The following is a 57,100-nucleotide window of genomic DNA, read 5'->3' as shown; positions in this document are numbered from 1 at the left end:
ACCTTTATCATGTATTGATTTTGGTGATAATTCATGTTCTTCAACTGAATTTATAAATAAACACGAGTTCAATAAGCAAACAATTATATGGTTGGATTACGTTTCATTCAAAGACTTATATCAACAACTATCAGACATAACTCAATTATTAAAAAACCTATCGCATGGGGATATATTTAAAATTACGCTGAATGCAAACTCTGCGAATCTAGGTTCAATCAACGACATTTCAAATTTAATGGAGTATAGACTTAAGCAATTCAAAAAGCTGATTACTTCTGATTATGAACCACATAATTTAACAGAAGAGTCTATGCATTCCAGAGAGTTCCCTAATGCTTTATTAAAAGTATTAAAACGAGCTATAGCAAAAGGGATGGCATCATCTAATGACCTTGAAGTCATTCCAATAAGTGCTTTTGTTTATGAAGATGGGCAAAAGATGCTAACTATTATGGGAATTGTCATCGAAAGGGCTCAAAAAATAGAATTTATAGAAAAATCTAGAATTGAGTCTTGGGCTTATTACTCGAAGGATTGGAAAGAACCGATTAACATTACCCTTCCTGCATTGTCAGCAAGAGAGCGTTTATTAGTCGAGCAGATGTTACCTGATAGTAATTATGATGATATAAGAAGTGCATTAGGCTTTTATATTGGGTCAGCTGAGCAACCAGCAAAAGAGCAAATGGAAAGTTTCATATCATACTATCGTTCATTTCCTTGGTTTGGGAAGGTAGTCTTGTAATATTGTTGATACATATGATGCCGGGGTTCAATCACCCCGGCATCTATATAAGAATGCAAATTTATTGATTATAGTTCTGGTCGTTCACCACAGCTCCAGCCTCTCAATGAGGCCCTTCAAGAAAACAAACAAAAAAACCATTAAAATCAAACATTTAAATTTAATGCAGGTAACGGTCGCGTAAGCATACAAAGTTTGCGATAATGTGTGGACTGAAGGTTATTGGAAGCACAGCGATGATTAAAAAACCATCTATAGTTGACCTGTTTAGCGGATGTGGAGGCTTCGGCTTAGGAGCTGAACTTGCCGGTTTCAGAACCGTTGCTGCAGTTGACATCGACGCAACCCTTCAATCTTCATATCGGCTCAATTTCCCCCATGCCCGCACCATTACTGGAGATTTATCCAAAATGGATGCCGAGTCTTGGCAAATGATACTTAACGGCCTTGAAGTTGATGGCGTAATTGGTGGTCCACCTTGTCAAGGTTACAGCCGAATGGGCAAATCTGATAAGGATGACCCAAGGCGGTCTCTGTTGGGACATTTTTTTAGAACTGTGAATATCATTCGTCCAAAATTCTTCATCATGGAAAATGTTGAAGGTCTTATGGATGAACGGAATCGTTATGAGTTAGAGAATGCAATACAAGTCCTTGACAAACACTATGTCGTTCTCGAACCAATGATCGTTGATGCGTCTCTATATGGTGTTCCGACAAAACGGAAACGTGTGATTCTAGTTGGTTATGATCCAAAGCATATAACATCTCTAACCGCTGAGGATTTTAAACCAACCGAAGCCCCTACCATCACTGTTCATGACGCAATATCGGATCTGGCAGACCCAATATCACAATCCAAAGACAAGGATGATTTTGGTTGGGGAGGATATGCCAAGAATCATGATCTATCGGCTTATGCTATTCGCATGCGTGAAAAACCTGTTGATGGATTAGGGTGGGCTGAATCACTTCAAAAACAAAACCATGGTCTCATCAGTGGTTTTTTCGATACACAGCATACGATAGCAGTTAGAAAACGTTATTTAGAAACAGAACCTGGAACAGTAGACAGTATCAGCAGGGCTAAAAAATTAGCATGGGACGGTTTATGCCCCACATTGCGAGCAGGCACAGGCTCTGATAAAGGTAGCCACCAAGCCGTGCGCCCCCTCCATCCAGAGCAACCGAGAGTCATTACCGTTAGAGAGGCCGCAAGACTGCAAGGGTTCCCTGATTGGTTCACCTTTCATCCAACCAAATGGCACAGCTTCAGGATGATAGGTAACAGTGTATCGCCATTACTTTCAGAGGCTATTTTAGGTAGAATAAGAAAGAGACTCGAACTGAACAACATAGACTCTTCAAGAAAAGTAATGTAATTAAGCAGCGAGGTTGTATACCACCAATGGAAACCGTGCGTGATGTAACAATAAAGACAGGTATTGAGCCTTCATTTTTAGTCGAAACGCTTACAACAGACATTGAGCTTACTGATGCGTTATTTGACCTGATCGATAACTCTATCGATGCTGCAAGGGATAAAATCCTATCAGAGCATAATGTTAAATTTGATGACTATGGCCTTCCTGCTGATTACTCAAGCTATAAAATAATTTTAAGATTCACTGAAAATAGTATTACAGTTAAGGATAACTGCTCAGGATTTAATGAAAAAACACTAACCGATACGGCCTTTATCACTGGCAAAAGGTCAAATCATCAGTTTGGAATTGGCCATTATGGATTGGGATTAAAGCGAGCACTGCTTAAAGCAGGGGAAAAATTTGGATTGGTCACCGATAACGGTGAATCTAGATATCGTGCTATATTTAGCTCATCTTCTTTTGCTACCAATGGGAAAAATGAAATCCCAGCAAAGCAGCTTCATTCAAAAAATAAATCATATACGTTATTTACCGTTTCAGATTTATTTCAAGATATAAAATATCAAATCAAAGATAATGCCTGGTTTAATTATGCAATTAAAAAAATAGCCGTAAGATATGGTCTCTTTATCCAAAAGGGGCTATCGATAACGGTTACAAGATGTATATCAGGTAGTTGTTCAACAGAAACAATTAAAAGTTCTATCCCAGGCCTAAGGATGACCACCCCGCTCCTTCCTTTTACCGATAGAATTAATGACTTTGATGGGATAAACGTCTATTTTAATGTAGGTGTCCATGAAGGCTATCGTTTTTCTGGGGAAGCAGATCATGATACAAAAAATAATGGCCTCATTAGTGGAACATATGGCTTGTATTTTATAAGTAATGATCGAGTAATTGTAGATGCCAGCATAGACAAAAAATACGGCTTTACAACATCTTGGCATAATGAATATAGTGGTTTCATTTGCTTGGTACGAATGGTTGGCAACAACCCTGGTAAATTACCTTGGAACACAGCCAAGACAGAGCTAAAACTTGGCTCAACAATTTTTTTAGGTATTAAAGACAAAATAGAAGTTTTAGCAAAACAATATCGTTCCAGAGCGAAAGTATTAATTAAAGCATGGAAAGAAATCAAGTTGGACTCATCTATCTCTGAAGAGAATAGAAAAATAACTTTTGCTAAAATGACAGGAATTAGTCTTTCTAATTTTGCCAATATTCCAACATCAGCCGACTTAGATAAACCCGATGTAAATGCCGTATCTATTAATAAACCTCAAGATACCAATGCAGGAAAACCAACAGGGAAAAATAACAGCGAAGCACAAAAAACTGCTTTTGAGGCTAAAGATCTAAAAAAGAGAGCAGAAAATAACAAAGATAAACATTCTCAAAATTGGACTACATTATTGCCGGCTAAATTTCCCATATCAGGGGATGAGCAAATATTAGACAATCTAATTATTGAGTCAATCGACCTAGAAATGAAGGTCGCACCTCACGCCAGTGCTATGCTATATCGCTCTATTATCGAAGCAGCATCCAAACGATTCGTTAAGAAAAGAGGCTTGTTCCAAGAAATTAAAGAGCACTATTATTCCAGAGGTGAAGGTAAGAGGAAAAATCACTCTGATGAATATAAGCAGCAACAGGGCATTGATTTAAGTATGATTGCTGATTGGCTAGTAGTGCAAAATAATATTTTTCCATTAGATGAACGTAAACAATTGAAGTTAGCTGCGAAAAAACTGAAAGAACATATCAGTACATTAAATGGGATTGTTCATGGAGTTCAACTCACCAATGATCCTCAGCTTTCTATTATTAGGAATGATACTATAGCGATCATTCGTTTTCTTGTGACTTAATAAAATACGGACACAATACAAACTTATCTTCTTTATAAAAGATAGTCTGACATCGGAACAATCCCGATATCAGATTATCTTTTATATAAAAAGTATTACTGCTATTCGCGAAAGGGCGTTACCATATCAATATTTCTATTTACCTTCTTCAAATCTCTATATGCCTGAAGGGCTGTTGCAATAAGGCAACCGCGCATGGGATCCCATACTGTAGCCTCCAAGATACTTTTATCTGACTGTTGTGTATGTATCCACTCAATAACACCAAGCGCAGTGGATTGTGTATACGTTCGGCCAGTAGTCATGACAGTTATAACCGCTAATGGAATCTGAGAAATCCACCCATACAAACTCAACGCGCACTCTAAGCTGATATAAGACAGTTCACGAGGACGTAATCTATTGATCAAATGCTCCAAGGGATACATAGGCATTGAACGAGCATCCGGCCAGACATAGAGACCTCCACCAACCTTTAGCAAGTTTCCAGCACGACATTGCCTCACAAGTGAGTTCTTTAGTTGTTGATGAGGCTCTTTTGGAAACATCAATGCTAGTTCATGATGTGCGTAGACCCAACAGTCATGTTGTTGGTCAAAGTGCCTTAACTGAGCGATCAGCTCTGATGATTTCATAGACATATCATAATCAATTTTGATTACTTTATGTATACTTGAGATTCAAGCAGCTCACATCCTCAGCAGATAAAAATGCGTATTCCGGCGAAGTTGAACAGCCATTCCGGCCAACGTGAACACCCAGATCCTTAACGCGCTCACGTCATCCCGTTTCTAACTCGACTGTTCAGATTGGGTCAACTCACTTCTCTTCTTTCTCATCGATTCTCCCTTCAGTGACAGCCGGTGAGCGTTGTGCATCAGCCGGTCCAGGATCGCATCTGCCAGGGTGTTGTCCCCCAAGCTCGCGTACCACTCTTCCGTTGGCAGCTGACTGACCACGACCGTCGAGTATTTCCCATATCGATCATCCATTATCTCCAGCAGGGCGTTGCGCTGCTCGGCATTCACCGCTTCCAGTCCCCAGTCATCGAGGATCAGCAGCTCTATCCTTGCCAGTTGACCCAGCAGTCTGGCGTAACTGCCATCTACCTTGGCCTGGCTCAGTTCAAGCAGCAGACGTGGCAGCCGGTAGTAACGAGTGCTATGCCCTTGCTGGCAGGCTTGGTAGCCCAGCGCACAAGCCAGGTAGGTTTTTCCACAGCCACAGGGACCGGTAATGAGCAGGTTCTGCCCCCGGTGCAGCCATTCTCCTTGGGCCAGGTTTGCTACCTGTGACCGCTCCAGGTTGCGTGCAGACTGGTAGTCCACCTCTTGTACCGTGGCCTGGAGTTTGAGCCGCGCCTGCTTGACCAGCCGAGCTTGTTTACGCTGCTCCCGGCTCAGTTGTTCGTGTTCGACCAGCAGGCTTAGCCGCTCGATGAAGGGTAGCCCTTCGTAGGTACTCGCCTGTTCAAGTTGTTGTTGCACGGCATCCGCCATGCCGGTCAGTTTCAGGTTTCTCAGGCGAGTCAGGGTTTGTTGGGTCATGGGCGTATCCTCTTTAGTGGAAGCTCTGGGGGCCACGGATGTTCTCGTGCTCTTGCGGTAACTCTGGGTAGCTCAGCGGGCTTGCGGGCAGTTGGTCGCGGCCACTGGTCAGCACCGACTTGAGCTGCTTGAGTCGCACCAGTCCTTCCCGGTTGGCCAACTGGCAGCAGGCCTCGACCCGTGATGGCGGATACTCCCGGCTAAGACTCAATAGCCCCAGGCAGAGTCGGTATGCCTGCTCGGCATGGGCTTTCTCTTCCAACCGTTCGCTAACCCAGCACAAGGTGCCCGGTCCGATGTCAGCAGCCCACTGCTTGAGACGGCCTGGCGTCCAGCGTTGCTGCTTGCTGTGACGTTCCGGCATGTGTTCCGGGAGCGTGCTCATCCCCGGGATGGTTTTACGCGGATGGCTCGCGACCAGCTGTTGCTGGTGATAGACCTGAAGCAAAGTGTCGCCAGCATGGAGCTCCAGTTGCTGGCCCACATACTGGTGTGGCACCGAGTAGTGGTGCTGCTCATAGCTGACGTGATAGTCGATGTTGACCTTGACCGTTTTGATGGCGACATAGCGATAGGGATGCACCGGCAGTGGTCCCAGTGCCGGGCGGTCCAACTGCTCAAACGCCTCGCGCCGGTTACCGGGCAGTTGCTTGAACGGGCGCTCGTTGAGTTCGTTCAGCAAGGCCCGGATGCACTGGTTGAGCTCGGCGAGCGAGAAGAAAGTCTGATGGCGCAGGCGGGCCAGGATCCAGCGTTCGACGATCTGCACACCCACTTCAGCCTTGGCTTTGTCCTTGGGCTTGTAAGGGCGCGCTGGCATCACCGCCACCTGATAATGCTCGGCCAACTGCTGGTAGCTGGGGTTGAGCTCGGGATCGTATCGGCAAGCCTTGCTGACACCGCTCTTGAGGTTGTCGGGGATCAGCAGTGCCGGGGTACCGCCGAAAAACTCAAAGGCACGGACATGGCTTTGCAGCCAGTCCGGCAGTGACTGTGACCAGGTGGCCTCGGCAAAGGTGTAGTTGGACGCACCGAGCACGGCGACAAAGACTTGTGCCTGGCGGACCTCACCCGTAGTCGGCGACACGATGGGCACCGTGGGCCCGCAGTAGTCGATAAAGAGCTTTTCCCCCGCCTTATGGAGCTGGCGCATGGAGCGCTTTTGCAACTGACACCAGGACTTGTAACGGTCGCAGAACTGGGAGTAACTGTAACAGCTGTTGGGATAGCGCTGGGTGTACTCCTCCCAGAGCAGTTGCTTGGAGATCCCCTTGCGCTTGAGCTCCTGATGGACAGAGGGCCAATCCGGCACGACATGGCGGGCCGAGATGGTGGTATCGGCCTGCGGATAGAACAGGGCAGCCAGTCGGGCATCATCAAGCTCGGTGGGCAAGGGCCAGGTCAGGCCGAGCGTCTGGGCACTTTTGAGGAGTTTCTGGATGGAGCCAACGCTGACCTTGGTGCAGCAACTTATCTGGCGAACAGAGAGGTCAGCTTCCAGCCGCAGTCGCAGCACTTCACGAATTTTACGCATTGCAATCCTCTTGGCAGACATAGGCTCTTCCCTGGCAAAAGGAAGAGCGTATCAAAGGTTGTTAAATCAATGCGTTAAGGATGATTCCGGTGAATGTGAACAGTGATTCCGGGATGTTGAACACTGTTTCCGGAAAGGAGGTGCAAAGTGTTCAGGTTGAACCGGAATGAGCGTTCACATTGGTCCGGAAATGGTGTTCACGTTGAACCGGAATTGGTGTTCATGATCGGCCGGAATATGCAAAAAACCCTTGAACAAGCTCGAAAATTGCTAGAACAGCACTTAGAAGCTGTTCACAATCTCCTGAGCAACAGAGCCAGAAAGGCCATGAATGGACCCATACAGAACAATCCGCTACCACAATTTTGAACGGCACGGTAGGAACCCTATGAGGGGATGCTTGTGCAGGCATATCGAGACATCAAGCGGGTTGGACGTAACCTTGATCTTGTTACCCCACACCAAGAAGAAAATGGAGTGAGCGATAAAATATGAAGGGTGGCATATGGCGGCTCTTATGGCTGTACTTTTCATCTTAAAAGCGCTGTTCGTAGGATCAACTGAGCTGTTGTTTGACTTACTCGGGTTCCACAACGTGCTCCTCTTCAAAGACCAGTTCTGGTGGAGGGCTGCATCCTGGCCGACAGCTCTCGCGGTTCTGCTGCACTGGACGCGGTCATAATCTTCAAAAACACATGGATAGCATGAAAACTCCATTCACTATTGAAAAACTATCAGCACAAGAGGGAGCTTGGAGAATCGATTGGTTTGGCAATGTGGCCTATCCAGACCTCAACAGGCGGCAATCTCAGCCATCCATTGCAGTTCAGTTGTCTCGGCACCCACGTCCCCACCCCATGAAAGAAACTGACAGGAAAGAGGTATGGTTGCCAATTGGACTTCTGCCATTTTTAAAGGTAGGCGACATCTGGCAACACGGTCAGGCAACCGGTGAAAATACCGCCCCGACAAAAGAAGCGTTTCTTAAGCTGAAAATAAGCACTGAAACAACAAGCTTTTATAAAGCTGGCGGAAAACCAAATTCCGAAAAGTATGGTGCGTTACGCTCATTAATATACTGGCTACCTATTCATTTGCATCCATGGCATAGCGCACATACACATTCGAACTGCATCGTCATCACAGACCGAACTCAACTACAAATCATCATCCCTTGTATGGAGCTCATACGCTTTTACTTCGGATCTTCGAGCTCGCTTTTATCTACCCTTTTCAAACCAATGCTTACCCGAACTGAGTTAGCTAAACAGTACGTAAAACGCTCAGATGAATCTGTGTTTCTCCGTCTTGCTGATGGAATCTCTGGTGCATCCGCCGCAGATATTGCACGAATACTCTACTCCCCTGCGGCGTGGAGTGCGGCTTCTTTGATCGGAAAAAGTGCTCTTTCTTGCTCCAGCCTTGGTCTCCCAATCTACCCAAAATGCCGGTTTCCTTTTGACGGTGAAACAGATCTACACGTTTCTGGACAATGGCTCAGGCATGATGGATCGCAAGTTGGAACATTTATTGTTTATGAGATCATTTCCTGTTCTCATGATTTTCCGTTTAAATCCATCCGATATGTAGCTACTGGGAATAAAGCCAAATTCAAGCTATCAGACTCGGCCTATCGGCCTGATCAACAAAAAAGTGAAAGAAAAACTGATGATGCCATCTTATTAACTGATTCAGATCCAGATGAGAAGAGACAGACTAGGCATGTACAGTTCATCTCAGCTAGTTCCAGATTCCCGGATCTCGAAACTAAAACCATTTTTAGAAACCCAAGTTTTTCGATTCCAAAAGATCAGCCTTACTCCGCTGCACCTTCTGGTGCATTCAGTGTCGGGGCTACAGGTCAAGGTAAGGGCATTACCCCCGTAGAAATCGAAAGTGGAGTACCCTCTCAACACTTTGATGTTCAAGAGTTACCTGAGTTCTTCCAGGCTGGGCTATCAACATTGCATAATGCGCTTTGCTTCACACTCATGACGCCTTACAGCCTAGCTGCATATGCGTTCCCGATCCCTGTCATCCATGACCCACAGATGAATCCCTACGCTACTTGCTTTACTCAAAATGGAAGCGAGAAACCAAGACGTCGCATGATGGGGTGCGTGCAAGTTGAGTACACCGACCGGGTTGAAGGGACTCTCATCATTGAGCCTATCTATGGCGATATACCTGAGATCGTTTCGTTTGAGCTCTCTGAGGAGTTTTTTGATCTGAATTTGGTGAAAAAGCAGCTCCGTATTTATTGGGGTGAACAGACTGAACTTACAACTTGATTGAACACTTGGGGATCCAATAAATCAGTCCTTCATGAAGGAAAGTCAGCCCGTCACCATCGTCTTCAAGTCCCTCTTTCGCAATCTGCTGCCTGATACTGACATTCGACAACCCGTGAAAGTATGCCAGAGCAGTGATAGCCCACATTTTTTGAAATGCTTTATCGGACCTAGACATCTGAACCATTTCTGCAAGCCTCTTTTCCAGCACAGCTTTATCCTGATTTTTATGCTTCTTTTGATGGATCTGCCTCACATCCAGCGCGGCATGCTGCTCCCGGTTCAGGTACGTAATAAAGCCATACACAGCAGCCTTTTGTCCTGGGTATTGGGAGAGATATGCACACAAGTCCTTTTGGTCAGGGATAGATCTCCCCGCTTTGAGACTTTGCCCCAGTAATTTCTTGGCCGGAGTCAACGCTAGCCGCACAGATCTCAGCGATAGTCCCCCTTGCTGATGTTTGGTACGCAGATATTGGTAGTAGCCCACCAACAATCGGTTGGCCAGTGGATCTGAAACACCGAGAAGAAGTCGCTCAATACCCCTTACCTCTGAGTCTTCAAGCCTAGAATTGCCATCCTCACCCCATCCATGGCTATCAATAAGCCAGTGAACAGCTAAGCGATGACGCCTCAGCATGTCAGCACCGAATTGCTTCACCAACTGCTGATAACTTATTGATTCATTTATATAGAGGTGTTCTATGGATTCGAAAAACACCAAATATCGAGCAAGCAACCTCGATGCTCGATGGGCACCACAATGTCCAAGAAGCCAGCGTGAAAAAGCTAGATACAACTCCTGCACTGGAGGATGAAGCACACCCTGATTGAAATGAAGCCGCTGCTCAAAAACCTGCAGCCAGTGGCAATTTTTGCATGTATTCCCCAGCCCTGCTGGCATGGGGGCCCCGCATTTTGAACAGGGTATAGCTCCTAACGCCAAACACCTCGAACATAGCTTTTGTCCATTGGGAGCATCCTGCAATCGCCGAGATCGGCCACAAGCCTGGCAGCAGGCATGGTCAGCTCTAGCGCATCGAGGACAGACGGGCTCATCAAAACCAAGCCGCTGTACCCGAGAAAGGTGGCGCGAAACTGAGCCACACCGGCTACATACCTTCTCTTCAGAAAAGTACCTGGCGCATGCCATGCATACAGGTCCATATTCACTCATTAGCCCGAGTCGATACCCCTCCTTGCCGCAGCGAACACAGGGTTTACGCTTTTCGCAGCTCGAACAGATTGCGTTAGGATGCCTCTCTGGCAACCGAGCCATCTCACCGCATTGAGGACATGGTTTGCGCTTAAATTCACGCGCATAACATGTTCCACAGTAGGACTCTTGCTTGAAGATCCGGTGCGCTCGCTCCATAAGTCGACCGCAGCCGAAACACTCTCGGGTAGAGATATCGTTCATCGCTGCAGGCCATGGCGGCGTAACAATCTGGCCCATTCACGGCGAACAACCTCTTTGGCTTTCGGCCTCCGGATCTGAATGGGATTAGTTCTGATGCGTTGAATACTGTTTGCCGGTAGATCATCGAGCCAATCCATCACAACCTCTGATGGCCAACTAAGTTCATTCATCAACGTATTGCGTGAGATCCCGTATTCCTTGAGTAAATGGAGCAGTAGATCGCGCTCAAGGGATAGCATCTGAGCCACCGCCGCCAGGAGGGGTTTTCTTTGCTCGATCGGTAAAAGCTCTATTGGTAACTGTGTTGGCGGCAACGGAAGTGAGTGCAAATCAATTCCAGTGGCCTGGATAAAATCCCCTAAATGCGAGGGTGCCTTTTGTTCTCTGAATGCCGCGCGTCGGATGAGATTGAGTAAAAGTTTGGCCAATAAAAACCAGTCTAGGGATGATATCTGCCTGTCTCCCCAATCTGCCGCCCCTGTACCAACGACATTGGACGCCAGTTTCTGGAAATCCGTCTGCATCGCCTCAACACGAGCAGAGACCGCCGAGCTGAGGTCATAGCCACAGTGGAAGCAAATCCCTATGTGGGGTGTCTGTGCTGAAACTCGGTGATACTGAACCGGCATATTGCAGGAAGGGCAGCTCTCAATCAGCTCATGATGATGTAGAGGACAGTAGGTATGCCATGCCAAGCGCCATTGCCACCGAAAATAGGGCTCATCCATTCGTAAGCAACTTGGACAATAGGGCACGCCCATCTTGTGCTGACGATTACGACTCCCTATTGCGATCACCCAAGGCAAATTGGAAGGCCTTTTCCCGATTAAAAAGATTTTCCCATCCAGATGATGAAACAGGGTCATGTTATGCAACTCATCAATGCTCAAGCCTGATGAGCCGCACAGGCTCTGTAATCTTGTGTCATCAAGGGTACGATCAATATCGACTGTCCAAGCTCTCCACGTTGGCCACACAGCGGATGTGAGAGACATTGGATCACACCCATGAGCCAAGGATGCTCTGACGAGCCAAGAGGACAACAGCTCATCCTTGAGAGGGGATATCTGTACAGGCCAGATAAGGTTCACCTCATGGTTTCTCTCAGGCCGTTTGTGGGACGAAGCCACATGTGCTGTCCAATCAGGTCACGGCTGACTTGCTCCGAACCATCCTTGATTGCTGCGATGGCACATGTAGAAAGTAATCGCTGCAGATTGCCCAGATTACCTCCTGAGATCGCATGGAGAAGCTGGATGCACTCTGCTGTACGCAATGACGATGGCCGCTTTAGCGGCAAGATACGCTCGAAACTTAGCACCAACTTTGCGAACTCGTTGTCCAGCTTCCAAGCTGGCAGGGTTTTGACATCAAAGCGACTGGCATGTTGGGGATCTGTGTGCAGAACACGAACAGCCTCTGTCGTCCCCACCGCCACAATAGGGATCATGAGTTCATTACATAGCAGTTTAATGGCATTCATGAGCTCCCGCTGTTTGATTGCAGAGCCAGCCAGCAGCGAGTGAAACTCGTCGATAATCAGCATCTTCACCTTACATACCCGGCAGAGGTGAATAACCTGGTAGCGCAGTTTTACTGTTGGATCAGATATTCGATAGGGCGTGAAAAATCGCTCCAGTATCGATACATATAACCCTTTCTCATCAGCCGTTGGCGGTGATTCCGCAAGGATGATGGGCTTGAATCCTTCCGGGTGTTCATCCTCAGTAGCCTTGTAATACTGCTCATGGAAATGACGCACAATTGTAGTCTTGCCGTTGTTGGGTTCACCAACCAGTAGCAAATTCAACATCCTGGGTTTCTTAGGCTGTTCAACGAGCTCATTGAGAGCTGCCAGTATCTGGTTGGCTGCAGTGTAACCAATCCACCTCGGCTGGTTTATGAAGGCCATTCGCTCTTGGTCCGACAGATTCATCACATGTCGGAAGTCGGGATGAAGGTGCGCGAGATCATTCATGCTATATCTCCATCGTCGTAAGGCTCTATCTCGCTGAAATCTAGCGCTGATGGCTCAGGTATCGGAGATATGGGTGTGCCGGGGACCGGCAAGGGGGTTGCAGGACTAATACCTTTCTCATGTTCACGTCTGCGTTGTGACTGTCGACGTGCTTTTTTGGTCGAGCTTTTGGACTCTTCGACGATCTCACGCAGTTGAGTGATGGTATTGAGGATCTGGGGTTCAGTCGGGGACACGTATCCCTGCTCTTTCAATCGCTTCCTAGCCTGCTGATACTCCCACATGCTCATTGATGGTAGTGACTGATCTGCCAACGGGACCTTGAAGTATTGCTCTAGCTCTGGGTCAAAGAACCAGATGTAGGAAATATCTCTTGGGTCCCGACGAAAAATGAACTGTCTTTTTGTCCCGGTCTCCGGATCTGTGGCATTGAGCCAGAAGCGCAACGTGTCTGCAAAGTAGGTGAGCCCCTCAATGGTGACACCGAATACCTGCACGGTTCGTCTGAATGACGGCAGGAAGTCGAGTAGGATCGTCATCCTGTCTGCTGGTCTTGGTGGGTAGCCAATCCCGTCAACTTCACTATTTCCATTGATGCCAATATCCCACTTGGTCAGAGGACTCATGCCAATGCCATTGTGGTAGCGTTGGTGATAAATATTGCAGATAAACGTCACCAGCCACTTCTCGAGCTCGTCCTTGGTCATGACGGCCCGCTTGTCGGAGTCGTAATCCTTACGTTCTCGGATATTCGAAAATGTGGTTCCTGGCAAGTCATGCAGCTCTTTGACCAGAGTGCCGAGGATCCGCTCTATGTGTCCGCCATACCGGGGCTGTTTGACCGGTCTGAAGCTTAGATTGATGCCGTACATCTGACAGGATTTGCTGAAGTTGATAGAGCGAAAGTCAGCGCCATTATCCACATGGATCGTTTTAGGGATGCCCCATACAGGCCAGCTACTTTCCACTCGGTGCAATGTCATCCACTCCTCCTTGGGAAGGATGGAATGGGCAACACACATGGCGACAGACGTTTCGGAAGGCGGATCGAAAGAGAGGTAATACCCGGTCACCATCCGGCTATAGACATCCATTGCCAATGTAATCCACGGGCGGCCGATGGGTTTACGATGGACATCGTCGACCAAGATGATGTCGGCTGGCGTGTGGTCAATCTGGATGACAGAGAGAGGGTAGTCTGCGCCAGGGAAACTACCGGGAGCAGCAGTAAATTTGTTCTTCGCCTTCTCCCTGAAGCCTCGCCTCCTCAGCTGCTCTCGCTCTGATATCTGCTCTACTCTTGCCCTGATAGCCGAAGCCCCAGGAGGTGGAATGTTTTGCTTCTCGCATTGGAGAAAAACTTCATTAACAACCTTTTGAATAGAAGAGCGTTGAACGGTCAAGTAAATGGATTCAATGGTCTCGTTGATGAGCTGTTCTTGCTGTGGGGTCAATCGGGTTCGGCCACCTCGCCAACCACGGCTCATCGGTATGAGAGCCGACAGTGTCTCTACTGCCTGATATCTGGATAGCCAGCGATACAAGGTCGCAGGACTGACACCGACCTCGAGAGCACGGTTATTAACCTCTTCTCGTCCAATACTGGGAGCTTGGTCGAGCAGGGGTTTTATGGCTTCGAATCGTTCATTAGCAGTGCGCCAATCTTTATCCTCGATATCATCGAGGTCAATGCGGGGATCCAGTTTGGCGACCTGCGGATTTGGTGGGGATGAGAGCTCATTAATAGGGAGTAGTTTTTTGCGACCTGTGATTACGTCACTACCAAGCAGACTGTTGAAATCGATTTGCTGCACGATTCGGTATGTCAGCCCTTCATGCTGAACAAACTGGCCAACGTCCAGGGCCAGCCGCTGGCGGACGGGGACGATGCCACCTTGCGTCCTTGTTGGCTTGTTATTATCCATTTTGAAGTGTCCAAAGCACGGTCGCGCCATCAAGCTGCTGTGTGATGTCACAGTCGATTTTACGGGTTGCCAGGAGATACCAAATGGCAACAACCCAGGGGCGTTCATCTCCTGCTATTACCCCACAGTGAGCGAACAGAGCATCACGACTCAACGGCCCTATTTGATACAGGGCATGCAGTAACGTATCTGAGTGTCCTGGTGCTTGAGCAAAACGTTGGTAGCGTTCAAGGAACTTGATGTTTTCAAGCGCACGGTCGCGGATCCGCGACTCGTCATAGATCTTGAATGACCATCCTTGATTGCGTGCAAAACGTCTTGCGGCCTTCCACTTGGATGACCATGCCCGCCAGTTTTCCATCCATAGATCCCGGGGTTTTACTTCCACCAGGACATGTTGCGTGGCTTCACCATTGAGGCGCCGTAAGGACATCAGAAAATCAGGGGTATAGGTGTAGGCCCTACCGTTGTCACCGATGAATGGGATTTCAACGGGCTGAGGAGTGATCGAGACAATATTGGGGAAAAATTCGTGGCGAATGAGGAAGTCGCGCTCCAGCGTGGATTCATACTGGATCGCCTCTTTTCCACGAAACGAATAGCTACCAGAGACACTTCGGCGGGTAGGGCCTATCTTACGAACTTGATGCACCTTAACCTTGTCGCAGCTATTTCCACTCAAAGTAGACCTCGTCTCATCTATTGACAAAAAATCGTCTCATTTATTTGAGTAAAAATAGCCCTAAATCATTGATCTATGGTTTGACCTGTCTCACTAATTTCGAAAAATGACAGGGGTACCCATCCCAGGCCTGGCGAAATTTCCCTCGCCCACAACGGGGTACTGTTTCTGGATGAATTGCCGGAGTTCGAGCGCAAGGTGCTCGACTCCCTGCGCGAGCCGCTGGAAACCGGGCACATTACCATCAGTCGCGCCGCCCGCCAGGTGGATTTTCCCGCCCGCTTCCAGCTGGTGGGTGCCATGAATCCCAGCCCCTGCGGCCATTATGGCGACGGCCAGACCCGCTCCAGCCCGGATCAGATCCTGCGCTATCTGGGCAAGCTCTCCGGCCCCTTTCTCGATCGGTTCGATCTGACGGTAGAGGTCCCGCTCTTGCCCAGGGGGAGCCTGACCGGCAAGGTGGAGCGGGGGGAATCGAGCCAGCAGATACGCGAACGGGTGCTGGGGGCGCGAGAGCGCATGCTGAGTCGCAGCGGAAAACTCAACAACCTGCTGGATAGTCGTGAAATCGAAGATGTTTGCAGATTATCGCCACAGGATGCCGAGTTTCTGGAAGGTGCCATCCAGAAGCTGGGGCTCAGCATCCGGGCCTGGCACCGCATCCTGCGGGTATCGCGCACCATCGCCGATCTGGCGGGGCACGCCACCATCGAGAGAGCGCATCTGATCGAAGCCCTGGGCTATCGTGCCATGGATAGGCTGTTGTCGCGGCTGCGCGGGGGCCAGTGAGCGGGGGAACGGCAGCAGCCACCACCCGACCCGGAAAGGGCGCCACCATGGTCTAGTCGTGGGCCGGCTGATATTATGGCAACAGATCTGACCACTTGGTTGCCATCCACCAATACGAAGACGGATTCCACCATGCCCAACAAGCTGATAGAGCGACTGCGCGGCAGCCTCTCGACCCTGCTCTATTTCATCAACACCCTGTTCTGGTTTGTCCCCGTCCTGCTGCTTGGCCTCATCAAGCTGCTGCTGCCCTTCAAGGGGGCGCGACGTCTCTGCAACACCCTCCTGGACGGCTGCGCCACCCACTGGATAGGTTTTAACAATCTGATCCAGAAAACCATTATCAACACCCCTTTCGATGTGGTCGGAGTGGACAAAGGGCGCCGGAATGAGTGGTATATGGTGATTGCCAACCACCAATCTTGGGTCGACATACTGGTATTGCAGCGGATTTTTAATCAAAAAATCCCCTTCCTGAAGTTTTTCCTCAAGAAAGAACTGATTTGGGTACCTTTTCTCGGTCTGGCCTGGTGGGCGCTGGATTTCCCATTCATGCGGCGTTATTCCCGAAAATTTCTGGAAAAGCAACCGCATCTGAGGGGAAAAGACATAGAAACCACGCGCAAGGCGTGTGCCCGTTTCCGCCATATGCCGGTGAGTGTGATGAACTTCGTGGAAGGGACCCGCTTCACCGTCGGCAAGCACGACAGGCAAGGGGCACCCTATCGTCATCTGCTGCACCCGAGAGCAGGGGGCATCGCCTTCACCCTGGCGGCCATGGGGGATCAACTGCACAAGCTGGTGGATGTGACCATCGCCTATCCCGGCGGCGTCCCCAGCTACTGGGACTTCATGTGCGGTCGGGTCAAGGAGATCAAGGTTCGGGTCCGCTTTCTGCCGATCGAACGCAATCTGGTGGGGGATTACTTCAATGACCCCGAGTTCCAACAAGAGTTTCAACAGTGGTTGAACGGGATCTGGCACGAGAAGGACCAGACCCTGGATAAGCTGCTGGCGGACAAGACGCAGTAAGACACTCATGCCAAACCTGCTCCCGGGCCCCCTGGTGCTGTTCATCAGCGCCGGCCTGACCATACTGTTTACCGCCCTGTGTGCCAGCCTGATCCTGCTGGTTTCTCTGGCCAAACTGCTGCTGCCCGTGCCGGCCTTTGGTCGCGCCTGCAGCCGGCTCAACAATCGCTTCATGGGCCTGTGGCTCGGTTGCAACGCCCTGGTGATCCGCCTCACTACCCGCATCGACTGGCAGATTGAGGACAATACCCGGCTGCGCAAGGATGGCTGGTATCTCATCATCAGCAACCACATGAGCTGGACCGATATCGTGGTGCTCGGCCACCTGTTTCGCAATCGGCTGCCGGTGCCCAAGTTCTTCATGAAGCACGAGCTCATTTACATCCCGCTGCTGGGGCTCGCCTGCTGGGGGCTGGACATGCCATTTATGCGCCGCTATTCGAGAGAGTTTCTGTTAAGAAATCCGCATCTGCGGGGCAAGGATATCGAGACCACCCGCAACGCCTGCGAGAAGTTTCGCCACATACCCACCACCGTCATCAACTTCGTGGAGGGGACCCGCTTCACCGATCAGAAGCGCGAGGCCGCCCGCTCCCGCTATCGCCATCTCATGCCCCCCAAGGCGGCAGGACTCGCCTTCACCCTGGCAGCCATGGGGGATCAGTTCGACAGCCTGATCAACGTCACCATCAGCTACCCGGACAACCCCGACACCCCCTTCAAGGATTTCCTGATGGGGAAGATGAAGCGCATCCGGGTGCGGATCGAGGAGCTGCCGGTGGACGAGCAACTGGTGGGGGACTACTTCAACGACAAGCAGTTCAAACGCGGTTTCCAGGAGTGGCTGAATGCACGCTGGAAGGAAAAAGACGAGGTGCTGGCGCAGTGGCAGGCGGCCGATGCGGCGGCTCAGACCGATCCGCAGGCAGCCAAGGCGAGCGCCGAGGCCAGCTCGGGCAGCTGATCCTCGCTGAACACCGCGATGCCATGGCGGCGCAGCAAAGCCGTGGTCTTGCCCTCTCCCGCCAGTGAAACCCCTTCGAAGCGGCCATTATAGATGCGGCCGCTGCCGCAGGAGGGGCTCCCCTCCTTCAGAAGGGCGAAGCGAATGTCCTGCTGCTGACAGAGGGCCAGCGCAAGGGCAGCGCCCCGATCGAACTCCTCCGTCACATCCAGCCCGCTTTCGGTAACCACCCGCTCCCCCTGGCGCTCGGCAGGGGGGCGTGGCGTCGGCAGGCCACCCGCCACCTCGGGGCAGAAGGCCAGTACCCGCCCCTCGGCTCCCAGCGCCTGCAGCCAGTCGCTGACAATCCCCTTGCTCTGGCCGTCGTAACGCACTGGCTGCCCCAGCAGACAGGCACTCACCAGCACCTTGTGCATTCCCGTCTCTCCCATGTTTTCACTTCCTGTGTGAGGTGCCAGTGCACCAGACCCGCTATGGGGCAACAATCCGGCTTTCGCAGACATCAGCTTATGCTTCCGCACCGTGCATGACCTGATCGAACATGACGCAGCAGGGGGTCTCCAGCCGATAGAGGATGGCGGGACGTTGCTTGCCGGTGCGCTTGCGCCCTGTGTCCACCAGGATGTCGGCACGGTGGAGCCGCTTGCGAAAGGCGGCCGTGTTCATGGGGGTCTGCAGGACGATCTCGAACGCCCGTTGCACCTCGGAGAGGGTGAATTCTGCCCCCAGCAGATGCAGCGGCAGGGTGCTGTAACGGCTCTTGATGCGCAGCCGCTCCAGCCCCATGGCGACCAGCTTGCCGTGATCGAAGGCGAGTTGCAGGCCGGGCAGATCGTCCAGAGGATGCCAGCGACCGCGCACCGCCCCCCCATCGGGATCCGCCAGACAGAGATAGACGAGGGTGGTGGACCAGCCGCGGGGATCCCGCTCCAGGTTGCCGAGGGTACAGACCTGCTCGCTGTAGCAGTGCTCCAGCCCCCACTCTGCCAACAGGCGATGGCGAGCCGCGTCCAGATCCCGATCCCGGGCCTCGTCGATGCGCAGGGCCGGCAACTGCCAGCAGTGGGCAAAGGGGGGGCGATCCCGGGTCTCGAGAAGCAGCTCGAGCCGCTCCTCGCGCAACCGCAGCACCACCATATCCAGACTCATTCTCGGCATCCTGGTCGACCTGCTCGCCTTCTAATAATGTTTGGTAGATAATATCACAAGAATATTATGTGAAGGAGCCATCCATGGGAATCATCGCCAGCCTGGATATTGATGCGCAGAAGGGATTCACCCCCCTCTGCCCGAACGAGCTGCCCGTCGCTGGCGGGGATACCATAGTAGCGGCGCTCAATGCCCAGGCTGCCCTCGCCACCCTGCGAGCCGGCAGCAAGGATGCCCACCCCGCGAACGCCCCCTGGGTGGTGACCGAACCCGGCGCCATGTTGCAACCCCTTGCACTGGCGAATGCCGATCTCACCTGGCCGGCCCACTGCGTGCCCGGCACACCTGGGTTCGAGCTGCTCGACGGCCTGCCCGCCCCCATCGACTACGACTTCTTCGTCTGGAAGGGGGTCGAGCCGGACCTGCATCCCTATGGCGCCTGCTATCACGACCTGGCGGAGCGGCGCAGCACCGGGCTCATCGAGTTTCTGCAAGCCCGCGGCGTCACTACCGTGCTGGTCGGCGGTCTCGCCACCGACTACTGCGTCAAGACCAGCGTGCTGCAACTGCGTCGCGCCGGTTTCCGGGTCATCGTCCACCTCGACGCCTGCCGCGGCATCGCCCCCGAGACAATCGACCAGGCCCGCACCCGGATGATCGAGGCCGGCGCCGAGCTGGCCCAGACCCTGGCCGACATTCAACGCCTGCTGGATGCCTGACATGCCTTCCATTTTCCACTGCCCACCCGACACCGGCGCCCACCCGTCACAGATGCAGCCAGAGTGCGTTGCCCGCGCAGCACTCATCACAGGAGCCTGATATGCCTCCCATCCTCCACAGCCTGCTCGACACCGATGCCTACAAGCTGCACATGCAGCAGGCGGTGTTCCATCGCTATCCGGATGCCGACGTCGTCGCCGAGTTCCACAGCCGCAACGAAGAAGATCTGCTGCCCATGATGGGCCAGATCGAGGAACAACTGCGCCTCGCCGGCTCCCTGCGCCTGACCCGGTCCGAACTCGACTTCCTGGCCGAACGCCCCTTCTTCACGCCCGACTACCTGGACCACCTGCGCCGCAAGCCGCTGGACGCCTCCCTGCTCAAGGTGTTCGAGCAGAATGGCCGCATCAATGTGCGGGTCGAAGGCCCCTGGCAGGACGTGATCCTGTGGGAGATCCCGGTGCTCGCCATCATCAGCGAGATGCGTAACCGCTTCCGTTATCCCCAGTTCGGTGTCAGCCAGGCACTGGAGCGGCTCGATCAGAAGATCGACAAGCTGGAACGGGAACTGAGCCGGGAGGAGATGAGCGAGTTCAACCTCATCGACTTCGGCACCCGTCGCCGCTTCTCCCTCGCGGTACAAGACGCCGTGGTGGGTCGCCTCAAGGAGCGGCTGCCGGCGTTTCGCGGCACCAGCAACTACCTGCTGGCCCAGAAGTACCGGTTGCCCGCGGTGGGCACCCAGGCCCACGAGTGGTTCCAGGCCCACCAGCAGCTCGGCTTCCCGCTGGAACTCAGCCAGCGCGCCGCCCTCACCAGCTGGCTGGACGAATTCACCAACCACCTCGGTATCGCGCTCACCGACTGCATCACCATGGATGCTTTCCTGCGTGACTTCGACTTCGAGCTGGCGAGCCGCTACCAGGGGCTGCGCCACGACTCCGGCGATCCCGTGGTGTGGGGCGAGAAAGCCATCAGCCACTATCAGCGGCTCGGCATCGACCCTGCCGAGAAGACACTGGTCTTCTCCGACGGGCTCAACCTCGACAAGGCCGTCGAGCTGCTGCGCCACTTCCGCGGCCGCATCAACACCAGCTTCGGCATCGGCACCAAGCTCACCTGCGATCTGCCCGGCGTCAGCCCGATGAACATCGTGTTCAAGCTGATGGAGTGCAACGGCGGCCCGGTCGCCAAGATCTCCGACAGCCCGGGCAAGACCCTCTGCCGGGATGCGGACTTCATTCGCAACCTCAAACAGGCCTTCCACGTCGGGGTCTGAGTCAGGCCCGCGAGACGCCAAACAAAAAGCCCGCCGGTTTGCACCGGCGGGCTTTTGTATCGACTCAGGAATGATCAGTCCTTCTTGGCCAGCAGGAATTTCACCAGCTGGTTGAACTGCTCCTGGGAAGTGATGGATTCAATCTTCACCATGTACTTGCCGTTGACCAGAAAGGCCGGCACACCGCGCACATTGTAGCTCTCGGTGTTGCGATCGAACTGGGAGACCATGCCGGAGACGGCGAAGCTGTCGACGGCACCGTCGAACTCCTCGGCCGGCACGCCATTGTCCACGAAGACCTGCTTCACGTCGGCGCGGCTCTGGGGGATCTGGCGCTGGGTGTGGATCTTGTCGAAGATGGCCGGGGTCAGCTTGCCTTCCACGTTCAGCAGATTGGCGACGGCGTAGGCACGCTGCATCTCGGGACCCATTTCACGGCCCAGGAAGGCCACCGGGTTCTTCTTCATCGGCACGCCTTCCGGCAGGCTCTTCTTCAGATCCTCGGCAATCGGCTCGAACTTGGCGCAGTGCGGGCAGAAATAGGAGAAGAACTCCATCACTTCCGGCTGGGCGCTGCCGGTCTGGCTGACCACGTCATAGTTGACACCTTCCTTGAATTGCGGGGCGGCGTGAACCATGGGGATCATCAGCATGGCAGCGAGGAAAAATAGTACTTTTTTCATGACGTTTCCTGTTAAGGGATCACTGTGAGGCACGCCCGGCGAACCGAAGCAGTCCAAGCCTATTGCCTCACCCTCGTGCCGTCAATGGCAAAGGCAGACAGGCGGGACCGCCATCCCGCCTCCCACGGGCACCTTGCCGCTGTGGCAATGGTGCGGGCAACACCACCAGCGGACGCCCCGTGGTGTGGCGATCTGCCGGGTTCACGCCCCTACCACTGCGGCATCAGGCTGAGCGGCGGGGCCTTCAATGCCTCGAGCTGATCATGCAGGGTCGCAATCTGCTGGCGCCAGTAGTGTTCGGTGTTGAACCAGGAGAAGTGGCGGGGGAAGGCGGGATCTTCCCAGCGTCTTGCCAGCCAGGCCATGTAGTGGACGATGCGCATTGCACGCAGCGGCTCGATGAGCGCCAGCTCCCGCGGGTCGAACTCCATGAACTCCTCATACCCCGCCAGCAGGGTATCGAGCTGGATCTGCTGCTCATGACGCTCCCCGTTCAGCATCATCCAGAGATCCTGGATGGCAGGGCCGGTGCGGCAATCGTCGAGGTCGACAAACAGGGGGCCGTCACGCCACAGGATGTTGCCCGGGTGGCAGTCCCCATGCAGGGAGATGCGCGCCACATCCAGGGTCATGGCGTCGCATACGTGCCGGATCAGCTCGTCCAGCACCCCGAAGAAGGACTTGGCCAGCCCGCTCGGCAACCACTCGCCTGCCGCCAGCAACTGACGCGGCTCGTGCAGCATGCTCTCCACATCGAGCCGTACCCGGTGATGAAAGGCATGGCTGGCACCGACGCTGTGGATGCGACCGAGGTAACGCCCCACCCACTCCAGCTGGTCCAGGTTGTCCACCTCGAACTGACGCCCCCCGACGCTCTGCCAGATGGCAAACGGGTAGCCCTGATGCTCCAGCAGGGTCTCGCCGGCAAAGGCAATGGGAGCGGCGACCGGGATCTCAGTTTCACAGAGGTGAGCGGCAAACGCGTGCTCTTCCAGGATCTGGGCCCGGCTCCAGCGACCGGGGCGGTAGAACTTCACCACGTAGCGACGGCGATCCTCATCCTGAAACTGATAGACGCGGTTCTCGTAACTGTTGAGCTCGATAAGGCCGGAGTCGATGCGCAAGCCGCTGAGATCGATGGCATCCATGATGAGATCGGGATTGAGGTCGGAATAGTTGAAACGCATGTCATCCACCATAGAAAAGGGGCGCTGTTGCGCCCCATTCTATCACCACTGTCTGCCGTTGCCGTGCATGGCGGTGCGCCTTGCCGTCACAACCTGCTGATAAACTTGCTCGGTTGGCGCAAGGTCCCCTTGCTGTCATCCGGCGCCGCGCCTTCCCGCTTGAGCACGAACTGGACGTCCAGAGTGGGGCGCTTCAGGTTGAAGGGATCCACCGCCAGACTCACCGGCAGGGTATAGATCTCGCCCGCCTTCAGGGTCACCTCGCGAGGACCGAACCACTGGTACTCCGGCAGCCCTTCCACGTCCAGCCGGTAGGTCTGGGAGTTCAGGGTCTTGTTGAGGATCTTCAGGGTATAGGTGTTTTCGATGAGCCCTTCACTGTTTTCCCGGAACAGCTGGTTGCGATCCCGCAGGATGTCGAGCCCCATGGGCATGATGGACATGGCGTTATAGACGAAGACCCCCAGCATGACGACCATCACCAGGCCATAGCCAATCAGCTTGGGCCGCGCCACCTGGGTTTCACTGTGGGCCAGCTTGTGCTCGGTGGTGTAACTGATGAGCCCTTTCGGATACCCCATCCGCTCCATGGTCTGGTCGCAGGCGTCGACACAGGCGCCGCAGTTGATGCACTCGTACTGCAGACCGTCACGGATGTCGATACCGGTCGGGCAGACCTGCACGCAGAGGTCGCAGTCGATGCAGTCCCCCAGCCCCAGAGCCTTGGGATCGGCCTTGCGACCACGGGCGCCGCGGGTCTCGCCACGCTGGCTGTCATAGCCGACGATGTAGGTGTCCTTGTCGAACATGGCGGACTGGAAGCGGGCATAGGGGCACATGTGGATACACATGATGGCGCGCATCCAGCCGGCGTTGCCATAGGTGCAGGCGGCAAAGAACAGCACCCAGAAGATGACCCAGCCTCCCGCCTGCAGGGTGAAGAAATCGGGTACCAGGTGGAAGACATCCTGGAAGTAGGCGACGAAGGTCAGCCCCGTGCCCAGCGACAGCAGGATCCAAGCCAGGTGCTTGGCGCCCTTACGGGCCAGCTTCTCGCCGCTCCAGGGCGCCGCATCCAGCTTGCGACGCTTGTTGGCGGCCCCTTCCAGCTTCTCCTCGAACCAGATGAACAGGAAGGTCCACACCGTCTGGGGACAGAGGTAGCCGCACCAGACCCGGCCCAGGAAGGTGGTCACAAAGAAGAGGGCGAAGGCCGCGATCATGAAGACCCAGGCCAGCAGGGTGAGATCCTGCGGCCAGATGGTGGCACCGAAGATATGGAACTGCTGGTGCTCCAGATCGAACAGCACCGCCTGACGGCCGTCATAACGCAGCCAGGGCAGGAGGACAAAGAGCGCGACGAAGAACCAGCCCATGGCCTTGCGCACCCGCTGCCAGTAGCCGGTCTGGGAGCGGACATAGATGCGGTTGCCGGGGTTGAACCTGTCATCTCCCGCCTTGAAGGTGTTGGGATTGAAAGTCCCGGTGACGTCACCGGTCACATCCTTGATGTCGATCTTGTCCTTGTTGGCCATTGCAACACATCGCTCCACTCATATTGTTATGAAAGCGATTATATCTTAAACAACCTGCTAATTGTGTGGGTTAAATGTATCTATAGTTCGAGTCCCGTCGCAATTTCAGGCAACAAAAAAGGCCCATAGCCAGTTGACTATGCGCCTTTTCACAGATTCTCTTGAAACCTTTCTCTGATGGCGATGTGACGCCCGGATTACTTGATGCCGCGGGCCTTGAGCAGGGCTTCCTTGAAGTCGGGCACGTGATCCTTGGCCAGCCCCGGGATCATCGCCTGCTTGTCGGATTCCCGCATCTTGAGGTGGTAGATCAGCATGTCGTCGGTCAGTGCGGACAGCGGACCGTCAAATCCCGCTTCCTCGGCCAGTTTGGCAACAAACTGCACCAGGCTGAGATCCTGCTCCTTGATCCAGGCAGGCTGCAGCAGTTCCAGCAGCTCTTCGATACGATGACATTGCATAGACGACCTCTTTAATCTGTCTTGTGAAACTCAGGCAACCTTACCCATCAAGGCTACTTCGATACGATCCCGGCCATTATGCTTGGCCTGATAGAGCGCCGCATCCGCTTTCTGGATAAGCTCGGCAATGGAGTGATGCTGATCCGGCACCAGGGTCGCCACCCCGAAGCTGCAACTGACCCGCCCCGAGACCCGGGATTTGTGGTGGGGAATGCCGAGGGCTCGCAACGAGGTACGCACCTGCTCGGCGATCTGCATGGCCCCCTGCAAGGTGGTGCAGGGCAGCAGCAGGGCGAACTCCTCTCCGCCGTAACGGGCAGCGAGATCGTCTTCCCGCCGCAGCACTTCGGCCAGCAGGCTCGCCACCTGTTGCAGGCACTGGTCCCCCACCTGATGACCATAGTGATCATTGAACTGCTTGAAGTAGTCCACATCCACCAGCACCAGAGAGAGAGGCGCCCTGGCACGGTGGCAGCGACGCCAGGCGCGCGCCAGGGAGTCGTCGAGATGGGCCCGGTTGGCGATGCCGGTCAGACCGTCGAGGCGGGACGTGAGCTTGAGGTGCTCGGAGACCGCCTTCAGCTCGGCCACCAGATCCGCATTGGAAAAACTGTGGTAGAGAGAGGCCACCTGATCCCGCCGCAGGCGCCGCAGCAGGGTCGGCAGAAAGACGAACAGATACCCCGCCAGCATGCAGGAGACGATACGCTCCTGGGTGTTGCCGCCACTGAGCTCGAACAACATGGCAAACCCGAGGGGCAGCACGGCCCCATAGAGGGTACGACGGCTGCCGAACAGCATGATGGCGCTGCCGGTCAGGATCAGGCTGGAGAGCATCATCATGGCGGCACGATAGGTGTCGGGCAGCTTGTCCATGTAGAGCAGCACGCCCAGTGCCCAGACGATGGAGGTGATGGTCACCCCGACAAAGAGCTCGCGCTCGAGCACCGGCAGCGGAAGCTCCGCCAGCCTGGGCTGGCGCCAGCGCAGATGCCACCAGCGCCCCAGCAACAGCAGCAGGACCAGACCGAGCCAGCCCAGCGACTCGCTGGCCGGCAGGTAATCGTGGAACAGCAGGCTCCAGCTGATCGCCAGCAGCCCCAGGCAAGGCAGGCTGAAGGAGGCATGGGTATAGAGCTGGACCATGATGGCCCGCCGCACCTGATATTTCACACTCTGTGTCAACTGGGTACTCCCTGTACAAGAGCCGCACAGTTTAACACTCCCCTTTCCTGCTCAACAATCAATCGACCGCTATTAAGCTGCCACTCAGCGCGTCCTCTCCCGCACAGGCCCCGACAGACCCTTTTCTGCAGGGTCGAATGGCGCAGCCCTCCCTCACCCTTTCTCCAGCTCGTCGAGGATGGGACACTGGGGATTCGCATCTCCGTGACAGCAGCTCACCACCTCCTCGAGGGCGCTGAGCATGGCTTGCAAACCGGCGATGCGGGAGCGCAGATCGACGATTTTCTCCTGGGCCAGCTTCTTCACCTGGGCACTGGTTCTGTGCTCGTCCCGATAGAGCGCCAGCAGCTCCTGACACTCCTCCAGATTGAAGCCGGTCTCCCGCGCACGCTTGACGAAGCGCAGCTCCCGCAGGGAGGCATCCGTATAACTGCGATACCCGTTGTCGCTGCGCACCGGCGACGAGATGAGGCCGATGCTCTCGTAGTAGCGGATGGTCTTGGCGGTCAGGCCGGTGGCCTTGGCGACCTTGCTGATGTTCATGAATGACTCCTTTGGGATTCAGATGCACGCAGGCTGCCCGCCCGGGGCTGCCAGCGCTTCAATAACAGGGAATTGCTCAAGACGGTGATACTGCTCAAGGCCATGGCCGCCCCCGCCAGCTCGGGGCTGAGGTAACCCAGTGCCGCCAGCGGAATGCCGATGATGTTAAACACGAAGGCCCAGAACAGGTTCTGCTGGATGGTGCGCCAGGTGGCCGCCGAGATGTCGATGGCATCGGCCACCAGCCGCGGATCAGACCGCATGAGGGTGATGGAGGCGGTCTCCATCGCCACGTCGGAGCCGGAGCCCATGGCGATACCCACATCCGCCGCCGCCAGCGCCGGGGCGTCGTTCACCCCGTCTCCCACCATGGCGACCAGCCCGCTGGTTTGCGCCCGCAGCGCCTCCACTTTCTCCACCTTGCCGGCTGGCAGCACGGAGTCAAAGGCCCCGTCCAGCCCCAGTTTGGCGGCGATATGGGCCACCGGCGCCGGTCCATCACCGCTCACCAGCCAGCTGGCTATGCCGCGCTGACGCAGGGTGGCGATGGCATCCGGACTCTCGGGGCGCAGGGTATCGGCCAGCGCCGCAATGCCGGCCACCACGCCGTCGATGGTCACCCAGACCCGGGTCGCGCCATCGGCAGGCGGTTTATCCTGCGCGGGCACCTCAATGCCGAGCTGGGCCAGCAAAGAGCCATTGCCGATGGCGACCCTATGACCGGCGACCTGACCGACAATACCGGCACCGACCCGCACCTCCACCGCCTCCGGCTGGGGCAGCACGGCCTCTTTGTCGACCGCCTCGCGCATGGCCAGCGCCAGCGGGTGTTCGCTCGCCTGCTGCAGGGCGGCGGCCAGACGCAGCTGCTCGTCGTTGCCGCTCCAGCTCGCCAGTACCGGCCGGCCCTGGGTCAGGGTGCCGGTCTTGTCGAAGATCAACGCCTTGATGGCGTGGGCCTTCTGCAGGGTATCGACATCCTTGATCAGAATGCCGTGGCGCGCTGCCACCCCGGTGCCAGTGACAATGGCCGCAGGCGTTGCCAGCCCCAGCGCACAGGGACAGGCGATCACCAGCACCGCTACCGCCGCCAGCAGCGCCTGACCGAAGTCGTTGCTGATGGCGTACCACACCAGCAGGGTGAACAGGGCGATGGTCATCACCACCGGCACGAACACGGCGGAGACCTTGTCCACCAACTGTTGCAGCGGCGCCTTGCCCATCTGGGCGTTCTCCACCAATGCGATGATCTTGCTGAGGCTGGAGTCCTCCCCCACCGTGGTGGCTTCAATTTCCAGCACGCCGGAGCGGTTGATGGCGCCGCCCAGCACCTTGTCGCCCTCGCCGCGCGGCACCGGCAGGCTCTCGCCGGTGAGGATCGACTCGTCCAGCTCGCTGGCACCGCTCACGATTCTGCCATCCACCGGCACCCGTTCCCCCACCAGCACCCGCAGCCGATCGCCGCGCAGCACCTCGTCGATGGCGACGCTCTGCCAGCGCTCGCCGCGCCAGACGGTGGCGGTTTCCGGCCGCAGCGCCATCAACTCGCGAATGGCGGACTGGGTACTGCGTCTGGCTCGCGCTTCCAGCAGTTTTCCGAGGGAAATCAGGGTAATGATGATGGCACTCGCCTCGAAGTAGAGCTGGCCACTGGCGGCCACCCCCAGATTAAGCAGCAGATAGAGGCTGTAGAAGTAGGCCGCACTGGTACCGGTCGCCACCAGCACATCCATGTTGGCGGAGCGGTTCTTGATGGCGAGCCAGGCGCCGCGATAGAAGCGGGCCCCAATCCAGAACTGCACCGGGGTGGCGAGCACCAGCTCCAGCCAGGCGGGCAGATGCCAGGGCAGCAGACCGGCCATGGCCAGCATCCCCACCAGCAGCGGCAGGGTAAGCAAAGCCGAGACGATGACCCGGGTTTGCGCCTGACGGGCGCTGGCGGCCTCCTGCGCTTCCCGCTCCAGCAACTGCTGGCGGCGGCCGCTGGCCGAGCCTTGCGCCAGTTGGGCGCCAAAGCCGAGGGCCTCGATCTGCTCGCGCAGGGCCGCGGGCGTCTGCATCCCGGGTACCAGCACGATACGAGCCTGCTCGATGGAGAAGTTGACGTCGGCGGAGATGACGCCGGGCAGCGCAGCCAGCGTCTTGTTCAGGCGGGCCGAGCAACCGGCACAGGTCATGCCGGTGATTTGAAACAATATGGTCTCACTGCCGTAGTCATAACCCTGCGCCTTGATGCTCTCCAGTACCGCCGGCAGACGGTCGGGGCTGGTCAGCTCGATAGCCGCCTGCTCCAGCGCGAAGTTGACGGTGGCCGATACCCCGTCGAGCTTGTTGAGGGCGGTCGTGATGTGGCCGGCGCAGTTGGCGCAGCTCATGCCGCTGAGCGGCAACTGCAGATGAATGGGTGATTGAAGATGAGTGGTCATGTTGTTCCTCCCCGGAACCCGTCGGCACCACAAAACGCCGACTGGCAAACCCTAACCTTTACTGTAAGGGTAAGCTCAAGCCACATGATCCACTTTTTGCAGATGAAAAAACGGCGCCCGTTTGCTGCCAGAGAACAAACGGGCGCCGCCTTCAACTATTGCGCGGTATGCGCGGCGACTCAGATACCGTACTGGGCGCGGTAAGCCTTCATGGCGGCCAGTTGTGCCGCCAGCTCCGGCTGTTCGGCCTGCTTCTCTTCTAGATAAGCGATCAGGTCGCTCATCTGGATGATGGCGATGATGTGGGCACCGTAGTCACGCTCCACTTCCTGAATGGCGGAGAGCTCGCCCTTGCCCTTCTCCTGACGGTCCAGCGCAATCAGCACGCCAGCCAGGGAGGCGCCGTTGGCCTGGATCAGATCCATGGATTCGCGGATGGCGGTGCCGGCGGTGATGACGTCGTCCACCAGCATGATGCGCCCCTTGAGCGGGCTGCCCACCAGATTGCCGCCTTCACCGTGATCCTTGGCCTCCTTGCGGTTGAAGCACCAGGGCACGTCCACGTCGTGCTGCTCCACCAGCTGCACCGCGGTGGCGGAGGCGATGGGGATCCCCTTGTAGGCCGGGCCAAACAGCACGTCGAATTCGATGCCTGCATCCATCAGGGCGGCGGCATAGAAGCGGCCGAGACGGGCCAGATCGCGGCCGCTGTTGAACAGGCCGGCGTTGAAGAAGTAGGGGCTTTTACGACCGGATTTCAGGGTAAATTCACCGAATTTGAGGACCTGTTTCTCCAGGGCGAACTCGATAAATTGACGCTGGTAGGCTTTCATTCTGGCTCCTTGCTTGGCTTGTCGTTTACTTGTGTGGGGGTATAAAAAAACGCGGTCAATGCCGCGTTTGCAGGATCTGTTGACGCTTCGTCACAGCCGCGACGGAGTCGGTTTTTGCGCAGAACTAGGCATGAGATGCGAAGTTTGGTAATCCAAACGAGGCATCGAATAACGACGTTATGCACAAAAACAGACCCGTCCCTACGGGTTGCGTGGCAAAGGATGCCATGCGTTGTTGCAGGACTTGCCAAGGGAATAACCATTGGCGGCATCCTGCGCCTAGCCTGGCATCCTTTGACACTGCAACGCGACTTGTGCCGAAACATCAACAGGTCCTGGTATCAGGAAAGTGACTGCTTCTGCAGCGCAATGATGTCGGCGATGCCGCCCTTGGCGAGGGCCAGCATGGCCAGCAGCTCCTCGTGGGTGAAGGGTTCGGCCTCCGCGGTGCCCTGCACCTCGATGATGCGACCATCTTCGGTCATCACCACGTTCATGTCGGTCTCGGCGGCGGAGTCTTCGATGTACTCCAGATCGCAGATGGCCTCCCCTTCGAACATACCGACGGAGACGGCCGCGATCATCTGCTTGAGCGGGCTCTGTTTGATCAGCCCCTTCTCCACCATCCAGTTCAGCGCATCCACCAGCGCCACGCAGGCCCCGGTGATGGCGGCGGTGCGGGTACCACCGTCGGCTTGCAACACGTCGCAGTCAACGGTAATGGTGTGCTCGCCCAGGGCACTCAAGTCCACCGCCGCGCGTAGGGAGCGGGCGATCAGACGGGAGATCTCCAGGGTACGGCCGCTCTGCTTGCCGGAGGCCGCTTCGCGGTTCATCCGGGAGTGGGTGGAGCGCGGCAGCATGCCGTACTCGGCAGTGACCCACCCCTGCCCCTTGCCTTTGAGGAAGCGCGGCACGCTGGTGTCGACGCTGGCGGTGCAGAGCACGCGGGTGTGGCCGAATTCCACCAGCACGGACCCTTCAGCATGCTTGGTGAAGTGGCGGGTGATGGTTACCGGACGCACCTGGGCGGCGCTGCGATCGCTGGGACGGGACATGGGACTGACCTCTGGGCTGGCTGAATTGGCGCAGGAGTATAAGCGATCGCTACTCAAATATCAGCCGCTAAAACCACCTCGTCGGCTGACGGAGCAGGCCTGGCTGAGTATACTGGCCGCACACTTCATCAAGCCCGGAACAATCAATGATTCACAGCATGACCGCCTACGCCCGCAAGGAACTCAAGGGCGACTGGGGCACAGCCGTTTGGGAAATTCGTTCGGTCAACCAGCGCTATCTGGAGACCTACATTCGCCTGCCGGAACAACTGCGCAGCCTGGAGCCGGTTCTGCGTGAGCGCTTCCGGGCCAAACTGCAGCGCGGCAAGGTGGAGTGCAACCTGCGCTTCGAGGCCGCCCAGGCCGCCGCCAGCCAGCTGCACATCAATGAAGAACTGGCCAAACTCATCATCGAGAGCGCCAACTGGGTGATGAAAGAGGCGGGCCAGGGTCAGCTCAATCCGGTGGACGTGCTGCGCTGGCCGGGGGTCATGGCTGCCGCCGAGCAGGACATGGACGTGGTCGCCACCGAGCTGATGGCCGGCTTCGACCTGACCATGGAAGACTTCCTCGCCTCACGCGCCAGCGAAGGGGCCAACCTCAAGGCGCTGATCGAACAGCGTCTGGCCGGCATCCAGGTAGAAGTGAAGAAGGTGCGCGAGCACCTGCCGCAGATCATCGAGTGGCAGCGCCAGAAGCTCACCGACCGGCTGGCCGAAGCCAAGGTGGAGCTGGATCCTGCCCGCATCGAGCAGGAGATCGTGCTGCTGGCCCAGAAGATCGACGTGGCCGAAGAGCTGGATCGCCTGGAGATGCACATCAGCGAAACCAACAAGATCATGAAGAAGGGTGGCGCCTGTGGCCGTCGCCTCGACTTCATGATGCAGGAGTTCAACCGCGAGTCGAACACGCTGGGCTCCAAGTCGATCAACGCCGAGGTGACCCAGTCCGCCGTCGAGTTGAAAGTGCTCATCGAGCAGATGCGCGAGCAGATCCAGAACATCGAGTGATCCCCCTCATCGATGCACCAGCCCCCGCCACCCGGGGGCTTTTTTATGCTCGTTTCCCGCAGCGCTCAGCCGCTTGACTGATGGCAACCCCTAGCAAAGGGAGCCCGACATGTACCATCACGCAAAGAGGGTCTGCCATGCAGACCCTCTCCTTCTTTTCTATGCATCCCCCACCCGCGCAGGCTAGACCGGTGACTTCAGCCTTCGGCTGCGCAGCAGCAGGGGGAGCTGGTAGAGCACCAGAGCACCCAGCACCAGGCCGGCACCAGCCAGCTTGGCGGGGCCCAGCGGTTCGTCATAGAAGAGAGTGCTTAAGATCAGGGTCCAGACCGGTTCCAGCAGCATCAGCAGGGCGGCGTGGGCCGTGGTCATCCGGCTCAGGGCGTGGGTGAGCAGCCAGTAACGCAATGTGGTGGCGATCAGGACGCTGGCCGCAAACCAGCCCCAGATACCAGTGCCGATACTGGCGGGCCACTGCTCGGTCAGCAGGGAGAGCAGGGTGCCGAGCAGTCCGGTCACCGCCAACTGGATGCAGGTGAGCCAGGTAGGAGGGATGGACTGGGCGAAGTGGCGGTGCACCGCGAGCTGGACCCCCAGGGTTGCGGCCGCCGCCAGAAACCAGAACAGGGAGAGCGACACACCCCAGTGGGTGCTGCTGGAGAGCAGCAGCAGGCCAGCCACGGCGACGGGCAGGGTGAGCCAGTAGTGGCGGCCGGGTCTGGCCTTGAAGGCGGCCCAGGCGGCGAGCGGCGCCATCAGGGTGGCCACGCTCATGATGAAGGCGCCACTGCCGAGCGCATCGCTCTGGCTGATGGCGGTAACCCAGAACAGCAGGCTGGCCCCGAGCAAGGTGCCGCACCCGGCGGCGCGCAGCAGTTGTGAGCCACTGGGGGGCGGCTCGCGCAACCAGGCGAGCGGCAACAGCAGCAGGGCGGCCAGCAGGAAGCGGCTGCCGATAAAGGCGGCGGTGGGCAGTTCGCGAATCGCCTCTTTCGAGAAGAGCCAGCCAGCGGCGGCCAGCAGGGTGACCAGTATCATCAACAGCAGGGGAGCGCGGTTCATCGGAGCATCACAGGGTCAGGGGCAAAGGGCAGAGCATAAAGGAAAGAGGCGCGGACTGTCTCCCGGGGTTTGGCAGACATGCTGGCGGGGCGGCCACCACGCCGCCCCGCCTCAGTCGTCACTTTCCAGGCTGGCGAGGCAATGGGAGAGGGTGCGCGCCAGCGCCCCCTGATTGCGCAGCACCACGGCCCGGGCGTGTTCCCCCATCTCGCGGCGGGCGCCCACATCGGCGAGCAAGGCGTTCACCTTGTCGCCGAGCGCCTCTGTATCCGCCACCACGGCCGCGCCCCCCTGGGCCACCAGCTGGCGGGTGATGTCGCTGAAGTTGAAATAGACGGGGCCGGTCAAGCAGGGTTTGCCCAGCGCCGCCGGTTCCAGCAGGTTGTGACCGCCCACGGGCACCAGGCTGCCACCGACAAAGGCGAGATCCGCCGCCGCCAGCATCAGCGGCAGCTCGCCCATGGTGTCACCCAGGTAGATCTTGTCCCTCTCGCCGACCGCTCTGCCCGCCGTACGCCGCACGCAACCGTAGGGGGCGCACAGCTCGGCCACCCGATCGAAACGCTCGGGATGGCGCGGCACCAGGATGAGCAGGGCGGAGGGATGGGCCTTGAGCACCCGATCGAAGGCGGCCAGCACCTGCTCGTCTTCCCCCTGGTGGGTACTGGCGGCGATCCAGACAGGTCGTGCCTCCCCCAGTTGCTGGCGCAGGGCACGGCCCCTGGCCTGCACCTCGTCGCCAAACTGGATGTCGAACTTGATGGATCCGGTCACCGCCAGCCGGTTGCGCGCTATGCCCAGCCGATGGAAGCGATCCGCATCGTCCTGATGCTGGCACAGCAGGTGGGTCAGCGGGCGGCTCAAGGCATCGAAGGCCCCCTGGAAGCGACCATAGCGCTGACAGGATCGCTCCGAGAGGCGGGCATTGAGGATGGTCACCGGCAGGTGGCGTGCCTCGCAGGCCGCCAGCCAGTTCGGCCACAGCTCGGTCTCCATCACCCAGAGGGCGCGGGGTTTGACGGTGCTCAGAAACGCCGAGACGGCCCAGGGATAGTCGAGAGGCGCATAGCGGTGCACTACCAGATCCCCGAGCTTGGCCGCCTGTTCGGCGCCGGTGCGGGTGGTGGTGGTGAGCAGGATGGGCAGCTCGGGGCGCTCGGCCTTGAGGGCGCGGATGAAGGGGGTGATAGCCAGGGTCTCCCCCACGCTCACCGCATGGATCCAGAGGGGGGCCTCCTGTCCGGTCGGCGGCAATCGTCCCAGATGCTCGGCCCAGCGCGCCCCGAAGCCGGGCTTGCCTTTTTTGGGCTTGTAGAGCGCCAGCAGCGCCAGGGGCAACCCCAAGTGGATCAGCAGGTTGTAGAGCAACCGGTAGATCATGCTAGCTATTACCTGGTTCAGCAGCGGAGGATTCCACCGGCTGCCGCACTATGGTCAGATCTGCCGTTTCCCCACGCTCCAGCCGATTTCCCGCCTCGATGACCTGTTCCGGCATCAGTTCGATCAGGCACTTGAGGTGGCCGAACTTGCAGGTGCGCTTGAAGCAGGGGCGGCATTCGATGTCGGTGTGGACGATCTCGACCCTGTCCGCCAGGGGCGGCGTGTAGAGCGGCGAGGTGGAGCCGTAGACGCCGATCAGCGGCCGGTTGAGGGCGGCGGCGACGTGCATCAGGCCAGAGTCGTTGGCGATGACCCGACCGGCCAGGGCCATGAGATCGATCGCCTCGTGCAGGCTGGTCTTGCCCGCCAGCACGTGGCAGTTGGGGCGCGACAGGGGATTGATCCGATCGCGGATGGTGTTGGCCACGTCCACGTCCTTGCCCGAGCCGAAGATCCATACCTGCCATCCCTCGTCGAGGTGCTTTTGCGCCACCACGGCGTAGTGCCCCTCCGGCCAACGTTTGGCCGGGCCGAACTCGGCCCCCGGACAGAGCACCAGCACAGGGCGGGCACGATTCAGGCCGAGCCGCTCCAGCGCCTTGCCCTGGTTGATGAGATCCACGTGCAGGGAGGGGTGGGGAATAGCGGGAATGTCGTCCCGACTCTTCATCTGCCCCTTGGGATAGGCCAGAGCCACATAGCCTTCCACCATCAGCGGGAAGGCCTGCTTGTTGCTGCGCATGTCGTTGAGCAGACCGAAGCGGTGCTCTCCCTTCCAGCCGGTGCGCACCGGGATCCTGGCAAACCAGGGGATGAGGGCCGACTTCATGGAGTTGGGCTGGATGATGGCCTGATCGTACTGCTCGGCGGCCAGCTGCTTGCCAAGGCGGCGGCGCGCCCCCAGCTTGAAGTCACCGTGGCCAAGCGGCATGGGGATGGCCTTGTCCACCTCGGGCATGCGCTCCAGCAGCGCCACGCACCAGGCCGGCGCCATCACATGGAGCTCGCTGCCCGGGTGGTTGCTCTTGAGCGCCTTGTAGAGGCTCTGGGACATCACCATGTCGCCGACCCAGGAGGGGCCGATCACCAATATCTTCATCGCGCGTCTTCTCTCGGGACTGGCCCGGCTGTTGATCATTACTGGGCGAGATTATGCCCCAAGAAAGGCCGAAGAAATAACAGAAGATACCCGTCTGCTCCCGCAAAACGCCTACCTGGCAGGATCTGCTCCCCCGCGCATCCCTCCTGAGGCCCTCTTCGACCCGGACACGGCGTGCCCTGGGCCACCGACTGCCGGGTAGCAGATATTCCCCTTCCCCCGCATTCAAAAGCGGGCCCACCGGGCCCTCGGGTCATGCCCCGCGCGGGGTTTTAGGCTAGAATGGGCGCCAATCCGAGCATGACCCGCCCGCCGGGTGCCAACAAGAGTCCCTTGCCTGTGAAAAAACCGACCCTGGCGGCCGTCCTGATCGTCAAGAACGAAGCCGACAACCTCCGTGCCTGCCTCGCCTCCCTCGAAGGCCTGGCGGATGAAATCGTCATTCTCGACTCCGGCAGTCAGGATGACACCCCGGCCATCGCCGCCGAATTTGGCGCCCGCTTCTTCGTCAACACCACCTGGCCCGGTTTCGGCCGTCAGCGCCGCCTCGCCCAGTCCCATGTCCAGTCGGAGTGGGTGCTGTGGCTGGACGCGGACGAGCGGCTCACCCCCGAACTCAGGGAAGCCATCCAGGGGGTCATGGCCAACCCGGCCAGCGACACCATCTACTCCATCCCGCGCCTCTCCTGGGTGTTCGGCCGCTTCATCCGCCACAGCGGCTGGTACCCGGATCGGGTGCTGCGCCTCTACCCCAAGGCGCTGACCGGCTACAACGAGGCGCTGGTACACGAGAAGGTGGAGGTGCGCGCCAACATGAAGATCGTCAACCTGCAGGGCGACCTCCTCCACTACACCTACCGGGATCTGGAACACTACCTGGTCAAATCCGCCGGCTACGCCCGCGCATGGGCCGATCAGCGCACCGCCCGCGGCAAGAAGGGATCCCTCGGCCAGGGGCTGGTCCACGCCGTCGGCTGCTTCCTCAAGATGTACCTGCTCAAGGCCGGTTTCCTCGACGGCAAGCAGGGCCTGCTGCTGGCCATCCTCTCCGCCCACTCCACCTTCGTCAAATACGCCGATCTCTGGGTTCGCCAGCAGCCCCAGCAGCCGAAATAGGGCATCGCGCCTCAAACATCGCATTAATCACTCACCCCTTGTTCCAGCGGGACAAGGGGCAAACCCTATTGCCATGGAGCGAGCGCAGCCCTCGCGGGGCCGCTCACGGCGCAAACCCGGGCGCCACGGACGAAAACTGGCCGCTATAAGCCGAATGCATGGATATTGGCAACATGACCCGACTCCGGCTTATACCGACAGGATTCCCCTGCCCGGAGCCTGGGCAGGCCCATCAAGGGGCTGTCGGGAGCCACGCCCGGTAGGCCGGTCTGCCAGCAGGGCTCATCCCCATACAAGACAGGGCCCCGCGGGGCCCTGTCTGTATGTTCTGTGTGCGCTCTCAGCGCTCGGCGCGCCAGAAGGGCGGCGCCCAGCGGGCGATCTCTGCCGCCATGGCCTTGGGATCGAGCTGGCTCATGTCCTCCGGGTGGTCGCTGTCTTCCGGCGGGCTGAAGGGCAGATGGCGCCCCTCGCCGTTGAGCGGCCGCCAGCGCAGCGGCGTCGCCGAACGGTGTGCCGGGAAGAAGCCGACGGTCGGCACGTCCATGGCCGCGGCGATGTGCAGGGGCCCCGTGCTGCCCGCCACGAACAGGGCGGCGTTGGCCATCACCTGGCAGAACTTCGGCAGCCCCTCGTCGGAGCGATAGATCCAGCCGTTGCCCCCATGGGCCAGCAGTTCGGCCGCCAACTGCTCCGCCTTCCCCTCCTCCCCCGGCCCTGCCGTCAGCACGCACTGCAACTCGGGACAGGCCTGGTTGAGCTTGATGATGAGGCGCGAGTACTGCTCGATGGAGAGGTTGTTGGCCGAGCCACCGCTGCCCGCATGCACCATCAGCCAGGGGCGGCTGGCGTCGAGCCTGAGACGGGCGGCGACCTGCTCGCGCACCTGCAGCAGGCTCTCGGGGTCGAAGCCGAGGTAGGGGCCCTGTGGCTCCACCACGGTCTGATGCTGATCGGCGAGGAAGCGGCGCACCAGATCCAGGTTGTATTCGTACTCCGGCTTCTGGGAGCGGGAGCGGCGCTGCACCAGGCGCTGGTTGTAGAGCACCTGGGCCAGCTTGGTGGCCGGGGCCAGCCGGTAGGGAATATGCGCCTTCCACACCAGCTTGGCATTGCGGGTGTTGGAGAAGAGGCAGATGGAGGCATCGAAGGCGGCCGCCTTGATACGCGCCAGCAGGGCGCGTTGCTGCTCCTTGTCGGCCCGGGCACCCGGATCCAGGATGATCTCGTCGATCCATGGGCAGAGGCGGGCCAAGGGCGCCGTGTAGGCGGGAACCAGGGCAGTCACATGACACTCCATGGAGCGCTTGAGCATGGCAAAGCTCGGCCACGCCAGCATGAAGTCACCAATCTTGTCATTGCGGACTACCAGAATACGTTTCATAAAAAATCCCTATGCTCCCTGTCACCAGCGAAGGAGGCTTGATGCGCGATGCGGGTATTCTTGCCTGATGCAGGGCGATTCTCAAGCGAAGACACCACGGGGCCCCGATTTGTGCGACCCCGGCCGCCGATCAGCGCCAGAAATCCGCGCCATCCCGGTCGCGACAAACCGGCAACAGCCCCTATAATGCGACCAGTTTTCCGGTTTCAGGAATCAGCAGCATGACCAACAAGGTAATCTATCCCGGCACCTTCGATCCCATCACCAACGGCCATACCGATCTCATTGGCCGCGCCGCCAGACTGTTCGACGAGGTGGTGGTCGGGGTGGCCAACAGCCCGAGCAAACGGCCGCTGTTCGATCTCGAGGAGCGCGTTCAGCTGGCCCGGCAGGTGACGGCTCACCTGCCCAACGTCAAGGTGGTGGGCTTCTCCGGCCTGCTGGTGGATTTTGCCAGGGAGCAGCAGGCCAACGTGCTGATCCGCGGCCTGCGCGCCGTCTCCGACTTCGAATACGAGTTCCAGCTCGCCAACATGAACCGTCGCCTGATGCCCACCCTGGAGAGCGTCTTCCTCACCCCGGCGGAGGAGAACTCCTTCATCTCCTCCACCCTGGTGAAGGAGGTGGCGCTGCACGGAGGTGACATCCACCAGTTCGTCGACCCCCTGGTGGCTCAGGCCATCGCCGCCAGGCAGCAGCGCTAATCCCTCCCCTGATGGGCAGAAACGAACAAGGGCTACCCGCGGGTAGCCCTTGTTGCATCAAGGCACTGCACGCCTAGCTGCGGGCAAACTGCTGGCGGATCGCCCGCTCCAGCCCGTCCAGCCACTCGTAGCGACGCCGGTACATGGCCCGCTTCTTGGCGGCCACCTCCTCCAGCGGCTTGCGCACCACGGGTTGCAGCCGCACGAAGTTGGCGTCCTGATCGAGGGCGCCAAACTCCTGCCACAGCTCGTCGTAGTCCGCCTGCAGGCAGGCTTTCTTCTTCTTGCTGTACCGTCTTGCCTGGAAGATGTGGGCCTTCATGCGTACCGCACAGACCCGGTGGGCCCCCATGGCCCCGGCCAGCGCCATCACCAGCATCACCACCAGCGACTTGGGTCTCAGACCCTGACCCGCCCGGGTCAATGCCCGCACCTGCTCCTGGGGCTGCTCGACACAGGGCTCCGGCCCCTGCACCGACCCGATCACCAGGGCCAGCTCCTGTTCGCTGCCCGCCAGGGAGAAGGCACAGCTGTAGAGTCGCTCCCCCCGCGCGTTGACGATGGAGAGGGCCAGCTCCGCCTCCCTGCGGAAGGTGCCGTCGTGACGCAGCACGATGCGCCAGCCGCCATCGGGATAATGGCCCAGCACTATCCCCTCCCCCAGATAGAGCGGGTCGATGAGCTCGGGGTACAGGCCCAGCAGCAGGCGGTAGTGATCCTCCACCATCTTGACCCGCTGGTTCACCGTCGAGCAGGCGAAGCGATAGGGGCGCATCGGCTTGTCGAGCAGCTCGGGGTGGCGGGCGGGAAGCGCTCGCAGGGGGGCGCTCTGGAACAGCTCGAACACCCGGTTCAACTGCGCACGGTAGAGCAGACTGCGCAGCAAAAACTTGCCGCGATTGAAGGTCTTGCGGGCGCTGTCTTCGGGATAGAGGAAGCGGGCCATATCGTGGGCACAATAGTGCCCCTGCCGGGATAAATGTTCCCAGTCTATTGATTTAGCTGTCATTTTATTACCTCGCAGCCTGAACTGGCGAGATAGTAGTCATGGGCTGACGCCGCTTCAACAGACCGGAAATACTCTCTTACAACTTGGCCGGTTCCGGCTCAAAAACCCCTCTTTCAGCGTTGGCAGTGGGAGCAGAACACCGTGGTTCGCTGGCCCATCTTCACCTCGGTGAGCAGGGTGTGGCAGTGGAAACAGGGCTGGCCGCCACGGCCGTAAACCTGCAGCTGCTGCACGAAATAGCCTGGCTTGCCGTCGGCGCTGGTGAAATCCTTGAGGGTGGTGCCCCCCTGGTGAATGGCTTCGGCCAGCACCCGCTTGATCTCGCTCACCAGGGTGCCCAGCCGCTCGGCGCTGATGTTGCCCGCCGCCCGCCTGGGATGAATGCCGGCGGCATAGAGCGCCTCGTTGGCGTAGATGTTGCCCACCCCGACCACCACATGGTTGTCCATCAGGAACTGCTTGATGGCGGTGCTGCGCCCCTTCGCCCGCTCCCGCAGGTAATCGGCATGGAAGGCATCGGTGAGGGGTTCCGGCCCCAGCTTGGCGAGCAGGGCATGGGCCTCGGCCGGTTCGCGGGTCCACAGCAGGGCGCCAAAACGGCGCGGATCGTTGAGCCGCAGCAGCTTGCCGTTGGCCAGCTCGATATCCACGTGATCGTGCTTCTCGGCCGGGGTGCCGATGTCCAGCACCCGCAGGCTGCCGGACATCCCGAGATGCAGGATGGCGGTGCCGAAGTCGGTCTCCAGCAACAGGTATTTGGCGCGGCGGCTGACGCGGTGGATGACGAGATCCACCAGCTCCTGGATCTCGCCGGGCACGGGCCAGCGCAAGCGGCCGTCCCGCACCACCACGCGGGTCACCTTGATGCCGGTAAGCCAGGGGGAGATGCCCTGGCGGCTGACTTCGACTTCCGGTAATTCAGGCATGGGCGATCTCTCGTTCAGGGAATGGGACGCATCAGGTCACGGTATTGCGCCTGACTCAAGCTGAGCCAGGTCGAGGAGGGCAGCAGGGCGGCAAACTTGCCGTCGTCCTGATAGAGCCCGACTTCCACCGGATCGCTCTGTCCGGCGATCCAGATCTTGAGGGTCACCGGGGTGCCGCGCACGGGCTCGCCGGGGGGCAGCAGCCAGCCTTGCCACGCCTCGATGCGGGCCGCCAGCTGGGCGTTGCCAAGCCCCAGATCCGGCGCGCTGCGCCAACCCTGGCCGATACGCTCTATCTGCCAGCTCGGCCCCTGCCAGGTCAGCACCACGGCACTCTCCGGCAACAGCGGACGCGCGCGTTTGGCACTGTTCTCCTGCTGGGCCTGCTCCAGCCGGTGCAACAGGGTAATGACGATCAACACGACCACGATGATCACGTTGTTCCAGCCTTTGCGGCTCAGTTTGAACATGGCTAGCCTCCCTTCGAATCGGCAGTGTACTGAATTCCAGCCATAAAAAAACCCGGCACGAGGCCGGGTTTTTGCAGCGAAACCAAGTAATTACTTGATTTTGCCTTCTTTGTAGATCACATGCTGACGAATCACGGGATCAAATTTCTTGATCTCCATTTTTTCGGGCATGGTGCGCTTGTTCTTGGTAGTGGTATAGAAGTGACCAGTACCGGCGCTGGAGTTCAGGCGAATCTTATCGCGAATACCTTTAGCCATGATCTAATTCCTTATACCTTAACGCCGCTGGCACGCAGTTCAGCCAGAACCACTTCAACGCCGCGCTTGTCGATGATACGCATGCCTTTTGCGGATACGCGCAGGCTCACGAAGCGTTTTTCACTCTCAACCCAGAAACGGTGAGTGTGCAGGTTCGGCAGGAAACGACGCTTGGTAGCGTTGTTAGCGTGCGAACGGTTGTTACCAACTGCCGGGCGCTTGCCGGTTACTTGGCATACTCTAGACATGTCAGTCTCTCCAAATCTTACTTCATTGCTCGAGCAAATATCTGCCCCGCTGGCCTTCGATTGCGGGGCAAACAGAAGGCGGCATTTTATACAGCATCCGTGATCAAAGATCAACTAATACAGTGCCAGAGCCCAGTCACAACCAACCACGCTCTGCGAAAGAAACCGTGATGCCATCACCGATCACCAGGTGATCAAGCACTCTGATATCGACCAGGGCCAGGGCGGCCAGGATCCGATCCGTGATCTGGCGGTCCGCCCGACTGGGCTCGGCCACGCCGGACGGGTGATTATGCGCCAGAATCACGGCGGCTGCATTATGTTTGAGCGCGATCTGCACGATTTCTCTGGGCCAGACGCTCGCCGAGTCGAGGGTGCCGTAAAAAAGTTCGACAAACCGGATGACCCTGTGCTGGTTGTCGAGCAGCAGCAGGGCGAACACCTCCCGCCCCCGATCCCGCAACTGGGCTTGCAGAAAGTCACGGGTAAGCCCGGGCGAGGTGAGCGCCTCTCCCCGTTGCAACTGTTCGGCCAGATGGCGCCGCCCCATCTCCAGCACCGCCTGCAACTGGGCATACTTGGCAGGTCCCAGCCCGTGAGCGCCACAAAAATCCTGCTGCTCGGCCCCCAGCAGTGCCCGCAGGGAACCAAACTGCTGCAACAACTGGCGGGAGAGATCCACCGCACTCAACCCGCTGACCCCGGTGCGCAGGAAGATGGCCAGCAGTTCGGCATCGGAGAGCGTCGCCGCCCCTCGGCGCAGCAGCTTTTCCCTCGGGCGCTCCTCTTCCGGCCACTCCTTGATGCTCATTTGTCTCTCCCTCATGGCTATTGAGAGAAAACATAGCAAAGAATCCCGCGAGCCCGACCACAACTCCCCCATGTCAGCCTCTGTCGCCACCCATTGCCTGTGCTATCTTAGCCGACCAGTCAGAGTGAGCCGGAAGAGAAGCAGCAGATGAGATTGGCCGATAAACGCATCCTGTTGGGTGTCAGTGGCGGGATCGCCGCCTACAAGAGTGCCGAACTGGTACGTCGCCTGAAAGATCAGGGGGCCGAGGTGCGAGTGGTGATGACCCGCTCCGCCAAGGAGTTCATCACCCCGCTGACCCTGCAAGCCGTCTCAGGCCACCCGGTGGCCGACAGTCTGCTGGACCCGGCTGCCGAGGCGGGCATGGGCCACATCGAACTGGCCAAGTGGGCCGATCTGGTGCTGATCGCCCCCGCCAGCGCCAACCTGATGGCCCGCATGGCCGCCGGCATGGCGGACGAGCTGCTCACCACCCTCTGCCTTGCCACCCCGGCGACTGTCGCCCTGGCGCCAGCCATGAACCAGCAGATGTACCGCAACGCCGCCACCCAGGCCAACCTTCAGACCCTCGCCGAGCGCGGCATTCAGCTGTGGGGGCCGGATTCCGGCAGCCAGGCCTGCGGCGATGTGGGCCCGGGCCGGATGCTGGATCCCCTGGAACTGGTGGAACGCTGCTGCCAGCAGCTCGCCGCCGAACCGCTCCTGGCAGGCGTCAGGCTGCTGCTCACAGCCGGGCCGACCCGCGAGGCGCTGGATCCGGTGCGCTATATCAGCAACCACAGCTCCGGCAAGATGGGCTACGCCATCGCCCGCGCCGCGCGCGAAGCGGGCGCGGAGGTGACCCTGGTGAGCGGCCCGGTGGCACTGGCCACCCCGGCCGGCGTTACCCGCATCGATGTGGAGAGTGCCCTGCAGATGCACGAAGCAGTGATGAGCCGGGTCGGTGAGTGCGACCTCTTTATCGGCTGCGCTGCCGTCGCCGACTACCGTCCCGCCCAGGTGGCCGAGCAAAAGATCAAGAAGACCGGCGACAACGACCAAATGCAGCTGACCCTGGTCAAAAACCCCGACATCATCGCCGATGTGGGGGCGTTGTCAGACAAACCCTTCACCGTCGGATTTGCCGCCGAAACCGTGGATGTGGAACAATACGCCCTCGACAAACTTCGACGTAAGCGGCTGGACATGATCGCAGCCAACGATGTGTCCCGTGCAGGCCAGGGTTTCAATGCCGATGACAACGCCCTGACCGTCTTCTGGCAAGGGGGTCAAGCCGCCCTGCCCCTGGCCGATAAGCTGACGCTCGCCCGTCATCTTGTCGCCCTGATTGCACGCCATTATCGACCCTGAGCCCATTGAACATGCCGGGAGCCCCAGGCTCCTGCAGTACCACCCGATCGCCAGGCGATCCAATTGAAAAAGATTCATGACGACACAAATTGAACTGAAAATCCTGGATGCCCGCATCGGCACCGACTTCCCGCTGCCCGCTTACGCCACACCGGGCTCCGCTGGCATGGACTTGCGCGCCCTGCTGGATGCCCCGCTGACCCTGGCCCCGGGCGACACCACGCTGGTGCCGACCGGGCTGGCCATTCACATCCAGGATCCGGGTCTGTGCGCCACCATCCTGCCCCGCTCCGGCCTCGGCCATAAGCACGGCATCGTGCTGGGCAACCTGGTCGGCCTCATCGACTCCGACTACCAGGGTCAGTTGATGGTCTCGGTCTGGAACCGTGGCAACGACAGCTTCACCATGCAGCCTGGCGAGCGCATCGCCCAGCTGGTGATCCTGCCGGTGGTACAGGCCAGCTTCCAGTTGGTCGACGAATTCAATCAGAGTGAACGGGGTGAAGGCGGGTTTGGTTCTTCTGGTCGCCAATAACAAGACCACACGGCCCCCTGGGGCACGTGCCAAATAATAGAATCAAGCCATTGTTTTTTTAGGGGAATCCATGGCAAGCAGTAACCAGAAACAGAGTCGGCGCGATCAGATCCTGCAGGCACTCGCCCACATGCTGGAAACCAGCCCGGGCCAGCGCATCACCACGGCACGCCTCGCGGCCGAGGTCGGTGTGTCCGAGGCGGCCCTCTACCGGCATTTTCCCAGCAAGGCGAGGATGTTCGAGGGGCTGATCGACTTTATCGAGGATTCCCTGCTGTCACGGGTCAACCTGATCATGGCCGAAGAGAAGGACACCATGGCCCGCTGCCATCACATACTGCAGCTGCTGCTGGTGTTCGCCGAGCGCAACCCCGGCATCACCCGCATTCTCAATGGCGATGCCCTGCTGGGCGAACACGATCGGCTGCGGGATCGCATCAGCATTCTGTTCGACAAGCTGGAGACCCAGATCAAGCAGGTACTGCGCGAGAAACGGCTGCGGGAAGGCCAGGGCTTCCAGCTCGACGAGACCATGCTGGCCAACCTGCTGCTGGCCTATACTGAGGGCCGCATCAGCCAGTTCGTCCGCTCGGAGTTCAAAATCAAGCCCACCGCCGGGTTTGAAGATCAGTGGCAGTTTATCCGCAGCCAGCTGCTGCAAAGCTGAGCCAGCAGACCGCATCAACCAATGCACGTCCGCTCCGAGTGCACAATCAAGCCCACTGCCGGCTTTGAAGATCAGTGGCAGTTCATCCGCAGCCAGCTGCTGCAAAGCTGAGCCAGCAGACCGCATCAACCAATGCACGTCCGCTCCGAGTTCACAATCAAGCCCACTGCCGGCTTTGAAGATCAGTGGCAGTTTATCCGCAGCCAGCTGCTGCAAAGCTGAGCCAGCAGACCGCATCAACCAATGCACGTCCGCTCGGAGTTCAACATCAAGCCCACTGCCGGGTTTGAAGATCAGTGGCAGTTTATCCGCAGCCAGCTGCTGCAAAGCTGAGTGCGCACATGCCCAGCGTCCCTGCGCCAGCAGGGTTGTGACAAAGCGGGAGGCCTTGGCCTCCCTTGCTTTTTGTGGCACAAAAGAAGAGACAAGCACCAGATGCGACCCAGCTTGTCGCGCTCAAGTGTTAGATTCATCTGCCATAAATCTTCACACCAACAGGACATCCTATGGAACCCGAGATCATTACCGAAGCACAGACCTGGCTGACCAACAACCAGGGACTGATCATCGAGTATGCGGTCAACATCGCCGCCGCCCTGATCACCCTGCTGGTCGGTTACATTGCCGCCAACCTTCTCAGCGGTGGCGTGGTCAAGGTGATGCAGACCCGCAAGCTGGACACCACCGTCACCCACTTCGTCGGCAGCATCCTCAAATACACCATTCTGGTGTTCGTGGTGATCGCCGCTCTGGGCCGGGTCGGGGTGCAGACCGCCTCCTTCGTGGCCATCATAGGTGCCGCCGGTCTGGCCATCGGTCTGGCGCTGCAGGGCTCTCTCTCCAACTTTGCCGCCGGTTTCCTGCTCATCATCTTCCGCCCCATCAAGGCAGGGGAATTCATCGAGGTGGCAGGCACCAATGGCGTTGTGCAATCGGTGCAGCTCTTCACCACCACCCTCACCTCGGGTGACAACAAGATGGTGGTAGTGCCGAACTCCGCCATCCTCAACGGCACCATCGTCAACTACTCGCGCATGGATACCCGCCGCGTCGACATGACCTTCGGCATCGGCTACGGCTCCGACCTGCGCAAGGCCAAACAGATCCTGGAGCGGCTGGTGAGCGAAGAGCCCCGCATCCTGAAGGAGCAGGCCGCCACCATTGCCGTTGCCGCGCTGGCCGACTCCTCGGTCAATATCGTGGTGCGTCCCTGGGTCAAGACCGGTGATTACTGGGGTGTCTGGTTCGACTTCCACGAGAAGGTGAAGCTCACCTTCGACGCCGAGGGCATCGAGATTCCCTTCCCCCAGCGTGTGGTCCACATGCAAAAGACTGCGGATTGATCCTCGGTGTGCGTTCTCCAGTGCCAGCCTTCGGGCTGGCACTGTCGTTTCTGCCTTCTGTGACATGAAAAAACCGGCCACAGGCCGGTCTTGCGCACCAGGTCGCACCGCGTTCTCACCCCAGCCGGCGTGCAACCCGGTTGAGCAGGGGCTGCATCAGCACATAACCCCCCAGCACGGCTCCGATCACCGCCAGTACGCGGATCTCCAGCGTCGGCGCCGCATTGGCCAGCGTCAGGGTCAGCAAACCGATGAGGCCGGTGGCGATCAGGCTCAGGGCAAACAGGGATAACAGGGCTTTCATCTCGATCTCCTCATTCCACACCATTGATTCCATACCTTGGCCATCCCTGGGAGATCTCGTCCATTCGGCTCATATGATAGCCAGCGTCTGTTGCCCACCATTTGCGCCTGCTCAAAAAACCGTCCGATGAGCGTCTGTTGAATACCCTTTGATCTGTCACGCCAGCTTTCCAGAGCCACGGCCGCGCTCCCCTTGAAATGAAAGCCTTTTCAACCCGAGCAAGCATGCGCGAACGCAAGATCCCGGGGTACTGAGTGACTCATAATCGCACTGTTTTGGTTGTACACTCCCTCGTTGCAGACAATTGGTAATGCTCTGTTACACGGGGCGCACGGAGTGCCCGGTATAATGCTCGCATAATAAGGTTTGGCGGGAGCCTTGCCTGCAAGGTTCAAACACAACTTGGAAGACTGATAATCCTATGAAAAATATCAATCCAACCCGGACCCAGGCCTGGCAGGCACTGGAAGCCCATTTTGCAGCCAACAAGGAGATGCGTCTCAAGGATCTGTTCGCACAGGATCCCAAGCGTTTTGACAAGTTCTCCCTCACCTTCGGTGGCGACATCCTGGTCGACTACTCCAAGAACCTGATCACCGAAGAGACCCTCAAGCTGCTGGTGAACCTGGCTGGCGAGACCGATCTGCGCAGCGCCATCGACGCCATGTTCAACGGCGACAAGATCAACATGACCGAAGGACGCGCCGTACTGCACACCGCCCTGCGCAACCGCTCCGACCGTCCCATCGAGGTTGACGGCAAGGACGTGATGCCGGAAGTGAACGCCGTACTGGCCAAGATGAAGGGCTTCTGCGAGAAAGTCATCGGTGGCGAGTGGAAGGGCTATACCGGCAAGGCCATCCAGCACGTGGTCAACATCGGCATTGGTGGCTCCGATCTGGGCCCCGTCATGATCACCGAGGCCCTGCGCCCCTACAAGAATCACCTGGAGATGCACTTCGTCTCCAACGTCGACGGCACTCACATCGCCGAGACGCTCAAGAAGATCGATCCGGAAACCACCCTGTTCCTGGTGGCCTCAAAGACCTTCACCACCCAGGAGACCATGACCAACGCCCTGACCGCCCGCGACTGGTTCCTCGGTCACGCCGGTGACAAGGCTCACGTGGCCAAGCACTTCGCCGCCCTGTCTACCAACGGCAAGGCCGTGGCCGAGTTCGGCATCGACACCGACAACATGTTCGAGTTCTGGGACTGGGTCGGCGGTCGTTACTCCTCCTGGTCCGCCATCGGCATGCCCATCGCCCTCTCCCTCGGCTTCGAGCACTTCGAGGCCCTGCTGCAAGGCGCCTTCGAGATGGACATGCACTTCGCCACTGCCGCCAATGAACAGAACGTGCCCGTACTGCTGGCCCTGATTGGCCTGTGGTACAACAACTTCCATGGTGCCGAGTCCGAAGCCATCCTGCCGTACGATCAGTACATGCATCGCTTCCCTGCCTACTTCCAGCAAGGCAACATGGAGTCCAACGGCAAGTACGTGGACCGCGACGGCAATCCGGTGGACTACCAGACCGGCCCCATCATCTGGGGTGAGCCGGGTACCAACGGCCAGCACGCCTTCTACCAGCTGATCCACCAGGGCACCAAGCTGATCCCCTGCGACTTCCTAGCGCCGGCCATCAGCCATAACCCCATCGGTGACCACCATCCGAAGCTCCTGGCCAACTTCTTCGCCCAGACCGAGGCCCTGGCCTTCGGCAAGAGCAAGGAAGCGGTGGAGGCCGAGTTCCTGGCCGCCGGCAAGACCCTGGAGCAGGTCAAGGATCTGGTGCCGTTCAAGGTGTTCGAAGGCAACCGCCCGACCAACTCCATCCTCTTCAAGCAGCTGACCCCGAAAACTCTCGGCTCCCTGATCGCCATGTACGAGCACAAGATCTTCGTACAGGGTGCAATCTGGAACATCTTCTCCTTCGACCAGTGGGGTGTGGAGCTGGGCAAACAGCTGGCCAACAAGATCCTGCCGGAGCTGGGCACCGATGAAGCCGTCACCAGCCACGACGGTTCCACCAACGGCCTGATCAACACCTGGAAAGCCTGGAAGGCCTGATTGCTCCCGCCCTCCAGAATGCAAAAGCCCCGCTCGATGAGCGGGGCTTTTTTATAGGCTTCAATCTGTCTGTTTGCATCATCCGGACGACAGGCCAGGTGTCTAAGCCAGCCAGTAACGGGGATCGTCATCCCCGCCCCTTCCGATGCCGCTCAGCGAAGGCTTAACCGCCGACGGCAATACGCTTCATGTCCTTCATGTAACCACGCAGGGTCTGGCCGATCTTCTCGATCGGGTGGTTGCGGGTCGCTTCGTTGGCAGCCAGCAGGGCCAGGTTGTCCACCGCCTTGCTCTCGGCACGGGCACTGCCCAGGTCCCCTGCTTGCAGGGTCGGCATGAAGTGCTCACGCAGCAGCGGCACGGCGGCGTTGGCGAACAGGTAGTTGCCGTACTCCGCGGTGTCGGAGATGACCACGTTCATCTCGTACAGACGCTTGCGGGCGACGGTGTTGGCGATCAGCGGCAGCTCGTGCAGAGACTCGTAGTAGGCAGACTCTTCATAGATACCGGAGGCCACCATGGTTTCGAACGCCAGCTCCACACCCGCCTTGACCATGGCCACCATGACCACGCCATTGTCGAAGTACTCCTGCTCGGCGATCTTGCCGGCATAGGCAGGGGCATTCTCGAAGGCGGACTTGCCGGTCTCTTCGCGCCAACCGAACAGCTTGGCATCGTCTTCGGCCCAGTCAGCCATCATGCCGCGGGAGAACTCGCCGGCGATGATGTCATCCATGTGCTTCTCGAACAGCGGACGCATCAGGGTGCGCAGTTGCTCGGAGAGCTCGAAGGCACGCAGCTTGGCCGGGTTGGAGAGGCGGTCCATCATCAAGCTGATGCCGCCCTGCTTCAGGGCCTCGGTGATGGTCTCCCAGCCGAACTGGATCAGCTTGCCGGCATAGGCCGGGTCGGTGCCCTCGGCAACCAGCTTGTCGTAGCAGAGCAGGGAACCGGCCTGCAGCATGCCGCACAGAATGGTCTGCTCGCCCATCAGGTCGGATTTCACTTCCGCGACGAAGGAGGATTCCAGCACGCCGGCACGGTCACCACCGGTAGCAGAGGCCCACGCCTTGGCGATGGCCATGCCCTCGCCCTGGGGATCGTTCTCCGGGTGGACGGCGATCAGGGTCGGTACGCCGAAGCCGCGCTTGTACTCTTCACGCACTTCGGTACCCGGGCACTTGGGCGCAACCATCACGACGGTGATGTCGGAACGGATCTGCTGCCCCTCTTCCACCACGTTGAAGCCGTGGGAGTAGCCCAGCGCGGCGCCCTGCTTCATCAGCGGCATCACGGTTTTGACGACGTCGGAGTGCTGCTTGTCCGGAGTCAGGTTCAGCACCAGATCGGCGGTCGGGATCAGCTCTTCATAGGTGCCGACCACGAAGCCGTTGTCGGTGGCCTTCTGCCAGGAGGCGCGCTTCTCGGTGATGGCGGCCTTGCGCAGGGCGTAGGAGATGTCCAGCCCGGAGTCGCGCATGTTCAGACCCTGGTTCAGGCCCTGGGCGCCACAGCCCACAATCACCACCTTCTTGCCCTTCAGCACGTTGCAGCCGTCCGCGAACTCTTCGCGCTGCATGAAACGACACTTGCCCAGCTGGGCCAACTGCTGACGCAGGTTCAAGGTGTTGAAATAGTTAGCCATGGTGATTGCTCCGTTCGATTGATTCCATGCCGGATGGCGGCGTTGTCGAAACCACTATAGCGCGGGACACTTATTGCCTGAACTGATATATTCGAAACAGTACGTTGCAGGAATTGAAATGTGATTTCCCGCAATCTCCCGCCGCCGAGCCATCGTGCTACAGGGCGCCTGACAACGCCGCAGGAATAAAAAGATGGACCTTCGCAATCTCGAACTGTTTCTCCACCTCGCCGACTCCCTCCACTTCGGCAAAAGCGCCGATGCCATGGCGGTCAGCCCCTCCACCCTGAGCCGCGCCATCCAGCGACTGGAACAGGAGACCGGCTGCGTGCTGTTCGAGCGGGACAACCGCTCGGTGCGGCTCACCCCTGCTGGTGACAAGCTGCGGGAGTTTGGCGGTGCCTTGCTGCAGGAGTGGCGCCAACTCAAACAGGAGCTCAAGCGCAGCGACGAGCCGCTGCAAGGGCGGTTGCGGGTCTTCTGTTCGGTCACCGCCAGCTACTTTCTGTTGCCCGAAGTACTGGAGCGCTTTCGCCGCCGTTATCCCCAGCTGGAGATCAAGCTGGAGACCGGCGACCCGGCGCTGGCGGTGGACAAGATCCTGGCTGACGAAGCCGATCTCGCCATCGCCGCCCGCCCGGATGCCCTCTCCGCCAAGCTGGAATTTGCCAGTCTGCAGCAGGTACCGCTGGTGTTCATCGCCCCCCGCACCGCACCGCAGCAGAGCCAGTGGTTTTCTCAGGGAGAGCCAGACTGGGAGCGGCTGCCACTGATCCTCTCCGAGCAGGGGCTGGCCCGAAAGCGCTGTGATCAATGGTTTCGCAACAAGGGGATAGCTCCCAACATCTATGCAGAAGTGGCGGGCAACGAGGGCATCGTCGCCATGGTGGCCCTCGGCTTCGGTGTGGGTGTCGTGCCTGCCGCCGTCATCGATCACAGCCCCATGGGGGACAAGGTGCGTGTGGTAGAGCCCAAACCGGCGCTCAAGGCGTTCGACGTCGGCATCGCCGTGCTCAAGAAGCGGCTGGAAGAGCCGCTGATCCGCGCCTTCTGGGACACCGCACGCGGCCAGGGAGGCCTTCGCTGATCCGGCAGGCGTCGGAGCCACTGTGAGTGTCAAATGTATCAGTATGAAAGTGGGGGAGAAGAGGGGACACTGGCCGGCACCATCCAGCCACCATCAAGGAATAGAGCGTGAGCCAGCATCTTGTCGAAATCCGCAGTGCCATCCTGTTCGCAGAATATCTGCAAAGCCTCGGGGTCCAGCGCCATGAACTCGATCGGGAGCAGGAGATCTATCTCCAGGACAGGCACCTCGCCACGGTGCAATGCATTCAGGGGGAGCTGCGCTTTTATCTGCGCGCCAGCGCACTGGCCAGATCGTGATCCGCAATCGGTCACAGAACCCGCACGCAAAGCGTATTAGACTGGCACCATCCGTCCCCCTCGCCCCGGGGGCCACCACGAGGAGTGCCCATGAAACAAAGCGGCCTGGATCGGCTCTTCAAACCTCACTCGATCGCCGTCATCGGCGCCTCCAGTGATCCGCAGAAGGCAGGCCATGTGGTCATCCGGCACCTGCTGGCGGGTCAGTTCCAGGGCCCTATACTACCCGTAGCCCCCCGCAGCCAGGCCATCGCTGGCGTGCTCGCCTATCCGGACATAGAGAGCCTTCCCTTCTCCCCCGATCTCGCCATCGTCTGTACCCGGCGCGAACGGGTACTGCCGCTCATCGAGGAGCTCGGCAAGAAAGGAACCGGAGCCGCCATCATACTGGCCGCCCAGTTCTCCACTGACGAGCGCCTGCGGCTCAAGCATCTGTGCCAGCAATACGGCATCCGGCTGCTCGGCCCCAACAGCATGGGCATGCTGCTCCCCGGGCAGGGTATCAACGCCAGCTTTTCCCCCATTGCAGCGACTCCGGGACAGGTGGCGTTTCTCTCCCAGTCTGCAGCGGTCAGCACCACCATCCTGGATTGGGCCAAGCAGCGCGAAATCGGCTTCTCGGCCTTCATCTCCCTAGGCGATCATTGCGACATCGACTTTGGCCAACTGCTGGATCAGCTCTCCCGGGACGGGACGACCCGCGCCATCCTGATCTACATGGACAAGCTGCACGATGCCAGGCACTTTCTCTCCGCCGCCCGTGCCGCCTCGCGTAACAAACCCATCCTGATCCTCAAGAGCGGTCGGCACGACCCGGCCAACGGTCTCGACAATGTCTATGATGCCGCCATCCGCCGGGCTGGCATGCTGCGCGTCCGGGATACCCACGAACTGTTTGCCACTGTCGAGACCCTGAGCCACTCCCTGACCCTCAAGGGGGAGCGGCTCGCCATCCTCTCCAACGGGCGCGGTCTCGCCAACATGGCCGCAGACGTACTGCTGTCTCGGGGAGGCAAGCTGGCGATGCCACCCCTCGACATCGGCAGCGATGCAGATATCGAGGCCTACAAGAGTGCACTCGAGACGCTGCTCCAAGGGGACAGTGCCGATGCCATCCTGCTGATCCATGCACCGTCCCTCACCGCCCGAGGTGTCACCCTCGCCAGCAACCTGATCGACTTCATCAAGCAGCATCCCAGGGCCAGACGATTCAACATACTGACCAACTGGGCAGGCGAATACTCCGCCCAAGAGGGGAGACGCCTGTTCAACGAGGCGGGCATCCCGACCTATCGCACCCCGGAAAGCGCCGTCACGGCCTTCATGCACATGGTGGAATATCGCCGCAACCAGAAACAGTTGATGGAAACACCGGCCTCCCTGCAAGGCGACAGGCTCGATGTCGAGCGCTGCCAGCAGCTCCTTGGGCAAGCGCTGGACCGCCAGCAGCGGGTGCTGGACACCCACCTGGCCCATCCCATCTTGCAGGCAGCCGGGCTATCCACCCTCGCGACCTGGATCGTCTCCGATGCCATCGAGGCAGCACTGACTGCAGAACAGATTGGCTACCCCGTAGCGGTGAAGCTGCGATCTCCCGACATCGCCCACAAATCCGATGTACACGGTGTCATGCTGAACCTGCGCACCTCGGCGGAAGTCGCCCAGGCGGCGGATGCCATTCTAGACAGGGTACGTCAGCGCGATCCTGGCGCCCGCATAGAAGGGCTTCTGGTACAACGCATGGCACGCCGCAGCGGGGGTCTGGAGCTGCGGATCCGCTTGCAGCAGGATCCGGTCTTCGGCCCCGTCATCCTGCTCGGGGAATCCGGCGCCGAGCCCCGCGACATGGTCGCGGCCCTTCCTCCCCTCAACCAGGCACTGGCTCGCTACCAGATCATTGGTGCCCTCAAGGATGGCAAGATCCGCGAGCAGGCCAGTCCGGTACGGCTCGATATCGACGCCCTCGGCCAGGTGCTGTGCCAGCTCTCCGAGCTGCTGCTGGCCTTCCCCGAGATACAAGAACTGGATCTGCACCCGCTGCAGGCCTGTGATGAAGAGATGGTGATCCTGGATGCCCGGCTCGTCCTGGCAGAGCGAGGACAACAAGTTCTGCCACTGGCCATTCGCCCCTATCCCACCGAGCTGGAAGAGGGTGCCTGGCTGAAAGATCAGAGTCATGTGCTGCTGCGCCCCATTCGCCCCGAAGACGAGCCGGCCCACAAGCAGTTCGTGCGGCAGGTGTCTGATGAAGACAGGTACAAACGCTTCTTCGCCGACGTGGGGGAGCTGGGGCATGAGGAGCTGGCCCGCATGACCCAGATCGATTATGACCGGGAAATGGCCTTCGTCGCCGTGGGTCAGGACGGCCCTTTCAGCCAGCAGATCCTGGGAGTGGTGCGAGCCATTGCCAGCCCGGATCAATCGGATGCGGAGTTTGCCATCCTGGTCCGCTCAGACTTGAAAGGCCTCGGACTCGGCAAGTTGATGATGGAAAAGATCGTGCGCTATGCCAGAGAGCGTGGCATAGGCCAGCTCTCTGGCATGACCATGCCCAGCAATCGCGGCATGATCAATCTGGCCAAACGGCTCGGTTTCAAGATCGATATTCAGCTGGAAGATGGGATAGTCAACATGGAGCTTCCCTGCGCTGATCAGGTTGTATAACGATGCAATCGTGGTGGTAAATCAACCAGATATGGATGGATAACGTGAATTTCAGGCAATAAAAAACCCCGCTCGAGTGAGCGGGGTTTCTTGTATTGGGTGCCTGGCAGTGTCCTACTCTCGCATGGCGAATGCCACACTACCATCGGCGCTACAGCGTTTCACTTCTGAGTTCGGCATGGGGTCAGGTGGTTCCACTGCGCTATTGCCGCCAGGCAAAATCTTCAATCTGAGAAAGCTGATGTAAGTAATTCGTTCATTCGCTACAAGGCCAGAAACACTTCTTGGGTGTTGTATGGTTAAGCCTCACGGGTAATTAGTATGGGTTAGCTCAACGTATCGCTACGCTTACACACCCCACCTATCAACGTTGTGGTCTCCAACGGCCCTTTAGGACCCTCAAGGGGTCAGGGATGACTCATCTCAGGGCTCGCTTCCCGCTTAGATGCTTTCAGCGGTTATCGATTCCGAACTTAGCTACCGGGCAGTGCCACTGGCGTGACAACCCGAACACCAGAGGTTCGTTCACTCCGGTCCTCTCGTACTAGGAGCAACTCCCTTCAATCATCCAACGCCCACGGCAGATAGGGACCGAACTGTCTCACGACGTTCTGAACCCAGCTCGCGTACCACTTTAAATGGCGAACAGCCATACCCTTGGGACCGACTTCAGCCCCAGGATGTGATGAGCCGACATCGAGGTGCCAAACACCGCCGTCGATATGAACTCTTGGGCGGTATCAGCCTGTTATCCCCGGAGTACCTTTTATCCGTTGAGCGATGGCCCTTCCATTCAGAACCACCGGATCACTATGACCTACTTTCGTACCTGCTCGACCTGTCCGTCTCGCAGTTAAGCTGGCTTATGCCATTGCACTAACCTCCTGATGTCCGACCAGGATTAGCCAACCTTCGTGCTCCTCCGTTACTCTTTGGGAGGAGACCGCCCCAGTCAAACTACCCACCAGGCACTGTCCGCGAGCCCGATTCAGGGCCCTGCGTTAGAACATCAAACATACAAGGGTGGTATTTCAAGGACGGCTCCAGCGCAACTGGCGTCACGCCTTCAAAGCCTCCCACCTATCCTACACATGTAGGTTCAATGTTCAGTGCCAAGCTGTAGTAAAGGTTCACGGGGTCTTTCCGTCTAGCCGCGGGTACACCGCATCTTCACGGCGAATTCGATTTCACTGAGTCTCGGGTGGAGACAGCATGGCCATGGTTACACCATTCGTGCAGGTCGGAACTTACCCGACAAGGAATTTCGCTACCTTAGGACCGTTATAGTTACGGCCGCCGTTTACCGGGGCTTCGATCAAGAGCTTCGCTTGCGCTAACCCCATCAATTAACCTTCCGGCACCGGGCAGGTGTCACACCCTATACGTCCACTTTCGTGTTTGCAGAGTGCTGTGTTTTTGATAAACAGTCCCAGCCATCTGGTCACTGCGACTCCCGACAGCTCCATCCGCAAGGGACTTCACCATCAAGAGCGAACCTTCTCCCGAAGTTACGGTTCTATTTTGCCTAGTTCCTTCACCCGAGTTCTCTCAAGCGCCTTGGTATTCTCTACCCGACCACCTGTGTCGGTTTGGGGTACGATGACTTGTAATCTGAAGCTTAGAGGCTTTTCCTGGAAGCAGGGCATCAATGGCTTCCGCACCGTGGTGCGTTCGTCTCGTGTCTCAGTGTTGTGTCTCCGGATTTGCCTAGAAACACCACCTACGCACTTTCACCAGGACAACCGTCGCCTGGCCCACCTAGCCTTCTCCGTCCCCCCATCGCAATTACAAGTCGTGCAGGAATATTAACCTGCTTCCCATCGATTACGCCTTTCGGCCTCACCTTAGGGGTCGACTCACCCTGCCCCGATTAACGTTGGACAGGAACCCTTGGTCTTCCGGCGAGGAGGCTTTTCACCCCCTTTATCGTTACTTACGTCAGCATTCGCACTTCTGATATCTCCAGCATGCCTCTCGACACACCTTCGCAGACTTACAGAACGCTCCCCTACCACTCACACTTAGTGTGAATCCGCGGCTTCGGTGCCTGGTTTGAGCCCCGTTACATCTTCCGCGCAGGCCGACTCGACTAGTGAGCTATTACGCTTTCTTTAAATGATGGCTGCTTCTAAGCCAACATCCTAGCTGTCTGAGCCTTCCCACATCGTTTCCCACTTAACCAGAACTTTGGGACCTTAGCCGGCGGTCTGGGTTGTTTCCCTCTTCACGACGGACGTTAGCACCCGCCGTGTGTCTCCCGGATATTACTTACTGGTATTCGGAGTTTGCATGGGGTTGGTAAGTCGGGATGACCCCCTAGCCCAAACAGTGCTCTACCCCCAGTAGTATTCGTCCGAGGCGCTACCTAAATAGCTTTCGGGGAGAACCAGCTATCTCCGAGTTTGATTGGCCTTTCACCCCCAG

The 57,100-nt window shown here is 58.2% G+C and carries 50 protein-coding genes, 2 rRNA genes and 2 pseudogenes (2 of these 54 only partly in view); 21 read left to right on the top strand and 33 right to left on the bottom strand.

The genetic code is table 11. From position 1 onward, the window contains the following. The 3 genes from C2U47_RS22895 to C2U47_RS11030 form a co-directional block, all read left to right on the top strand. Nucleotides 1-748 carry the 3' portion of an O-methyltransferase gene (locus tag C2U47_RS22895; protein ID WP_158657409.1) on the top strand. The gene continues 239 nt to the left of window position 1, outside the view, so the window shows 748 of its 987 coding nt (coding positions 240-987); its start codon lies off the left edge, out of view; it ends in the stop codon at nt 746-748. A gap of 203 nt (nt 749-951) precedes the next feature. Then, nucleotides 952-2,130 (top strand): DNA cytosine methyltransferase, encoded by a 1,179-nt coding sequence (locus C2U47_RS11035; RefSeq protein ID WP_199766848.1) that lies wholly within the window; start codon nt 952-954, stop codon nt 2,128-2,130. A 26-nt stretch (nt 2,131-2,156) separates the two neighbouring features. Further along, nucleotides 2,157-4,013 (top strand): ATP-binding protein, encoded by a 1,857-nt coding sequence (locus tag C2U47_RS11030; protein WP_103261647.1) that lies wholly within the window; start codon nt 2,157-2,159, stop codon nt 4,011-4,013. A 101-nt stretch (nt 4,014-4,114) separates the two neighbouring features. Here the strand turns inward: C2U47_RS11030 and abiEi are convergent, their stop codons facing one another. From abiEi to istA, 3 genes are all read right to left on the bottom strand, one after another. Then, nucleotides 4,115-4,654 (bottom strand): type IV toxin-antitoxin system AbiEi family antitoxin, encoded by a 540-nt coding sequence (gene abiEi / locus C2U47_RS22890; protein WP_158657408.1) that lies wholly within the window; start codon nt 4,652-4,654, stop codon nt 4,115-4,117. 150 nt (nt 4,655-4,804) lie between these two features. Further along, nucleotides 4,805-5,560, bottom strand: a complete 756-nt coding sequence (istB, locus tag C2U47_RS11025; RefSeq protein ID WP_103261646.1) for an IS21-like element ISAs29 family helper ATPase IstB — start codon at nt 5,558-5,560, stop codon at nt 4,805-4,807. 13 nt (nt 5,561-5,573) lie between these two features. Next, complete coding sequence (gene istA, locus C2U47_RS11020; protein ID WP_103261645.1) at nt 5,574-7,115, bottom strand: IS21-like element ISAs29 family transposase; 1,542 nt, start codon at nt 7,113-7,115, stop codon at nt 5,574-5,576. A 683-nt stretch (nt 7,116-7,798) separates the two neighbouring features. On the opposite strand from istA, the gene C2U47_RS22885 reads away from it, so the two are divergent. After that, the gene (locus C2U47_RS22885) at nt 7,799-9,385 is read left to right on the top strand and encodes a hypothetical protein (protein ID WP_158657407.1); all 1,587 of its coding nucleotides are present in this window, start codon (nt 7,799-7,801) and stop codon (nt 9,383-9,385) included. Here the strand turns inward: C2U47_RS22885 and C2U47_RS11010 are convergent. The 5 genes from C2U47_RS11010 to C2U47_RS10985 form a co-directional block, all read right to left on the bottom strand. Then, nucleotides 9,375-10,289 carry a hypothetical protein gene (locus C2U47_RS11010; protein WP_158657406.1) on the bottom strand — a complete coding sequence of 305 codons (915 nt, stop codon included), beginning with the start codon at nt 10,287-10,289 and terminating at the stop codon, nt 9,375-9,377. The genes C2U47_RS22885 and C2U47_RS11010 overlap by 11 nt on opposite strands. 512 nt (nt 10,290-10,801) lie before the next feature. Beyond that, entirely contained in the window at nt 10,802-11,896 is a 1,095-nt protein-coding gene (locus C2U47_RS11000) for a TniQ family protein (protein WP_158657405.1), read from the bottom strand. Next, a complete protein-coding gene (locus C2U47_RS10995; RefSeq protein WP_021465520.1) occupies nt 11,893-12,783 on the bottom strand; it encodes a TniB family NTP-binding protein in 891 nt (296 codons plus the stop codon). Before C2U47_RS10995 ends, C2U47_RS11000 begins: the two co-directional genes overlap by 4 nt. Further along, complete coding sequence (locus tag C2U47_RS10990) at nt 12,780-14,708, bottom strand: Mu transposase C-terminal domain-containing protein (RefSeq protein ID WP_198497291.1); 1,929 nt, start codon at nt 14,706-14,708, stop codon at nt 12,780-12,782. Before C2U47_RS10990 ends, C2U47_RS10995 begins: the two co-directional genes overlap by 4 nt. Next, nucleotides 14,701-15,390, bottom strand: coding sequence for a TnsA endonuclease N-terminal domain-containing protein (locus C2U47_RS10985; RefSeq protein WP_103261956.1), 690 nt, complete (start codon nt 15,388-15,390; stop codon nt 14,701-14,703). The genes C2U47_RS10990 and C2U47_RS10985 overlap by 8 nt, the downstream gene beginning before the upstream one ends. Nucleotides 15,391-15,504: 114 nt before the next feature. Here C2U47_RS10985 and C2U47_RS10980 point away from each other — a divergent pair. The 3 genes and pseudogenes from C2U47_RS10980 to C2U47_RS10970 form a co-directional block, all read left to right on the top strand. Then, nucleotides 15,505-16,179 (top strand): annotated as a pseudogene (locus C2U47_RS10980) (ATP-binding protein); the annotation flags it as partial. A gap of 132 nt (nt 16,180-16,311) precedes the next feature. Beyond that, nucleotides 16,312-17,211 carry an acyltransferase gene (locus C2U47_RS10975; RefSeq protein ID WP_049636080.1) on the top strand — a complete coding sequence of 300 codons (900 nt, stop codon included), beginning with the start codon at nt 16,312-16,314 and terminating at the stop codon, nt 17,209-17,211. Nucleotides 17,212-17,218: 7 nt separating this feature from the next. Beyond that, entirely contained in the window at nt 17,219-18,175 is a 957-nt protein-coding gene (locus C2U47_RS10970; protein ID WP_039039684.1) for an acyltransferase, read from the top strand. Here the strand turns inward: C2U47_RS10970 and C2U47_RS10965 are convergent. Then, nucleotides 18,121-18,606: a DUF523 domain-containing protein gene (locus C2U47_RS10965; protein ID WP_049636081.1), complete on the bottom strand. Its 486-nt coding sequence runs from the start codon at nt 18,604-18,606 to the stop codon at nt 18,121-18,123. The genes C2U47_RS10970 and C2U47_RS10965 overlap by 55 nt on opposite strands. Nucleotides 18,607-18,682: 76 nt before the next feature. Beyond that, nucleotides 18,683-19,333, bottom strand: a complete 651-nt coding sequence (locus C2U47_RS10960; RefSeq protein ID WP_049636082.1) for an NUDIX hydrolase — start codon at nt 19,331-19,333, stop codon at nt 18,683-18,685. Between the two features lie 74 nt (nt 19,334-19,407). Between C2U47_RS10960 and C2U47_RS10955 the strand changes: the two genes are divergently transcribed. Further along, nucleotides 19,408-20,043, top strand: a complete 636-nt coding sequence (locus C2U47_RS10955; protein ID WP_041214225.1) for a nicotinamidase — start codon at nt 19,408-19,410, stop codon at nt 20,041-20,043. Between the two features lie 101 nt (nt 20,044-20,144). Then, on the top strand, nt 20,145-21,323 hold the full coding sequence (pncB, locus tag C2U47_RS10950; protein ID WP_049636083.1) for a nicotinate phosphoribosyltransferase: 1,179 nt from the start codon (nt 20,145-20,147) through the stop codon (nt 21,321-21,323). 74 nt (nt 21,324-21,397) lie between these two features. On the opposite strand, the gene C2U47_RS10945 is transcribed toward pncB, so the two are convergent. From C2U47_RS10945 to rph, 9 genes are all read right to left on the bottom strand, one after another. Then, nucleotides 21,398-22,006, bottom strand: a complete 609-nt coding sequence (locus C2U47_RS10945) for a thiol:disulfide interchange protein DsbA/DsbL (protein WP_010676095.1) — start codon at nt 22,004-22,006, stop codon at nt 21,398-21,400. A 209-nt stretch (nt 22,007-22,215) separates the two neighbouring features. Then, nucleotides 22,216-23,205 carry a serine/threonine protein kinase gene (locus C2U47_RS10940; RefSeq protein WP_049636084.1) on the bottom strand — a complete coding sequence of 330 codons (990 nt, stop codon included), beginning with the start codon at nt 23,203-23,205 and terminating at the stop codon, nt 22,216-22,218. Nucleotides 23,206-23,279: 74 nt separating this feature from the next. Continuing rightward, nucleotides 23,280-24,728, bottom strand: coding sequence for a cytochrome c oxidase accessory protein CcoG (gene ccoG / locus C2U47_RS10935; RefSeq protein WP_103261640.1), 1,449 nt, complete (start codon nt 24,726-24,728; stop codon nt 23,280-23,282). 197 nt (nt 24,729-24,925) lie between these two features. After that, nucleotides 24,926-25,189 (bottom strand): YihD family protein, encoded by a 264-nt coding sequence (locus C2U47_RS10930; RefSeq protein ID WP_010676098.1) that lies wholly within the window; start codon nt 25,187-25,189, stop codon nt 24,926-24,928. A 30-nt stretch (nt 25,190-25,219) separates the two neighbouring features. Then, nucleotides 25,220-26,374, bottom strand: coding sequence for a GGDEF domain-containing protein (locus C2U47_RS10925; protein ID WP_039039690.1), 1,155 nt, complete (start codon nt 26,372-26,374; stop codon nt 25,220-25,222). A 153-nt stretch (nt 26,375-26,527) separates the two neighbouring features. Then, a complete protein-coding gene (gene cueR, locus C2U47_RS10920; protein WP_010676100.1) occupies nt 26,528-26,917 on the bottom strand; it encodes a Cu(I)-responsive transcriptional regulator in 390 nt (129 codons plus the stop codon). Beyond that, nucleotides 26,914-29,343: a heavy metal translocating P-type ATPase gene (locus C2U47_RS10915; protein WP_049636085.1), complete on the bottom strand. Its 2,430-nt coding sequence runs from the start codon at nt 29,341-29,343 to the stop codon at nt 26,914-26,916. The genes cueR and C2U47_RS10915 overlap by 4 nt, the downstream gene beginning before the upstream one ends. A gap of 179 nt (nt 29,344-29,522) precedes the next feature. Continuing rightward, complete coding sequence (gene pyrE, locus C2U47_RS10910) at nt 29,523-30,176, bottom strand: orotate phosphoribosyltransferase (protein ID WP_005356114.1); 654 nt, start codon at nt 30,174-30,176, stop codon at nt 29,523-29,525. A 341-nt stretch (nt 30,177-30,517) separates the two neighbouring features. Further along, nucleotides 30,518-31,234: a ribonuclease PH gene (gene rph / locus C2U47_RS10905; protein WP_041212002.1), complete on the bottom strand. Its 717-nt coding sequence runs from the start codon at nt 31,232-31,234 to the stop codon at nt 30,518-30,520. 146 nt (nt 31,235-31,380) lie between these two features. Between rph and C2U47_RS10900 the strand changes: the two genes are divergently transcribed. Next, entirely contained in the window at nt 31,381-32,244 is an 864-nt protein-coding gene (locus C2U47_RS10900) for a YicC/YloC family endoribonuclease (protein WP_010676104.1), read from the top strand. A 183-nt stretch (nt 32,245-32,427) separates the two neighbouring features. On the opposite strand, the gene C2U47_RS10895 is transcribed toward C2U47_RS10900, so the two are convergent. The 3 genes from C2U47_RS10895 to waaF all read right to left on the bottom strand — a co-directional run bounded on the left by C2U47_RS10895 (nt 32,428) and on the right by waaF (nt 35,785). After that, complete coding sequence (locus C2U47_RS10895) at nt 32,428-33,306, bottom strand: DMT family transporter (protein WP_049636086.1); 879 nt, start codon at nt 33,304-33,306, stop codon at nt 32,428-32,430. Nucleotides 33,307-33,417: 111 nt separating this feature from the next. Continuing rightward, a complete protein-coding gene (gene waaA / locus C2U47_RS10890) occupies nt 33,418-34,686 on the bottom strand; it encodes a lipid IV(A) 3-deoxy-D-manno-octulosonic acid transferase (RefSeq protein WP_049636087.1) in 1,269 nt (422 codons plus the stop codon). Nucleotide 34,687: 1 nt separating this feature from the next. After that, nucleotides 34,688-35,785, bottom strand: a complete 1,098-nt coding sequence (waaF, locus tag C2U47_RS10885; protein ID WP_010676107.1) for a lipopolysaccharide heptosyltransferase II — start codon at nt 35,783-35,785, stop codon at nt 34,688-34,690. 339 nt (nt 35,786-36,124) lie between these two features. Between waaF and C2U47_RS10880 the strand changes: the two genes are divergently transcribed. Beyond that, entirely contained in the window at nt 36,125-36,901 is a 777-nt protein-coding gene (locus C2U47_RS10880) for a glycosyltransferase family 2 protein (RefSeq protein ID WP_010676108.1), read from the top strand. 340 nt (nt 36,902-37,241) lie between these two features. Here C2U47_RS10880 and C2U47_RS10875 read toward each other — a convergent pair whose 3' ends face one another. Beyond that, nucleotides 37,242-38,285, bottom strand: a complete 1,044-nt coding sequence (locus C2U47_RS10875; protein WP_010676109.1) for a glycosyltransferase family 9 protein — start codon at nt 38,283-38,285, stop codon at nt 37,242-37,244. Nucleotides 38,286-38,506: 221 nt separating this feature from the next. On the opposite strand from C2U47_RS10875, the gene coaD reads away from it, so the two are divergent. Beyond that, nucleotides 38,507-38,989 carry a pantetheine-phosphate adenylyltransferase gene (gene coaD / locus C2U47_RS10870; RefSeq protein WP_010676110.1) on the top strand — a complete coding sequence of 161 codons (483 nt, stop codon included), beginning with the start codon at nt 38,507-38,509 and terminating at the stop codon, nt 38,987-38,989. A 73-nt stretch (nt 38,990-39,062) separates the two neighbouring features. Here coaD and C2U47_RS10865 read toward each other — a convergent pair whose 3' ends face one another. The 6 genes from C2U47_RS10865 to radC all read right to left on the bottom strand — a co-directional run bounded on the left by C2U47_RS10865 (nt 39,063) and on the right by radC (nt 42,711). Beyond that, nucleotides 39,063-39,935, bottom strand: coding sequence for a VirK/YbjX family protein (locus C2U47_RS10865; RefSeq protein ID WP_049636088.1), 873 nt, complete (start codon nt 39,933-39,935; stop codon nt 39,063-39,065). A gap of 176 nt (nt 39,936-40,111) precedes the next feature. After that, nucleotides 40,112-40,924 carry a bifunctional DNA-formamidopyrimidine glycosylase/DNA-(apurinic or apyrimidinic site) lyase gene (gene mutM, locus C2U47_RS10860; RefSeq protein WP_049636089.1) on the bottom strand — a complete coding sequence of 271 codons (813 nt, stop codon included), beginning with the start codon at nt 40,922-40,924 and terminating at the stop codon, nt 40,112-40,114. A gap of 14 nt (nt 40,925-40,938) precedes the next feature. Next, nucleotides 40,939-41,394, bottom strand: a complete 456-nt coding sequence (locus C2U47_RS10855; RefSeq protein WP_102948964.1) for a hypothetical protein — start codon at nt 41,392-41,394, stop codon at nt 40,939-40,941. A 90-nt stretch (nt 41,395-41,484) separates the two neighbouring features. Then, on the bottom strand, nt 41,485-41,652 hold the full coding sequence (gene rpmG, locus C2U47_RS10850) for a 50S ribosomal protein L33 (protein WP_005323752.1): 168 nt from the start codon (nt 41,650-41,652) through the stop codon (nt 41,485-41,487). An 11-nt stretch (nt 41,653-41,663) separates the two neighbouring features. Continuing rightward, a complete protein-coding gene (gene rpmB, locus C2U47_RS10845) occupies nt 41,664-41,900 on the bottom strand; it encodes a 50S ribosomal protein L28 (protein WP_005307492.1) in 237 nt (78 codons plus the stop codon). A 136-nt stretch (nt 41,901-42,036) separates the two neighbouring features. Beyond that, nucleotides 42,037-42,711 (bottom strand): RadC family protein, encoded by a 675-nt coding sequence (gene radC, locus C2U47_RS10840; protein ID WP_039040991.1) that lies wholly within the window; start codon nt 42,709-42,711, stop codon nt 42,037-42,039. A gap of 147 nt (nt 42,712-42,858) precedes the next feature. Between radC and coaBC the strand changes: the two genes are divergently transcribed. The 5 genes and pseudogenes from coaBC (at nt 42,859) to C2U47_RS10815 (ending at nt 46,606) form a co-directional block, all read left to right on the top strand. Continuing rightward, entirely contained in the window at nt 42,859-44,061 is a 1,203-nt protein-coding gene (gene coaBC / locus C2U47_RS10835; protein ID WP_042879081.1) for a bifunctional phosphopantothenoylcysteine decarboxylase/phosphopantothenate--cysteine ligase CoaBC, read from the top strand. Nucleotides 44,062-44,137: 76 nt separating this feature from the next. Beyond that, on the top strand, nt 44,138-44,596 hold the full coding sequence (gene dut / locus C2U47_RS10830; RefSeq protein ID WP_010676116.1) for a dUTP diphosphatase: 459 nt from the start codon (nt 44,138-44,140) through the stop codon (nt 44,594-44,596). 70 nt (nt 44,597-44,666) lie between these two features. Beyond that, nucleotides 44,667-45,263: a nucleoid occlusion factor SlmA gene (gene slmA / locus C2U47_RS10825; RefSeq protein WP_010676117.1), complete on the top strand. Its 597-nt coding sequence runs from the start codon at nt 44,667-44,669 to the stop codon at nt 45,261-45,263. A 138-nt stretch (nt 45,264-45,401) separates the two neighbouring features. Next, nucleotides 45,402-45,485 (top strand): annotated as a pseudogene (locus tag C2U47_RS10820) (nucleoid occlusion factor SlmA); the annotation flags it as partial. Nucleotides 45,486-45,769: 284 nt separating this feature from the next. Continuing rightward, nucleotides 45,770-46,606, top strand: coding sequence for a mechanosensitive ion channel domain-containing protein (locus tag C2U47_RS10815; protein ID WP_042864726.1), 837 nt, complete (start codon nt 45,770-45,772; stop codon nt 46,604-46,606). Nucleotides 46,607-46,721: 115 nt separating this feature from the next. Here the strand turns inward: C2U47_RS10815 and C2U47_RS10810 are convergent, their stop codons facing one another. After that, entirely contained in the window at nt 46,722-46,910 is a 189-nt protein-coding gene (locus C2U47_RS10810) for a hypothetical protein (RefSeq protein WP_029314882.1), read from the bottom strand. A 421-nt stretch (nt 46,911-47,331) separates the two neighbouring features. Here C2U47_RS10810 and pgi point away from each other — a divergent pair, with 421 nt between their 5' ends. Continuing rightward, complete coding sequence (gene pgi / locus C2U47_RS10805; protein ID WP_049636091.1) at nt 47,332-48,981, top strand: glucose-6-phosphate isomerase; 1,650 nt, start codon at nt 47,332-47,334, stop codon at nt 48,979-48,981. A gap of 163 nt (nt 48,982-49,144) precedes the next feature. Here the strand turns inward: pgi and ilvC are convergent, their stop codons facing one another. Next, nucleotides 49,145-50,626, bottom strand: coding sequence for a ketol-acid reductoisomerase (gene ilvC / locus C2U47_RS10800; RefSeq protein ID WP_039041087.1), 1,482 nt, complete (start codon nt 50,624-50,626; stop codon nt 49,145-49,147). 193 nt (nt 50,627-50,819) lie between these two features. Between ilvC and ilvY the strand changes: the two genes are divergently transcribed. The 3 genes from ilvY (at nt 50,820) to C2U47_RS10785 (ending at nt 54,676) form a co-directional block, all read left to right on the top strand. Then, nucleotides 50,820-51,713, top strand: coding sequence for an HTH-type transcriptional activator IlvY (ilvY, locus tag C2U47_RS10795; protein WP_043153306.1), 894 nt, complete (start codon nt 50,820-50,822; stop codon nt 51,711-51,713). 107 nt (nt 51,714-51,820) lie between these two features. Then, nucleotides 51,821-52,012 carry a hypothetical protein gene (locus C2U47_RS10790; protein WP_010676124.1) on the top strand — a complete coding sequence of 64 codons (192 nt, stop codon included), beginning with the start codon at nt 51,821-51,823 and terminating at the stop codon, nt 52,010-52,012. 90 nt (nt 52,013-52,102) lie between these two features. Further along, the gene (locus C2U47_RS10785) at nt 52,103-54,676 is read left to right on the top strand and encodes a bifunctional acetate--CoA ligase family protein/GNAT family N-acetyltransferase (protein WP_049636092.1); all 2,574 of its coding nucleotides are present in this window, start codon (nt 52,103-52,105) and stop codon (nt 54,674-54,676) included. 101 nt (nt 54,677-54,777) lie between these two features. On the opposite strand, the gene rrf is transcribed toward C2U47_RS10785, so the two are convergent. Together rrf and C2U47_RS10775 are read right to left on the bottom strand one after the other, a co-directional pair. Beyond that, nucleotides 54,778-54,892: ribosomal RNA gene (rrf, locus tag C2U47_RS10780) — 5S ribosomal RNA — on the bottom strand. 79 nt (nt 54,893-54,971) lie between these two features. Further along, nucleotides 54,972-57,100 (bottom strand): 23S ribosomal RNA (locus C2U47_RS10775) (it continues 760 nt past the right edge of the window).

The organism is Aeromonas sp. ASNIH7, assembly GCF_002903485.1.
In the GTDB taxonomy this organism is placed as follows: domain Bacteria; phylum Pseudomonadota; class Gammaproteobacteria; order Enterobacterales; family Aeromonadaceae; genus Aeromonas; species Aeromonas caviae.
Note: the sequence above shows the minus strand (reverse complement) of the source record. Positions and strands in the feature narration are given on the sequence as shown.

Bases quoted from the DNA above. Each gene is read 5' to 3' on its own strand.
- C2U47_RS11035 (WP_199766848.1), top strand. From the start codon at position 952: ATGTGTGGACTGAAGGTTATTGGAAGCACAGCGATGATTAAAAAACCA.
- C2U47_RS11030 (WP_103261647.1), top strand. From the start codon at position 2,157: ATGGAAACCGTGCGTGATGTAACAATAAAGACAGGTATTGAGCCTTCA.
- abiEi (WP_158657408.1), bottom strand. From the start codon at position 4,654: ATGTCTATGAAATCATCAGAGCTGATCGCTCAGTTAAGGCACTTTGAC.
- istB (WP_103261646.1), bottom strand. From the start codon at position 5,560: ATGACCCAACAAACCCTGACTCGCCTGAGAAACCTGAAACTGACCGGC.
- istA (WP_103261645.1), bottom strand. From the start codon at position 7,115: ATGTCTGCCAAGAGGATTGCAATGCGTAAAATTCGTGAAGTGCTGCGA.
- C2U47_RS22885 (WP_158657407.1), top strand. From the start codon at position 7,799: ATGAAAACTCCATTCACTATTGAAAAACTATCAGCACAAGAGGGAGCT.
- C2U47_RS11010 (WP_158657406.1), bottom strand. From the start codon at position 10,289: ATGCCAGCAGGGCTGGGGAATACATGCAAAAATTGCCACTGGCTGCAG.
- C2U47_RS10995 (WP_021465520.1), bottom strand. From the start codon at position 12,783: ATGAATGATCTCGCGCACCTTCATCCCGACTTCCGACATGTGATGAAT.
- C2U47_RS10990 (WP_198497291.1), bottom strand. From the start codon at position 14,708: ATGGATAATAACAAGCCAACAAGGACGCAAGGTGGCATCGTCCCCGTC.
- C2U47_RS10975 (WP_049636080.1), top strand. From the start codon at position 16,312: ATGCCCAACAAGCTGATAGAGCGACTGCGCGGCAGCCTCTCGACCCTG.
- C2U47_RS10970 (WP_039039684.1), top strand. From the start codon at position 17,219: ATGCCAAACCTGCTCCCGGGCCCCCTGGTGCTGTTCATCAGCGCCGGC.
- C2U47_RS10965 (WP_049636081.1), bottom strand. From the start codon at position 18,606: ATGGGAGAGACGGGAATGCACAAGGTGCTGGTGAGTGCCTGTCTGCTG.
- C2U47_RS10960 (WP_049636082.1), bottom strand. From the start codon at position 19,333: ATGCCGAGAATGAGTCTGGATATGGTGGTGCTGCGGTTGCGCGAGGAG.
- C2U47_RS10955 (WP_041214225.1), top strand. From the start codon at position 19,408: ATGGGAATCATCGCCAGCCTGGATATTGATGCGCAGAAGGGATTCACC.
- pncB (WP_049636083.1), top strand. From the start codon at position 20,145: ATGCCTCCCATCCTCCACAGCCTGCTCGACACCGATGCCTACAAGCTG.
- C2U47_RS10945 (WP_010676095.1), bottom strand. From the start codon at position 22,006: ATGAAAAAAGTACTATTTTTCCTCGCTGCCATGCTGATGATCCCCATG.
- C2U47_RS10940 (WP_049636084.1), bottom strand. From the start codon at position 23,205: ATGGTGGATGACATGCGTTTCAACTATTCCGACCTCAATCCCGATCTC.
- ccoG (WP_103261640.1), bottom strand. From the start codon at position 24,728: ATGGCCAACAAGGACAAGATCGACATCAAGGATGTGACCGGTGACGTC.
- C2U47_RS10930 (WP_010676098.1), bottom strand. From the start codon at position 25,189: ATGCAATGTCATCGTATCGAAGAGCTGCTGGAACTGCTGCAGCCTGCC.
- cueR (WP_010676100.1), bottom strand. From the start codon at position 26,917: ATGAACATCAGCAAGGTCGCCAAGGCCACCGGCCTGACCGCCAAGACC.
- C2U47_RS10915 (WP_049636085.1), bottom strand. From the start codon at position 29,343: ATGACCACTCATCTTCAATCACCCATTCATCTGCAGTTGCCGCTCAGC.
- pyrE (WP_005356114.1), bottom strand. From the start codon at position 30,176: ATGAAAGCCTACCAGCGTCAATTTATCGAGTTCGCCCTGGAGAAACAG.
- rph (WP_041212002.1), bottom strand. From the start codon at position 31,234: ATGTCCCGTCCCAGCGATCGCAGCGCCGCCCAGGTGCGTCCGGTAACC.
- C2U47_RS10900 (WP_010676104.1), top strand. From the start codon at position 31,381: ATGATTCACAGCATGACCGCCTACGCCCGCAAGGAACTCAAGGGCGAC.
- C2U47_RS10895 (WP_049636086.1), bottom strand. From the start codon at position 33,306: ATGAACCGCGCTCCCCTGCTGTTGATGATACTGGTCACCCTGCTGGCC.
- waaA (WP_049636087.1), bottom strand. From the start codon at position 34,686: ATGATCTACCGGTTGCTCTACAACCTGCTGATCCACTTGGGGTTGCCC.
- waaF (WP_010676107.1), bottom strand. From the start codon at position 35,785: ATGAAGATATTGGTGATCGGCCCCTCCTGGGTCGGCGACATGGTGATG.
- C2U47_RS10875 (WP_010676109.1), bottom strand. From the start codon at position 38,285: ATGAAACGTATTCTGGTAGTCCGCAATGACAAGATTGGTGACTTCATG.
- coaD (WP_010676110.1), top strand. From the start codon at position 38,507: ATGACCAACAAGGTAATCTATCCCGGCACCTTCGATCCCATCACCAAC.
- C2U47_RS10865 (WP_049636088.1), bottom strand. From the start codon at position 39,935: ATGGCCCGCTTCCTCTATCCCGAAGACAGCGCCCGCAAGACCTTCAAT.
- mutM (WP_049636089.1), bottom strand. From the start codon at position 40,924: ATGCCTGAATTACCGGAAGTCGAAGTCAGCCGCCAGGGCATCTCCCCC.
- C2U47_RS10855 (WP_102948964.1), bottom strand. From the start codon at position 41,394: ATGTTCAAACTGAGCCGCAAAGGCTGGAACAACGTGATCATCGTGGTC.
- rpmG (WP_005323752.1), bottom strand. From the start codon at position 41,652: ATGGCTAAAGGTATTCGCGATAAGATTCGCCTGAACTCCAGCGCCGGT.
- rpmB (WP_005307492.1), bottom strand. From the start codon at position 41,900: ATGTCTAGAGTATGCCAAGTAACCGGCAAGCGCCCGGCAGTTGGTAAC.
- radC (WP_039040991.1), bottom strand. From the start codon at position 42,711: ATGAGCATCAAGGAGTGGCCGGAAGAGGAGCGCCCGAGGGAAAAGCTG.
- coaBC (WP_042879081.1), top strand. From the start codon at position 42,859: ATGAGATTGGCCGATAAACGCATCCTGTTGGGTGTCAGTGGCGGGATC.
- dut (WP_010676116.1), top strand. From the start codon at position 44,138: ATGACGACACAAATTGAACTGAAAATCCTGGATGCCCGCATCGGCACC.
- slmA (WP_010676117.1), top strand. From the start codon at position 44,667: ATGGCAAGCAGTAACCAGAAACAGAGTCGGCGCGATCAGATCCTGCAG.
- C2U47_RS10815 (WP_042864726.1), top strand. From the start codon at position 45,770: ATGGAACCCGAGATCATTACCGAAGCACAGACCTGGCTGACCAACAAC.
- C2U47_RS10810 (WP_029314882.1), bottom strand. From the start codon at position 46,910: ATGAAAGCCCTGTTATCCCTGTTTGCCCTGAGCCTGATCGCCACCGGC.
- pgi (WP_049636091.1), top strand. From the start codon at position 47,332: ATGAAAAATATCAATCCAACCCGGACCCAGGCCTGGCAGGCACTGGAA.
- ilvC (WP_039041087.1), bottom strand. From the start codon at position 50,626: ATGGCTAACTATTTCAACACCTTGAACCTGCGTCAGCAGTTGGCCCAG.
- ilvY (WP_043153306.1), top strand. From the start codon at position 50,820: ATGGACCTTCGCAATCTCGAACTGTTTCTCCACCTCGCCGACTCCCTC.
- C2U47_RS10785 (WP_049636092.1), top strand. From the start codon at position 52,103: ATGAAACAAAGCGGCCTGGATCGGCTCTTCAAACCTCACTCGATCGCC.